The organism is Kitasatospora sp. NPDC058478 (assembly GCF_042720345.1).
Lineage (GTDB): Bacteria > Actinomycetota > Actinomycetes > Streptomycetales > Streptomycetaceae > Kitasatospora.
Genome location: NZ_JBHXML010000016.1, coordinates 1 through 57,671 on the forward strand (window position 1 = coordinate 1; position 57,671 = coordinate 57,671).

Consider the following 57,671-nt stretch of genomic DNA (forward strand, 5'->3'; position numbering starts at 1 on the left):
CGCACCTCGCCGCGTTGTCGTCAGTCGCCGATGCTCCGCATGGACTCCCTCCTCCGCCTTGCGATGCACGCACCCCAACGCCGCCACGCCCGCCCCCCGGGCGGACGACGGGAGTTTGAAGACACGCCCTAGGCCTTTTCCGGCGGATCACGTGACGGCCTCGTTCTTGGATGATTATTGCTTGTGGGGCGGGGCGATCTGGCAAGCGAGGAGTGGGCGGTTGGGGCCGCAGCTGCCGAAGTCCGGTTGCCGCGGAGGGCGCTGGATCGATCACCGGAAGGTGATCAACGGGATCCTTTTCCGAATACGCACAGGCGTCCCGTGGCGGGACCTGCCCTCGCGGTTCGGGAACTGGAAAACCGTCTACGAGCGCCACCGCCGTTGGTCAGCGGACGGCACGTGGGAAGCCCTCTACCAGGCCGTCCTGACCGACGCCGACGCTCAGGGGCGAATCGACTGGAGCATGGTCGGCGTGGACTCCACCTCGCGTCGTGCCCACCAGCACGCTGCCGGAGCACCGCGCAGGCCGCCACGGCTCCCCAAGCGAAGATCAACGCCCCGGCAGCACCGTCCCGACGAAGGACTCGGACGCTCCAGAGGCGGTTTGACCTGCAAGCTCCGCCTTGCCGGGGAGGGCGGCCTTCGCCCACTGGCCCTGCTGATCACACCGGGCCAGTGGGGCGACAGCCCGCAGCTGATCCCCGTGCTGGAGCGCATCCGGGTCAAGCGCACCGGCGGTGGCCATCCGCGCACACGGCCCGACCACCTCGGTGGCGACAAGGCCTACAGCTCCCGCCGTAACCGCCGCTACCTGCGCAGACGCCAGATCAAGCACACCATCCCCGAACCGAAGGACCAGCGGGCCAACCGCCGGCGCCGCGGCAGTAGAGGAGGCCGACCCACGGGCTTCGACAAGCAGATGTACAAGCGCCGCAACGAAGTCGAGCGCACGATCAACCGCCTCAAGAGCTTCCGGGCAGTGGCGACGCGCTATGACAAGCGGGCCTACGTCTTCCACGGAACCGTCACCGTAGCGGCGATCAGGCTGTGGCTGCGCCCCTGACCGCGTCTCAGTGCGCGGGCTCGGCCAGGAGCAGCGCGTTGAGGGTGGCGTAGTCGAATCCGCCCTCCAGTGTGGTCGTCGTGCCATTCTCCAGCAGTTCGCGGGCAGCCCGGCGGACCAGCCCGTACGCCGCCTCGGCGATGGAGGATCCAGCACTGATGCGGGCGGCTCCCGCCTCGGCGAGCTCAGAGACCGGGAGTGCGCCGGGGCCGGCCAGGACGTTCACCGGCAGGGGTTGAGAGCCCACGAGTGCCCTGACCGTCTCGGCGTCCGGCGTGCCGAGGACGAAGATACCGTCCGCGCCGGCTGCCGCGTAGGCGCGGGCGCGGGTGAGCGTCTCGTCCAGCCAGGCCGTGTGGTCACCTGGCGGCAGGCGGTGCGTGTCGATGCGGGCGTTGATGAACAGCGGGATGCCGGTCTCGTCCGCGGCCCTGCGGGCGGCTGCGATCCGCTCAGCCTGCTCGGCGACGGGGCGCAGGGTGTCCTCGAGGTTGATCCCCACGGCTCCGGCCGCGAGGACGCCTCGGACAGTCTCGGCCACGCCGTCAGGGCCGGTCGCATAGCCGCGTTCGATGTCGGCGGTGACCGGTACGTCAACAGCGGCCGTGATCCGGGCGATCGCGCCGAGCGCCTGGTCGCGGGTCATGTGATCGCCGTCGCCGCGGCCGAGTGACCAGGCGACCCCGGCACTGGTGGTCGCGATCGCAACAGCACCTGCGTCCGCCACCACACAAGCGGAAGCACCGTCCCACGCATTGGGCAGGACCAGCGGCGTGCCAGGTACATGCAGGGAACGGAACCTCTGTGCCACATCAAGAAGCGTTGCCATAAGCAACATTGCATCACGAGAGCCAGATGGACGATCAAGGCCCACACCCCGTCGACGCCATGATCCGTCGGACAGGGCCTAGTAGTACTTCGTTAGGTTGATTTGATCTTGTGGTCGTGGCGGTGCATGCTGCGGTCTGTGGATCTTGGTGAGGTGGAAAGGCTGCGCGGAGATCTCGGCGACTTCGTGGCCGAGGTCTTCGCGTCCCTGGCGCGTAAGGATCAGCGACGGCAGGGGGATTGCTATCTGCGCGGGCTGATGCTGGACGGGCGGCGCAAGTCGATCCAGCCGATGGCCGAGCGGCTGCCGGACGGGAACATGCAGGCGCTGCAGCAGTTCGTCAGCCAGTCGCCGTGGGACCACACGCCGGTGCTGCGGCAGATTGCGCGGAAGATGACCGCCGCGCTCGCGCCGGAGGCGTGGGTGATCGACGACACCTCGTTCCCGAAGGCCGGCGACCAGTCGGCGGCGACGTCAAGGCAGTACTGCGGCGCTCTGGGCAAACGCTCGCTCTGCCAGGTCGGGGTGAGCGTCCACGCCGTCACCGACCAGGCCTCCAGCCCGCTGTCCTGGCGGCTGTTCGTGCCACCGGAGTGGGGCGACCGTGGCGATGTCCGCCGCCGTCGCACCGGCCTGCCACCGGAGGTCGGGCACGTCGAGAAGTGGCGCCTGGCGATCGACACGCTCGACGAGCTGACCGCCTGGGGACTCGATCCCCAGGTCGTGGTCGCCGACGCCGGATACGGCCAGTCCGCCGCCTTCCGCCATGCCCTGCGCTCCCGGGACCTGGACTACATCGTGGCGGTGCGCGGCGACGAGACCGCGCACCGCCACGACGCTGAACCAGTGGCTCCCGTCTACGGCGGTGCGGGACGCAGGACGCTGCCCCGCTACCGCGCCGACTCCGTCGCCCTGCACGAGCACGCAACCGAGGACGGCCGCCGGGTGTTTCGGCAGGTCACCTGGCGCCAGGGCAGCCGCGGAGCGATGCGTTCAAGGTTCCGCGTCCTACAGGTACGGCCCGCAGGGAAGATCCCCCGCACGCTCGCCACGGCCGACGCGGGCGGAAGTGCCGCCTGGGACGGCGTCCTGCCGGCCGAGACGCTGCTGGCCGAATGGCCTACGGGCGCGAGCGCGCCCACCGAGTACTGGCTGACCAGCCTGCCGCCCGACACCGCGATCCGCCGCCTCGTGCGCCTGGCCAAGATCCGCTGGCGCATCGAGCACGACTACCGCGAGATGAAGCACGGCCTGGGCCTGGACCACTTCGAGGGCCGCACCTGGCGAGGCTGGCACCACCATGTCACCCTCGTCACCGCCGCCCACGCCTTCCTCACCCTCCGGCGCCTCGACCCAAAAGTCGAGACGCCGGCCTGACCTTCTACCGAGTCCTCGACGCCATCCAGGACCTCATACGGGCCTGGACCGGCGAATGCCCCACCTGCCACCGCGAGTTACCCAACATCCAGCGACCAGGACACACCAGACCACTACAGACCTAACGAAGTACTACTAGAGCTCTCTGTCCGACTCCGTTCACACGGCTCCGCCCGCCGCCCCGGCCCGAGAACGAGGGCCGGAACGACGGGCGGAGCGACGCGCGGGTGCGGTCAGGCCTGGGCGTTGCCCGGCTGGCGGCCCGGGGCGTCGGCGGCGGCGCGCTTGAGGACGGCGGTGTTCGCGATGACGGTGCCGGGCTTGACCCCGGAGACCTCGGTGACCTGGACGCTGCGCTCGCCCAGGAAGGTGTAGGAGCTGCGGTCGAAGATGATCTCGTCTCGGGAGCCGGTGGCGGTGTTGGTACGGGCGATCGCGATGCCGGTGCGCCCGGCGGCGTCGGTGGCGCTGTCGAGGAGGACGACACCGGGGATGCGGGCCGCAGCCTGGTAGAGCGCGGCGGCGAGCTCGCCGGGGAGGGCCTGCTCGCGGATCAGGTCGCCGATGGTGACGAACGCCTGCTGGTCCGGCCCGCTGCCGCTTCCCTTGGTCTCGGTGTAGATCTTCTGCAGCAGTTCCTGCGGGTCGGTGGGCAGGGTGCGCAGGTAGTCGTAGGAGGGTGCGTTCAGGTGGTTGCCGCTGTCCGCCGAGAGTGCCGCGCCGCCTTCCGGGGACTTGCCCTCTTCGGTGAGCCAGCCCGTGCGGCCGTCGGCCGAGTGCCAGATCTGCCGCTGGTGGGGCTTCTCGACCCACACCTTCGACGTGCCGCTGCTGAGGTCGACGGAGCCCGCGAGGTGGGAGACGGTGCTCTCGATGTAGACGTACTGCCCCGGGCGCAGGACGACGTCCGGCGCGGCCTTGGCGGCCAGCGAGATCCGCTCCACCGCGCCGGCCAGGCCTGCGGTGTCGCCCGCCGAGACCTGGATGACGGGCGCGGCGATGCGCTCACTGCCCGCGGGGGTTGCTCCCGGGCTGCCGAGCGTGGTGGCCGCCACGGTGGCGGCGAGGGCGAGGGCCGCCACCGTGGTGGGTACGGCGATCAGCAGCCGCCGACGCTTCCTGGCCTCGGGGCGGACCGGCACTGCGGCTTCGGTGGTACGGGTGATCTCGTTCATCAGGAACTCCTCGATCTGGCGCTGCCGGCCGAGCGGGACGGCAGGTGCTCCGGCCGCCGGCAGCAGGTGCCTCAGCTTCGTGTCATCGAGCGGCTGCCGCCGCTGCGGGATGCTGGTCATCTGCTTCACTCCTTGTTCGACCGGGCCGGAACCATCCGGCCACCCTGTACTTGTCCGGCTGCCCGCAGGGGTTCCCGGCGAGTTTTCGAGGCCTGCCGCAGTTCCTTGTCGGCCAGGGCACGCAGCCGGGTCCGGGCCCTGGAGAGCCTGGAGCGCACGGTGCCGACCGGGATGCCGAGGGCCTCGGCGGCCTCGGGGTAGCTGAGGTCCGCCCACACGCACAGCGAGAACACCTCGCGCTCCCCACGACGCAGTTTCTCCAACGCCGTCTTGGCGGCCAGCAGCTGATCGCGGTCGGCGATCCGACCGACCAGCTCGTCGGCGAAGTCCGGGGCGGGTTCGGCGAGCGGCATGCGGGCGAGGGCGGCCGCGTGCCGGCGGGCGGCTCTGGCCCGGTTGCGCAGCACGTTGACGGTGATGCCCATCAACCACGGGCGCGGAGTGACCCCTTCGTCGCGGAGCTTGTCCCGCAGGCGCCAGGCCTCCAGGAAGACCACCGCCATGACGTCCTCGGCACCGGCGCGATCCCCGCTCACCCGGACCGCGTGTGCCAGAACCGCGCGCGAGTGCTCCTGGAACAACTGCCGGAAGGCGTCCGGGTCCCCGGCTCTGATCCGTTCGTGCAGCGAATAGTCCACACCTCTGGTTGTCCTGCCACCACGAAGCAGTTCCAGTGAGCTGCGTCACAGGTGTGCCGGCGACCCGCGGGTGCCTTTCGCGCTGACGACGGGTCCTCCGCGCAGGTGCCGACTTGAGCGGCGGCACCTGCGCGGCGGCACCTGAGGCGCTCGGCCCGGTAGCGAGCGGCTGCCCACCGGGCCGTCCCCCGAACGCCACGAGGTGTTCCGGCGAACCCCCCGATGCCGAGAACTCTGCAGCGGCGGCGCATTGTCCGAAAGAGCCCTCTGGGCAGGACATTCAAGTCGGACAACGATGTGAGGGGGCGGGAGAGGCCTGCCAGGGGTGGTGAACGTGGACACGCGGCCGAACGGGACACGGCGCAAGGCCCGGCTGGGCAGACCGGAGCGGTTCGTGGATCCGCAGGCCGGTCCGGTGGAGCGGCTCGCCTGGGAGCTGCGCCAGTTGCGGGACCGGTCGGGCGCACCGAGCTACCGCGTGCTGGCGAAGGAGTCGCACTACTCCGCCAGCACGCTGGCGGAGGCGGCGAAGGGTGAGCGCCTGCCGTCGCTGGCCGTGGTGCTCGCCTACGCGCGGGTGTGCGGCGGGGAGCAGGCGGAGTGGGAGGCCCGCTGGCAGGCGGCGTCCCGGGCCGTCCAAGGGCCGTCCGCCACGGCGCAGGACGGCGGTACGGACCGTGCGGACGGGGGCGGCCCCGCTCTCAGCCCGTACCTGGGACTGGCCGCGTTCGGCACGGGGGACGCCGACATCTTCTTCGGCCGGTCGGAACTGGTGAGCCACCTGGTCCGGCACGTGGGTGAGCACCGGCTGACGGCAGTCGTCGGCGCCTCCGGCAGCGGCAAGTCCTCGCTGCTGCGGGCGGGGCTGCTTCCCCGGCTCGACGAGGCCTGGCACACCGCGCCGCTGGTTCCCGGCGACCGCCCGCTGCGGGCGCTGGCCCTGGCGGTCTGCGCGCTGACGGGCGGTGACGCGGAGGCGCTGTCCCGCGCGCTGGCCGACGAGCCCGCGGCCCTGGGGATCGCGCTGGACACCTGGCTGGTCACGCAGCCCGCCGACCGGCGCGTCGTCCTCGTCGTCGACCAGTTCGAGGAGCTCTTCACCACCTGCGCGGACGCCGGGGAGCGGGAGGCGGCCCTGGCCTGCCTGGCCTGGACGGCCGGCGAGCGCACAACTGGCGACGGGGCCGCCGGCGCAGCCGAGGCCCGGGTACGGGTCGTCATCAGCGTGCGCGCCGACTTCTACGACCGCTGCCTCGCCCACCCCGCCTTGGCCGCCGCCCTCCGCTCCGGCGCCCAGCTGCCGGTCGGCGCACCCACCCGGGCCGAGCTGCGGGACATCGTCGTCGAACCCGCGGCCCGAGCGGGCGTCGTGGTGGACCCCGACCTGCTGGAGGCCGTCCTCGCGGAGGCCACCGGCCAGCCCGGCGCCTTGCCGCTGGTGGCCCACGCGATGCGCGAGACCTGGACCAGGCGCCGCGGGGCCGTCCTGCGGCTGGCCGACTACCGGGCCACCGGCGGCATGCGGGGAGCCATCACCCAGACCGCCGAGGCCATGTACGCCGGTCTCCCGCCGGGCCACCAGGAGGCCATGCGGCTGCTGTTCCTCCGGCTCACCGCCCCGGGCGAGGGCACCGAGGACACCCGCCGCCGCCTGGCCCGGGAGGAACTCGACGGCCTCGCCGGCGCCGCGACCGTCGACGACCTCCTGCACCGGCTCGCCGCCGCCCGCCTGATCGTCCTGGCCGACGGCACCGTCGACGTCGCCCACGAAGCGGTCATCCGCGCCTGGCCGCGGCTGCGCCACTGGCTCGACGTCGATCGCGAGGCCCTGCGGACGCACCGCCGGCTCACCCAGGCCGCCCTGACCTGGCACGAACTCCGCCGCGACCCGGGCGCGTTGTACCGGGGAGCGCAGCTCGCCACCGCCCGGGGCTGGTCCCGTACCGGCGGCGCGGCGCTCAATCGGCTGGAGTCCGCCTTCCTGGACGCCAGCACCGCGGCGGACGACCAGCGTGGCCGCCGCCGGCGCCGGACGGTCATGGCGCTGGCCGTCCTGACCGTGCTCTCCCTGGTGCTGGCGGTGACCGCGTTCGTCCAGGGGGCGCAGTCCGACGCGCAGCGCCGCATCGCGGTCTCCCGCGAACGGGCCGCCCAGTCCAGGCAACTCCTCGAAACGCAGCCCGAGGCCGCGGCGCTGGTCGCGTTGGAGGGCTACCGGGCGGCCCACAGCACCGAGGCCCGCAGCAGCCTGCTGAGCGCCTACGCCGCCTACTCCTCCAACCAGTTCACCGGTCACACCGGCGCCGTGACGGCGGTGGCGTACGCGCCCGACGGCCGGACCCTGGCCACCGGCAGCGCCGACCACACCGTGAAACTGTGGGACACCACCACCCACCGCCTGCTCGCCACCCTGACCGGCCACACCGGCACCGTCAACACGGTCGCCTTCAGCCCCGACGGCCGCACCCTGGCCAGCGCCGGCACCGACAGCACCGTACGGCTGTGGGACGTCGCCTCCGGCCGCACGACGGGCATCCTCACCGGCCACACCGGCGTCGTCTCCTCGGCGGCGTTCTCGCCCGACGGCCGCACCCTGGCCACCGCCGGGTACGACCAGACCGCCCGGCTGTGGGACGTGGCGTCCCAGCGCGCCCTCACCACGCTCACAGGTCACGCCGGTTCCGTACGAGCGGTGGCGTACGCGCCCGACGGCCGCACCCTGGCCACCGGCGGCGCCGACCACACCGTGAAGCTGTGGGACACCACCACCCACCGCCTGCTCGCCACCCTGACCGGCCACACCGGCACCGTCGGCACGGTCGCCTTCAGCCCCGACGGCCGCACCCTGGCCAGCGCCGGCACCGACCGCACCGTACGGCTGTGGGACCTGGCATCGCACGACACCACGACCGTCCTCGACGGGCACACCCAGGAGGTGAGCCAGGCCGCGTTCACCGCCGACGGCCGCACCCTGACCACGATCGGCCAGGACAACACGGTCGCCCTGTGGGACGTGGCCGAGCGCCGGCTGACCGCCACCCTCCACGAGACCAACACGTCCGCCCCCGCGCTGGCGCTCTCCCCCGACGGCAACGAGCTGGCCACCACCGCCACCGATCACATCGTCCACACGTGGGACCTCAAGACCCGCCGGATCGCCGCCACCTTCAGCGCGACGAACGACCTGGAGGCCGTCGCGACCGTCGCCACCTACGCCCCCGACGGCCGGACACTCGCCATCGGCCACACCGACGGCTCCGTCACCTTGTGGACCACCACCCCGCCCCGCCCCCTCGTGACCTTCCCGGCGCACAGCCAGGACATCATGCACCTGGCGTTCTCCCCGGACGGCCTCCTGCTGGCCACCGCGAGCTCCGACCGCACGGCGCGGCTGTGGGACGCCGCGTCAGGCCGCCCGGTGGCCACGCTCGAAGGCCACACCGACCAGGTGTCGGGCGTCGCCTTCTCCCCCGACGGCCGCACCCTGGCCACCAGCAGCCTCGACACGACCGTCCGCCTGTGGGACGTGGCGACCCACCAGACGACAGCGGTCCTCCAGGGGCACACCAGCCTGGTCTCCAAGGCCGTCTTCGCCCCCGACGGCCGCACGCTGGCCACCGCCGGATACGACGGGACGGTGCGCCTGTGGGACGTGGCCACGCACCGCACCCTCGCCGTACTGTCCGAGAACACCAACGCCATCGCCTCCCTGGCCTACTCCCCCGACGGCCGCACCCTGGCCACCGGCAGCTCCGACGCCACCGTGCGCCTGTGGGACGTGGCGCAGCGCCGGGCGGTCGCCGCCCTCACCGGCCACATCAACACCGTCTTCTCCCTCACCTTCAGCTCCGACGGCCGCACGCTGGCCAGCACGGACGCCAGCGGCACGGTGTGCCTGTGGGACGTGGCATCACAGCAGGTCAAGGCACTGCTCGTCGGTCACACCAGAGCCGTGCACACGGCCGCCTTCAGCCCCGACCAGAGCACGCTCCTCACCGCCGCCGGCGACGGAGCACGGCTGTGGCCCACGGACGCGGACCGAACCGCCGACCGCATCTGCGACCTGAGCCGGACCAACCACTGGCCCGGATCCCTCTCCGGCACCACCACGGGCGAGGCCTGCCGGTGAGCGGACTCACGGCGGTATCACGACCTGACGGCCGCACGCTTGCGCCCCCGCTACCCGGACGGCTGGTGGAGCGAGCGGTAGTCGACCTTGCCGTTCCCGTTCCGGGGGAGGCCCGGCAGCCGCACCCAGCGCCGAGGGAGCATCGGATTCGGCAGGCTCGACCGCAGCGATGCGAACAGGTCGTCCTGAAGCGTCCCCGGCTCCGCCGCGTAGTAGGCGACGAGCCGTGCCTCGCCTCCGGCGCCCTCTGCGACCACCGCGCACTCCGTCACACCGGGTATTCCGGAGACAGCGGCCTCCACCTCGTCCAGCTCGACGCGGACGCCGGCGAGCTTGACCTGCCGGTCGGCGCGCCCGGTGCAGTGGACCAGCCCATCGGCGAAGTAGGCCGTGTCCCCCGTGCGGTAGAGCCTGCCGGTGGGTGAGCGGGGGTCGAACTCGTCGACGAAGAACGATGCACCGGTGAGCTCCGGGTCGTTGACGTAGCCCGCCCCCACAGCGCACCCGCCCACCCACAGCTCTCCTGCTTCGCCGGGCTCTGCCGCCCTCCATCCACCGTCTTCCCTGACCAGCAGATAGAGGGCTATGCCGGGTAGGGGGCCACCGGCCGGAAGCTGCGGCAGGGCCAGGTCCGCCGGCCTCACGTGGTGGAGCGCGACGTCGTCGGAGCACTCGCTCGCCCCGTAGGCGTTGAGGAGGTCGGTCTGCGGAAGCGCTCGTAGGACCGCCGCCGCCAGCCCGGGGTCGAGCCGCTCACCCGTCGAGACGAGGCATCGCAGGTCGGGCAGGGCCGGGCCGGAGCGGCGGGCCGCCTGCGCGTCTCGCACGATCCAGCCGACCACGGTGGGGACCAGCTCCATCACGGTGATCCCCCGGCTCTCGGCGTAGCCCACGAGGCGGCGGGCGAACCGGAGGTCCGCCTCGGGAACCACCACGACGGACCCGCCCACGAGCAGGACGGCGAGCATCTGCCAGACGGAGATGACGTGGACCGGCGGCGCGGTGAAGGCGACCCGGTCCGATGCTGTCAGCCGCAGCGCGCCGACCATCGACCGGAGGTGGTTCATCATCCCGAGCTGCTCCACCACCGCGCCCTTCGGCCGGCCGGTGGTTCCGGAGGTGTGGATGACATAGCGCGCCTCGTCGTCCGGCGGTTCGGTCGACAGCGCGAACGACGGCGCGAACAATGGCGCCTCGGCTGTGGACCCCGGTGGCGTCAGCACCGCGATGGAGGCCTCGGCCGCCGCCGCGCGGAGCGGGCTCCCGGCCGCCCCCGACAGGGCGTCGAGCAGGAACAGGCATCGGGGCCGGGCGTTCTCCAGCACCTCCGCCAGCCGGGCCTCGGGCCACCCGGGATCGATCGGCACGTACGTCGCGCCCAGGCTCTCGACGGCCAGGAACACGGCGACGGTGTCCGCGCCCCGGGGGCCGGCGACGGCGATCCGGTCGGCGGAGCCGCACCCTTCGCCGAGGAGGGCTGCACGGATCTGACGGACCCGGACGCACAGGTGGTGGTAGGTGATCTCCTCCGAATCCGCCACCACGGCGACGCGGCCCGCGTCCTCGGCCGCCAGCTCACTGACGCGGGCCCAGACGGTCCTCGTTTCCCCGCCCCGGCCCGCGCGCTCGGCCCCCCTCAGAGCACGGCGGACCGCCGACGGCGCCTCGTCGGCGAGCATCAGCAGCCGGTGCAGTCCGGCGCTTCGAGACCGGCATGCTGGGACGCCGGTGTCGACGGGGTGCTCCATGGATGTCCTCCTCCGTTCAACGCGGGTGCGGCGCGGGCCGGGAGCGACCGGCGACCGGCTGTCGCGTCATGTCCTTGGTCCAGGGCCAGGGCGCGTCCGGTGGATCCCTTCGGGTCCGCCACGATCCACCGGACCCGCCCTACCGGGGAAGGTCCGCACCCGGCTGGGCGAACTGCGCCCGGTACAGACGGGCGTACGCGCCACCGGCGGCGAGCAGCTCCGGGTGCCGTCCCTGTTCCACGATCGAGCCGTTCTGCAGGACGAGAATGGCGTCCGCGTCGCGCACCGTGGACAGTCTGTGGGCGATCACGAAGCAGGTTCGCCCCTCGCTCAGCCGCGCCATGGCCCGTCGGACCAGCAGCTCGGTCCGCGTGTCCACCGCGCTCGTGGCCTCGTCGAGCACCAGGATCGCCGGGTCGGCCAGGAACGCCCGGGCGATGGTGATCAACTGGCTTTCCCCCGCGCTGATCCCGGCGTTCTCGCCGTCGAGTACGGTGTCGTACCCGTCCGGCAGCGTGCGGATGAAGTGGTCCGCGTGGGCGGACCTGGCAGCCAGCTCTATCTGCTCCCGGGTGGCGCCCTCCCGGCCGTACCCGATGTTGTCCGCGATCGATCCCTCGAAGAGCCAGGTGTCCTGGAGCACCGCGCCGATGTGACGCCGCAGAGTGGCGCGCTGCAGCTCCCTGAGGTCGACTCCGTTGAGCGTGATCCGCCCTCCGGTGACGTCGTAGAAGCGCAGCAGCAGGTTGACCAGGGTCGTCTTGCCGGCGCCCGTGGGCCCGACCACGGCGATCGTCCTCCCGGGCTCGACCGTCAGCGAGAAGTCCTCGATCAGCGGGCTCTTCGGCTCGTACCTGAAGCCGACCGACTCGAAGCGGATCAGACCCCGACCCACGACATGCCCTCGTTCGACGGCGTCCGGCGTCTCCTCGACGGCGTCCAGCAGCTCGAAGACCCGGCCGGCCGAGACGACGCCCGACTGCACCACCCCGGCGAGACTGGTCACCTGGGTCAGTGGTCCGCTGAGCTGCCGCGCGTACTGGATGAACGCCTGGACGTCGCCGATCGACATCGTTCCGGAGATCACCCGCAGGCAGCCGACCACGGCGACCACGACATGGCCCAGGTTGTTGACGAAGGTCATCACCGGCTGGCTGCTTCCGCTGAACAGCTGTGCCTGGTAGGCGGATCTGAACACGGCCTCGTTGTGCTCCCGGAAGACTGCCGCCGACCGCTCGCCCTGGTCGAACGCCTTGACCAGGGTGTGGCTGGCGTACATCTCCTCGACGTGGGCGTTCAACCGGCCCATCGCGTTCCACTGCTCGGTGAGGCGGGGTTGTGCCCGTCGGCCGAGCAGCGCGGTGGCCGTCATCGCCGCGGGCACCACCGTGAGGGCGATCACCGCGAGCAGTGGGGACAGCCGGAGCATCACCACCACCAGGCCCAGGATCAGCAGCACCGAATTGGTCAGCTGGCTGAGGGTCTGCTGCAGGGTCTGGACGATGTTGTCGATGTCGTGCGTGATCCGGCTGAGGACCTCGCCGCGCCGGTGCGTGTCGAAGTAGGCGAGCGGAAGCCGGGCCAACTTCGCCTCGGCGTCCGAACGGAGCCGGTAGGCGGAACGCTGGATGGCCTTGGTCGCCTGTCGGCCCTGCAGTACCCAGCAGAGCCCGGAGAGGCCGTACACACCGAGTGCGAGCGAGAGGACCCCGGCCACGGGGGCGAGGCCGCCGCCGCCCTGCCCCGGGCCGGAGCCCGACGGCCGCGGCGCCGTTGCCATCGCCACGATCAGGTCGGTGGCGCGCCCCAACAGCAGGGGTCCGGCCACGTTCAGCGTGATGCTCGCGAGCCCGAGGACGAGCATCAGCACGAACGGCCTTTGAAGGCCCACCAGTTCCAGCAACCGACGCGCGGTGGCCAGGAATTCGCCCCGCGGCGGGCCCGTGGGCGTACCCGACGCGGTCCGGGCCCTCTTCGACCGTCCGGCGCTCACGTCGTCCGCTCCTCGTCCAGCTGGGATGCGACGATCTCGCGGTACACCGGATTCGAGGCCAGCAAGGCGTCGTGAGTCCCGGTACCGACCACCGCCCCGGCATCCAGGACGACGATGCGGTCCGCGTGCCGCACCGTTGCCACCCGCTGTGCCACCACGACGACCGCGGCGCCGGCCGCCTCCACGGCCAGGGCCGCGCGCAGCCGCGCCTCGGTGGTGGAGTCGAGCGCCGAGAACGCGTCGTCGAACAGATAGATCTGCGGACGGTGCACCAGCACCCTGGCGATCGCGAGCCGTTGTCGCTGCCCACCGGAGAAGTTGGTGCCGCCCTGCGCGACCGGTGTGTCGAGGCCCTCGTCCAGCGCCTCGACGAACTCCTTCGCCTGCGCGACCGCGAGTGCGTTCCAGAGCTCCTCGTCCGTGGCGTCGGGCCGTCCGAAGCGCAGATTCGAAGCGATCGAACCGGAGACCAGCGAGGCGTTCTGCGGTACGAGACCGACCGAACGACGCAGCACCGACTGGTCCAGGTCCCGTACGTCCTCGCCCCCCACGCGCACCTGACCGGCCGTCGCGTCGGCGAGTCGCGGCACGAGCCCGAGCAGTGTGCTCTTCCCGCTGCCGGTCGATCCCACGACGGCCGTCGTCTCGCCCGGCGCCGCGGTGAGGTCCACGTCGCGCAGAACGGCCTCCTGGGCGCCCGCGTAGCGGAAGGAGACGCCGCGCAGCTCAAGGTGCCCCGGCCGCGGCTGGGCGTGGAGGGGCTGCCCGGCCGGCCGGACACTGGACTCGGTGGTGAGGACCTCGGCAATGCGTGCGGCGCAGATCTCGGCCCGTGGTACCGCCATGAGCGTGAAGGTGGCAGTGATCACGGCGACCAGGATGAGCGTCAAGTACCCGAGGAAGGCGGTGAGCGCGCCGACCTGGAGGCCGCCGTCCCGGATCCGGTACGCCCCCAGCCAGAGCAGCACCACGCCGAACAGGTTCACCAGCGTCGCCGCCAGTGGAAACATCGAGGACGTCAACAGGCCGGCCCGCACCGAGTGGTGGGTGAGCTCCGCGTTGGCCCGGGTGAACCGCTGCCGCTCGAACTCGTCCCGCGCGAACGCGCGGATCACCCGGATACCGGTGACCTGCTCCCGCAGGACCCGGTTCACCACGTCCATCCCCCGCTGCATGCCGGCGAAGTGCGGCCGCAGTCGGCGCACGACCAGGGCCACGGGCAGACCGAGCAGCGGGACCACGGCGAACAGGGCCGAGGCCATCGGCACGTCCTGTCCGAGAGCGAGCACGACACCGCCGACGGCCGTGATCGGTGCGGCGACGAGGCCGGTCAGTGCCGCCGACACCAGGTTCTGGACCTGCTGGACGTCGTTGGTGGTACGGGTGATGAGCGACGCCGTACCGAAGTTGCCGACCTCACGGGAGGAGAAGCCCTGCACCCGCTGGAAGACCTCCGCCCTGATGTCGCGGCCGACCGCCATCGCGATCCGCGCGCCCAGCCCGACGGCGCCCAACGCGCAGCCGACCTGGAGGAGGGAGACGACGAGCATGAGGCCTCCCCGCCGCAGGACGAAGGCCGGGTCGGCACCGAGCGCGCCGTCGTCGATGATGTCGGCGCTCAGCCTCGGCAGGTAGAGCAGGGCGACCGTCTGCACGAGCTGCAGGGCCATCAGGGACACGAGTTCGCGTCGGTACGGTCGCAAGCCGTTCCGGACGAGGGCGGCCAACGAGCGGGCTCGGGCCCGTCCGCCGGGCACCGGCGGCGGCGTCTCGGCCGGCGGCGGTGGTGGTGGTCGCCTCGCAGCGCGCGTCGTCATCGGCATCCCCGCACCGTCCCGTCCCCGAGCCGCGTCACACCACGGCCCGTGGGCCCGGCACGGTGCTTCGCGCCTTCGGCGTGCGCGACCTCCTGGGGTTGAACAACCGATCCGCGAAGCCCTGTTCCCAGCGGTCGGGCCGGCCGTCCAGTACGCCGTACGTCTCCAGCAGATCCGGATCGGCCGGCCCGAACTCCGCGGTCAGCGCCGGCGGAACCCCGTCGGGGAACACCTGCCCGGTGTGGTGCAGCGCGTAGCGGATGCTGTCCGCACAGCCGTACCGCCGGACCCGCGACACCAGGGTTTCCAGCTGTTCGCCGGACAGCCGGTTCAGCAACTGGACGAGATCGAGGAACTTGAGGATCGTCAGGTCCTTGCCGATCTCGATGTACATCAGCGTCGTCGCCTCGACGTGCAGTTGGACGCAGACGTCGATGAACTGGTCCACGGCATCGAGCCTGCGGCTCGCCTCGCCGAAGAGCACGGCGTCGACCGCGCGGGCCAGGATCTCGGCGGGACCGACCACCGCCCCGGAACCGGGCTGGAACACGTTGAAGCACGGATCCAGCACGAACACCTCGACGTCGTCACGTTGGGCCGGCTTGAGGTAGGGAAGCGTCGAATTGGCCAGGCTGACCTTCCACACCATCTGCGTCCGCCGGTCGAAGGGCACCACCAGCTCGGCGTTGCCCGAGAAATGACCCTGCCGGTAGCCCAGCCCTTCGACGACCGAGGTGAACTCCGGCAGCGAGTCCCTGCTCAGCAGCACGTCGAGATCGCCCATCCGGCGCAGTCCCACATCGCCGTAGACGCCCTCGGTGAGCACCGGTCCCTTGCGGATCGCGTAGTCGAGACCGCCGGCGTTCAGGCCCCGGATCACCTTGACGTACTCGTCGGCGAGCGCGTGGTTGCGTCGCCGGTTCCCCTCGTAGGCGTACGCGTAGATCCAGCGGTAAGGAGCCAGGCTGCGCCCGTCCGCGGAGTGGACCAGGCGGTACGTCAGGAGATTGCGCCCGATGAGCGGCAGGACCCCGTGCCGGCACGCCTGGTCGACCAGCAGCCCCCAGTCGAGGTCCTGACCGTTGGCCGTCAGGAAGCGGAAGATCCGTTGCTGCTGCGCCGGCTCCAACCGCGGACGGGCGAGCGCCAGCAGCAGCCTCGCCTCCGGTGACAGGTCTTCCAGGCAGCCGTGCGTCAGGGAGTCGTCGATCGAGCTGTCGGTCACTGCTCTCCTCCGTGCGTGTCCGGGTTGGTTCGACCACCCGCGACGGCGCGGTCGGATGCCTCGCTGATCTCGTCCCGGTAGCGCTCGGCTCGGACGATGACCCTGTGCAGGACCTCGACCACGCGTACCGGATGCAGGCCGTAGCCGGTCTCGCCGGTCACCATGAGCGCGTCGGCCCCGTCGATGACCGCATTGGCGATGTCCGACACCTCGGCCCGGGTGGGCAGGGTGCTCCGGCGCATCGAGTGCAGGAGCTGGGTGGCGACCACGGAGAGCCTGCCCCGGCCGGCGCACTCCGCCACGATCCGCTTCTGCGCCATCGGGACGTCCTCGAACGGGATCTCGACGGCCAGATCTCCGCGCGCCACCATCAGACCGTCGAAGGCCGAGGCCAGTGACGGCAGCGAAGCCAGGGCGTCGGGGTGCTCGACCTTGCCGATGACCAGCTGGTCGGGCGCGATCGCGTGGACCGCCGCGTAGTCGTCGGCGGAGGCGGCGAAGGAGAGCGCCACCAGGTCGACGCCGAGTGCTCGGGCGAACTCCAGGTCGTCGGCGTCCCGTTCGCAGAGCCCGGCGGGGACGGTGGTCGCCCCCGGGATCGTGACGCCGCGGCCCGACGTCACCGGACCGCCCTGGACGACCGTACACCGCAGCTCGGACGCGGATGCCGCCGTCACGACCAGGACGATCGCACCGTCGTCGATCAGCACCTCGGCGCCAGGGCGGAGCCGCTCCGGCTGCCACGGATGCGTGGTCCAGGTGCGATGGGACGCCGCCTCGACCGGCTTGGCACACAGCGTGACGACCTCGCCCGGTTGCCACTGCGCCTGGCCGTCCGGGAGCGCCCCGAGCCGGTTCTTCCTCCCCTGGAGGTCGGCGAGCAGAAGGACCCGCCGGCCGATGTCGGCCGACACCTCGCGGATGTCGCGCACGGCGGTCGCATGCTGCTCGCGGGTGCCGTTGCCCATGCTCAGACGGACGACGTCCACACCGGCCCGCAGGACGTTCTCCAGGCAGGGCCGCGTCCCGCTGACCGGGCCGAGTGTCGCGATGATGGCGGTCCGCCGCCCGGGAAAGCTGCTCAGCACAGTCGGAGGTCCTTTACGCTGCATCGGTGGTACTCCCGGTGGAAGCCCTCCGGATCCGTCATCGCCACCGGCGTCACCCCGTGGAGGACTCCGGCGGTCGGCAGGTTGTTCACGAAGACGATCCGATCGGGCCCCAGCGCCCCGACGGTCGTTCCGCACTCGGCCAACGCCGACTCGCAGTGGTCGGCCCGCAGCACGGGCTTGCGGCCGTCGGTGAGTTCGTCGGACCACTCGAAGACCTCGTCGAAGCGCAGCGAACGCTGACGCAGGTACGGACGCATGTCGATGAGTTGCAGCTCACCACCGGTGAAGCCGGTGACCGGACCGTACAGGTGCGAGAAGAGCAGCGCATCGCAGTCGGTGTGGAAGCGCTTGAAGCTCCAGCTGGTGCCGTAGAGCTCGATCGGGATGGCACCGTCCGAGATGGTACCGACCTTGATCCGGAAGTCGCTCTCCTCGCCTCCGCGGGCGGTTCGGCGCCGGAACACCTCCCACACCGCTCGGAAGAGCGCTTGGTGATAGGTCCGCGCCTGTTCCAGCGTGAAGTGGCGCGGGACACCGCTCACCAGGGCGGCCCCCGGGCCGGCCGGGTCGCCGCTCCTGGACAGCAGGTCCACGATCGCGGACGCGAGCTCCGCGCCGACCGCCTCCGGGTGGACCGGAGCGGGGAGGTCCTCGCCCAGGACGATCTCCCATCCCGCGAACGGCGTCCGGCGCTCCAGCGGCGGCTGGTCGGGCGGTTGGTCGGGCGGTTGGTCGGGCGGTTGGTCCGCCAGCGAACTCAGCGCGGATCTGCGCAGGGCCATCATGTCGGTACCCGAGCCCATCGGTCAGTCCTCCAGACCATCGGTCAGATCATCGGTCGAGTCGGGCACGTCGGCGTCCACGGCGTCCATGGCGTCCATGGCGTCCATGGCGTCCAGCGATTCCCACAGCGCGGCACGGACCTCGTCCGACGGGCGCGTTCCATCGACCTCGCGCAGGAGCGATCGCTCGGCGAAATAGGCGCGCAGATCGCCGATGATGCGGTGGTAGTCGGCCAGACGCCGTTCGAAACTGGCGGCGGCGTCGTCTCGGCGACGCATCACGCCGCCGCCGCAACCAGGGCAGGCGGGGGCGTCCGGGTCGTCCGTCGTCGCTCCGCACTCCACGCAGAGACGGCGGTTCGCCACCCGGGTGCGTGCCGTGCCGTCCGGCACGGTCACGACGGCGAATCCGGTCACCCGCACGTCCCGGTCGGCAGCGGTGCGCAGCAGGTCGTCGCATTGCGGAAGATCGCGGGGGTAGCCCTCCACCGCCACGACCCGCACGGCGGCCGGCAGGTGGTCGAGGAAGTGGGCGAACTCCAGCCGCACGAGCTCGTCGGGGAGCAGTTCCTGACGCAGCAGGGTCTCGCGCATCCGCGTGCCGAGCGGGTGGCCGGCCGCCGCGAGCCGGAGCCCGTAGTCCCGCACGCCGAAGCGGGCCAGATCGGGGTGCCGGTCGTCGAGTGCCATCAGCGCCGTCGACTTTCCGGCGCCCGGCGGTCCGGTGACCAGGACGGCGTTCGGTGGAGTTCCGTTGCGCATGTCAGTCCCGCCCGGTTCCGGGGGGACGCTGCTCGGAGCGTGCCGAGAACAACGCCCAGGCGCGCTCGACCGTCTCGCGATCGGCCGTGACCCTTCCCTCGGCCAGGTGGATCTCCAATGCGCGCAAGGTCGCGTAGAGCCGCCGGTCGGGTTCGGCCAGAAGGAGCTCGGTCAGGTGGTAGAGCTGGTTGGTGTCGGCGGCCATCCGGAGCGAGTCCGGGAACTCGTCGGCCAGGAGCCTCGCCAGGTCCTGGGGACCGTTGTCGACCAGGTACACCGTCAGCGGATCGGCGTAGAGGTACTCGATGGCCTGTTCCCAGTCGTCCGTCTGACGGACGTTGGGGCATCGGTGCGGGTCGTTTCCTTCCAGGATGCGAACCCTTCCGTCGTCCTCGATGAGGCACGCCAGCCCCTCCAAGTGGCGGACCTGCGGGCCGTTGTAGGTGCGAGCCGGCACACTCTTGCCCTGCTCGGTCTCGAACCGCCGGCCGAACACCTCGGCCAGGGACTGCTCGGGAAGGCTGACCGGCAACCGGGACAGCTTCCGTTGGTTCATCCGGCCTTCGACGATCAGGTTCTTGAAATAGACGAGGACTGTCCGCCCGTCCGGCAGATGAATCCTCCGCTGGTAGTCGTCCATCTCGGTGAGCTCCCCGCCGAGCGCCGCCGCGAGCTTCTCGGTGGTCGAATCACCGTCGAGAAGAACGGATCTGACGTAGCAGCCGACGTCCCGTAGGCCGTCCTCACCGAGCAGGCGGATGACCCTGGCTGCCGGCTCGACGCCGATCCGCTGGGCGTGGAACCAGTCGAGACTGATGCGGATGGTGAAGTTCGCCCTGGCCAGGTGCGCGGGCCGGGTGCGCCATGCGTCCACCAGGCTGCGCACCCGCCGACCGGTCTCGTCCTCGTCCGCGGCGAAATGCGCGCTGGTGATGAGCTCGATCTCCTCGAGACCGGGTGAGTCGACCTCATGGACGAACCGCTCGCAGAACTCCGGCTCGACCATGGGCTCGCCACCACCGGACAGCACGGCCTTCCACAGTCCCATGCCGTTCATCAGCTTCAGGACCGGAGCCGGATCCCGGGCGACGCTGTACCTGCTTAACCGATTTAGGGACATCGGTGCGGCGTAGTTGCAGTGCCCGCAGCCGACCGGACACTCCGATGACGGCCAGACGTAGCAGGTCGTGCCGGTGGTCGGCCCGTGCTCCGTGTATCGGGTCAGCGAGGCGATGACCTGATCACGGCACTCGGTGAGTGCCGAATCATTCACGGCCGAAGCCGAATTCGCTTCCCGCTTGAACAGGGATTCAGGCATGATGGCGCCCTCCGCTCGCATCTGAATTGACCGGCAGGTCGGCGACGGCCGCCCAGACCGCACCTGCCGTTTTGAACGTTTCGGAAACGAGCCGCTCGTCCGGTACGGAGATGCCCATCCCTTCCTCCAGATCCATCACCAGATTCACCATGGCAAGGGAGTCCAGACCCAGGTCCGCCAGCAATTCGTCTGCCGAGACCGGCCCGTCGGCCATCGGCAGGTGCCGACGGAGAATTTCCTCGAATTCCGCCGGCCAAGTCATCGCGGACCGTCCTCGTCGTCAACGGTCGAGTCGATGACGGACATCAGGTCAGCGGGCAGGACGGTGACATCGCGATCGAGTAGCGCGAGCGCCCCGTTCATGGTGAGCAGGCGGTCGTTGTTGAAATTCAGGCGCGCCGACCGGAGATCGCGGAAGTTCCGCTCAAGAGGGATTCCGGCATCCCGGCTGTAGCCCTCGAACAGCCCGGCGATCTGGAGCAGGCGATCCGCGGCCCTGAACGTCAGTTCCGAGGAGACGACTTTGAGATTGTTGAGATGGATCTGGGTCGCCGTCCCGCTCAGTGACGACCCCTCTCGCCGACGTGCCAGGATCTCGTCCCGGACGGTGCCGAGATAGGCGGCGACGAGTTCGACATCGATCCTGGCCCGTGCGATCCGCGCGGCCACCAGGTCGGTCAGACGGCCCACGCCAGGTGCCCGGCCGGGATCATGCTCTCCACGGCGACGGTCCTGAAGTCGCCCGGACTCCCCACGACCTGCCAGGCAGGCACCGTACCCGCCAGCTTCATCCCCCGGCTCTCGGTACCCCGCATCCCCAAGGTGTTCCAGGCGCCCGAGGGGGCCACGGAAAGCTGGTGCCGGTCGGCGTAGCACAGGGTGACCCGGTGGTCGGCGGCGTCGGGCGACTCGCGCATGGTCACCAGGAATCCCTCGGCATGGGCGCCGCCGGTGACGATCGGCGCCTCACGCTCGAATCCCAGCTGCTCCCCCGCCCCGTTCAGGGCGGCTCGCCCGCTGAGCAGGTGTCCGCCCTTGCCCGGCTCGGTGGTCACCGACGCGAGGTACACCTCTCCCGACGCCAGCCGCGGAAGCAGCTCGTCCCGCAGCCGCGCCGAGCCGAAGCGCACGATGCAGTCGACCTGCTGGCAGTGCATCGCCCAGATCATCGCCGTCGAGGAGCAGCCCGACGCCAGCAGGCCCGCCACGGCCACGAGGTCGCCGAGATCTCCTCCCAGTCCGCCGTACTCCTCGGGTACGAGAAGTCCCATCAGGCCGTTCGCCCGCAAGAGCCCGACAGCCTCCTCCGGGAACCGGGCGGAGTCGTCCGTCCCGGCATCTTGAGCCCGGATATCCGGAAGTACAGCGCGGGCCTTCCGGCAGGCAGCCGCTGATGTTCTGCTTCCCATCTCATCCACCCCGTTCATTCACATCGCCGGACGCCGGTGCACTGGGTGCACCGGCGAGTCCGCGGACGGTATGGCATCGATCCAGGCCTGATATCGCACGGCCTCGGCTCGCCTTCCCGCCGACCGCGGAGAAGGCATGTCATCGATTCGAAACGACCGAATGCTCGACGCAGCCCCCCCTGGAGCTATCTGCGTCGGCCCGCCCATGCGGCTCCGGCGGATCCCTCGTGGATGCCGGAGCTCCTGCGTCATCGGTCTGTGCCCGCCCCATACAAGGACAGTGGTCGAGGATATGTCAACCACCTTTTCAACCAGGGCTACGAGCTTCACACACCTTCCCCGAAGTGCCGGTCCGAGGCCCGGATCCGCCTTCCTCCTCCGGAATCGCCCAGGCCGAAACCCGTGGCAAGCCGCCCCACCGTCCGCCGGCCCGGATCCCGGTCCACCGAAGATCAGCAGCTCAGACGGTGGTCGCCGGGATGCCGGCAGGCCCCTCGCCGAGGTGCCCGCAGCCGCCCGCACCCCCTGGACGCCGGACGCGCCGCGAAGACACCGCCAACCTCCCGTTGCGCGAATGAACTTGTGATGGCTGGCCTGCTAAAGCGTTTAAGTTCCCATTGGCATGGACCATTTTGGTATGGACCATTTATCTCGCTCTTCCGAACGCGTCCAGCAGGAGGTGCCCCCTGACCGACTGAACCGCCAGCTCAGGCATCCCGGCAACGGCCGTCCCCCACCGGCCGAAGCTGCTACCCGGCTGGCGGACGCCACCGCGACGGCCCGGGCCGGAGCATGACGGCCCCAGGGCCGAGCGGACGAACGGCGAGGGGTCCGTCGCCATGCCCGTGCGCCGTCCACCGCCCGACCCGGAACGGCGCACGGGCAGGCACGCCCCAGCAGCAGGTACCGAGTGGTTCTTCGTCCCGGATCCGGTGGTGACAACGACAGTGCCAGGAAAGAACGAACTCCCGACCGTCCTCCAAAGTGATCACAACACCTATCTGGCCGGCGCGTTACCGCTCTGCGCGATCCTCGCGGACGAGGCCATGAGGCCATGGTTCTACTCGCAGTACATCCAGCTCTATGCCATGGGTTCCGACTCCCAACAGAAGGCGCCACACCTGGACTTCCACAGCTCACTGACCTGTCGGGAAGTCCTGCACACCCGGACACTGGACCGCGCGGCCGCCGGGCGCATCGGCCGCATCGTTGCGTTCCTCCGAAGCTGTATCGACTCCGGCCGGCACGTCATCGTCTTCGTGGACGACTCCTTCCTGCGGGGGGAGCCGCGTCCCTTCGTCCATGAGCTTCTCGTCCACGGCTACGACGACCGGTCGGAGCAGCTCCGCGTCGTCGGCTTCGGCGGTGCGATCGGACGGCCCGGAAGCCAGCGGTTCCAGACCCTGGAGTTCGGCTACCGGGCTTTCGAGGAAGCCTTCGAACGAGCGCTGTCCCTGACGGCACCGAACTCCGACTTCGCCGCGATCCGCTACCCCGTCCAGCTCCTCCAGCGTGTGCGGACGCGCCCGGCGTTCGATCCCGGGCGGCTGTGGACCGAGCTGTCGAGCTACCTGGAGGCACCCGAGCTGGACATCTTCCGCGCCGGTACCGAGTACTGGTGGTGGTCCCCACCGAAGCCCGAGGCCCAACCGCCCGACTTCACCGTCTCGTCGGGGTTCGAGGTCCATGGCAGGTTCCTACGCCATCTGAAGGCCGTCGAGGCGGGAGACCACCTCATCGACTACCGGCAGTTCCACCTCCTCTGGGAACACAAGACGGCCGTCCTGCGCCGACTGGAACACCTCGCCCGGGAGTTCGACCTCCAGGGCGGCCTGGACGACGTGATCTCCGGTTGCCGCCGCCGCGCACAGGAGTTCCTCGACCTCAGGCTCAAGGTCCTGATGGCCCTCAACGGCAGGAGCACACCCCAGGCAATGGCCCAAGGGGTATCCCTCGTCACACGTACTCTCCACGAGGAGCCGGAAGCACTGTCCCGTGCCAGGGACGTCGTGGCCGGCCTGCGCTGAGCGGCTCACGTCACCGAGTCGCGAAGCGGGCGTGCCGGGGCGCCGGTCGCGGTCCGTCAGTTGGGCATCGGGCGCGGGCGGCTGGCGGGGGGATCCGAGGGGATGTCATCCACGCTGGGCAGGTTCTTCAGGAGCCAGTGGACGCTGTTGTCACCGCCGAGTTCGGGGAAGTCGACGACGGCGGTCTCGCAGAGCCAGAGCAGGTGCTCCTTCATGGTCCGGTGCCCCTTCGCCTTCTGCTCGGCGGCGAAGTCGTAGTACTCGAAGGTGGGAGCGGCACAGGTCCCGTCCCAGGCGGGGTCGTCGCTGCCCGGGGTCGTCATGAGGAGTTCCGCGATGGGGTAGAGCACACCACTCATCGAGGCGATGAAGGTGCGCTCCAGGTGGTAGCGGGTGTTCCGCTGGTTCGGGTTGAAGTTCGACTGGACGTCGTAGAGCTTGTCGAGCATGGCCAGGGTGTAGCAGTAGGCGGCGTTGAAGAGGACGGCCAGGCCTGCGGCCGGTCCGGAGAAGCCCTTCGCCCGGGGATCGCTGGGGACGTTGCGGACCTGCCCGGTGACCTCGATGCCCTGTTCGATCCTCTTGAACTTCGCGTAGTGCGAGAGCTCGTCGAGGCCGGGGCGCGGGTTGACCGGGTCGATCGGGACGGTGGCCTTCTTCGGGTCCACGCCCTCGCCCTGCTCGACCACCATCTTCAGAGCGGTCTCGGCGGTGTGGAGGTCGGTGATGACCACGGGTTCGCCGCCGCCGTCGTGGTTCCAGTACGCGCTCTCGTACTGCCAGGGGGCGTTCGCCTTCGCGTACTTCCACACGTCGTCCGGGTCGGCCTCGGTCAGGTGCTTGAGGCCGACTTCGATCGCCTTGTAGAACTGGCCGAGCGTGTTGTACGCGTCCGGTTGCGGCTTGGCGCCCTTCTCGGCGGGCAGTTCCAGCGGCAGGAACACCCGGTTCATCAGATCCTTGCTGCACGGCTCCAGGTGGAGGGTCAGCGGCGGAGTCCGATGGAGCATCAGGCTCGGGTACCTGGTGATGAAGTCCGGGTCGTAGAAGACGATCCGGTCCGCTCCGCCGAGCGCGATGATCAGGTTGCGCACCAGGCACAGGTGCAGCATCTCCTCGATCGCGATGCTGATGATCGTGCGCTGGGCGGAGATTCCCGGGTCCCACTGGCTGTGGCCCTTGGTCCCGATGGAGTAGGCCGCGTACAGGTACATCGGGACGGTTGACAGCTCGACCTGGGCCGCCTGGTACAGGTGGTCGAGCAAGGTGTCGATGTCCTCGATCGGTCGATCGGCCTTGATCGTGCCGATCGGGGTGACCGCGAAGGGGATGTCGGGAAGGCGGCGGGTGGCGGGCTTGGTGGCGTCGGTCGTCATACCTCGGCTCCGTTCGGTTCCGGGCGCTCGGGGCGCGGTGAGGGCGGTGCGGGCGGTGTGGGCAGTGCGGGCAGTCTGGGCGGTGCGGATGGCGGACCGGCCCGGTCGGGGCGGTCGGGGTGCTCGGTGTCGGGGTGCTCGGTGTTCGAGGAGGCGAGGAGCGTGCGCCGGACGTCCTCGGTCAGCTCCGTGACGTGGACGCCGTGGTCCCGGCGGCGCAGCGCCAGGAGTACGGGGCGTGCGGCCGGCGGCTGCGGGTCCTCGCCGCGGGCCACCGCGGCCGCGTAGCGGTGCACGGGGTGCCGACAGGCCAGCACGCGGCACGCGCGGGCCGGATCGGCGTCGTACACCTCGGCGAAAGCCCGTTCGTATCCTGCGAGTTCGACGATCAGCTGGACCCAGGGGTCGGCGTCGCGGCCCGGTGGGTCGAGGTCGGGCCTGGTGGTCGCGAGGTGTGACGCGAAGCCGTCGGCGAAGTGCTCCAGGGTCCAGCTGCGGGGCGGGCAGGTGCTCAGGTACTCGGTGGCGAGCGCGTCGAAGGCCTCCGGCCCCAGGAGTCGGCGCAACGCGGGGAAGCAGGAGCGCAGGCAGGCCAGCAGGCGCAGCCGGTAACCGCGGCGGTAGATGTCCAGCCGCTCGCCGGCGGTGAGCCGGCCGGACGGTGTGAGCACCTGGTCGGCGGCCGCGCCGCCCTCCTGGTCCGGGCCGGTGGCGTGGAGGACGGCGGCCTGCAGCCAGTGCTGGAGTTCGGCCAGGTGCGCCGGCGCCCCTTCGACCGTCGACATGTCAGACTCCCGTCGCGACGGGGACGTTGGTCGGATCGAGGGCCCGCCGGCGCGCCTTGTCGAGTTCCGCGACCAGCTCGGGGAAGGGCGGCAGGCGGTCGTCCCACTCCAGCAGGGTGGACACGGGCCCGGTCAGCGCGATCGCCGCGTCGTACAGCTCCCACACGGCCGGTGCGACCGGTCCGTCATGGGTGTCGATCAGATGTGTGCCCGCGTCGGTGTGACCGGCCAGATGGATCTGCACGACCCGGTCGTGCGGGAGTGCTCCGAGGTATGCGCGCGGATCGGTGTCGTGGTTGACGGCCGACACGTAGACGTTGTTGACGTCCAGCAGGAGCCCGCAGTCGGCCTCGACCGCCAGACGTGCGACGAACTCCTCCTCCGGCATGGTCGATGCGGTGAAGCCCACGTACGTGCTGGGGTTCTCCAGCACCAACGGGCGCTCCAGGAAGTCCTGCACGGTCCTGACCCGTCGCACCAGATGCGTCAGCGCGGCCTCGGTGAAGGGGACCGGCAGCAGGTCGTGGGTGTTGAGCCCGGCGACCCCGGTGAAGCACACGTGGTCCGACAGCCAGGCGGCGCCCACCGCGTCGGCCAGCTGCCGGAGCCTCCTCAGGTAGTCGAAGTCCAGGGGCTCCACACTGCCGATCGACAGCGACACCCCGTGCATGACCAGGGAGTGCCGCTCGGCGACCCGGTCCAGTACGTGACGCGGGTGGCCGTGGGAGTCGAGGTGGTTCTCGGAGATGATCTCCAGCCACTCGGCGCCCAGCTCATCGCCGAGGTGGTCCAGTACGTACCGGTGGTGCGGGCTGCGCAGGCCGACACCGAACCCCAGGTTCGGCAGGTCGAAGCGGGACACCCGGTCGGCCCGCTCGCCGTGGTGACGCTGCGTCACGCGTTCGCCTCGTCCGACGGCAGCGGGAGCACCTGCGGCTTGCTCCGGTCGAGCCTCTTCTTCCTCCGCTCGGCCTCGTTCACTTCGTACGGCGGGACCAGGTCGTCCGGGTAGCCCTCGCCCGGGGACGGACCGAACGGGAGGCCGGCGGCGTACATCCGGGCCTCGAACAGCTGGCGGGCGAGCTTCCAGACGCTCTTGCCCTTCAGCGGGCCGCCCGCGAACACCCGGCTGACGTTGATCGGGCTCGCGCAGCTGCCGTTCTGCCGACAGGCCTGGTCGCCCGGCTTGGCGAGTTCCGCGTCGGGGCCGGTGTAGCCGCACCCGCCCTGCCCGCGGCACTCGTTGGCGCCGTGGCACACGTGCAGGACGGTGGCACAGGCTCCCATGCCCGCCATCGGCGCCTTCTCGTCGATGTCGTGGTTCCGGCAGGCGTTCAGGCCCATGCACACGTGGAGCTCAAGGGCCTTCTGCAGGTCGGCCGCGGACACGCGCGGCCCGCCGGCCTCGTGCGCGGCGTGCCGCAGCGCGATCCCGTCGTCGCCGCCGAGGATCACGCGCTCGATCTCCGCCAGCTCCTCGGGTCCCAGATCCGGGAAGCCGTCACCTTCGGCCCTCCTGCCACCGTTCTCCCTGCCACTCACGAGTACCTCCTCGATCGCCTTGGGTCGGGCACCCACGGCGGTGCGATTCCGCCGCGATGTGACGCGATGTGATGTGGCGCGATGTCACGCGATGTGACTCGCGCCACAGTCGCCAAGGTCATCACAGTCGGAGGCGGGCTGGATAGCGCCATATGAGTAGTGTGCGAATTATTCCTTCGAAGCGAGCCCCGGGCGCTGCTCGGGGCAGGCGGTTCGGACGCGGCTCTGGTCCGGGGTGCTGCGCGGGCGGCTACGCGTCGAGCGGGATGGTGCCGAGGGCGACGGTGAAGCAGGCGCCGCCCTCGGGGCCGTGGCCGTGGACGGTGATGGTGGCGCCGAGCCGGTCGGTGAGGCGACGGGTGATGGCCAGGCCGAGGCCGGTGCCGCCGGGGCGGGTGCCCGCATAGCGGGAGTGCAGGGCGCCGGGTTCGAAGGCAACCCGGATGTCTTCGTCGGTCAGGCCGGGGCCGCCGTCGCGGACCTGTAGCTCGGTGTCGCCGCTGTCCGTTCGGCGCAGGGCCAGCACCACGGGGGCGCCGGGCGGCGAGATCCGCACGGCGTTGCCGATCAGGCCGTCGAGCAGCTGGCGGACCCGGAATCCGTCGGTGACCGTGATCACGGGTTCCCCGGCCGTTTCCACCCGCAGGTGGAGTTCGCTCTGTCGGACCCTCTGGTCCCAGGCTTGCGCGGTCTCACGGACGAGGGCGGTGAGGTCGGTGGGTTCGCGGGTGATGGGGAAGTCGTCGGCGTCCAGGCGTGCGAGTTCGAGCAGGTCGGAGACGAAGCGGTCCAGGCGTTTGGTCTCGGTCAGGAGGATCTGGCCGACCTGGGCCTGCTGCCCGGGTTCGACGACCCTGTCGGTGAGGGCCTCGGCGTAGCCCTGGAGTGCGGTGAGGGGGGTACGGATCTCGTGGGAGATCGAGGTCAGGAAGTCGCGCTGGCGCTGTTCGCTGCGTTCGAGGGCGGCGCCCAGTGCGTTCAGGGCCTGGGCGACGTCACGGGCCTCGGTGGGGCCGTCGGCCTCGCAGCGCAGGCCGCGTTCACCTGCGGCGAGTCGGTGGGCGACACCGGCCGCCGCGACCAGGGGGCGGGCGATGCGGCGGGCCAGCAGGGCTCCGGCGAGGGCGGCTCCGACCAGGCCCGCGACCAGGGGGAGCGTCAGGCTGCCGCGCATCCGGCTGGCCGCCGCATCGACCTCGGTGAACGGCTGGGTCAGCACGACAGCGCCGCCGTTGCTTGCCGGGTGTCCCTGGACGAGTACGCGCTGGTCGCCGAGCGAGGCCGTGGCGGAGAGCGTCCGTCCGGCGAGCAGCGCGTCCCGGTCGGCCGGGGCGACGGCCTTCGCCGCGGGGCCGTCCACGTGTCCGTCGGGAGCGACGACGGCGACCAGGACGCCGGTGGCCCCGGTCAGCCGCTGGGTCTGGTCGAGGAGCAGCACGGACAGGTTGGGAGCGAGGCTGAGCACGGTGGCCTGCCGGGACAGGCGCTCCCGGTACTGGGACTCGGCGTTGGAGAAGGCGGTCTGCCAGGCCGCGACCCCCGCCAGTAGCACGGCGGTGGCTGCCACCACGGTGGCGAGCAGGACCAGGCTGCCGGTGAGTGAGCCCGCGCGCAGGCGCCTCACCGGTCCGGCTCCTGGGCGCTGTAGCCGATCCCCCGCACGGTGCGGATCGGGCTGGCGTCGCCGAGCTTGGCGCGCAGCTGCGAGACGTAGACGTCGACGACCCGGCTGTCGCCGTAGTCGGCCTGCCCCCAGACCTGGGCGCGGAGCTGCTCGCGGCTGAAGACCTGACCGGGCCGGGCCAGCAGGTGGGCGAGCAGGTTGAACTCGGTGGTGGTCAGCTCCAGCGGTTCACCGTCGCAGAGCACCGTGCGGCGGCCGGGGTCCAGGCGCAGTCGGCTGGTGCCCAGGACGGCCGAGACCGGTGGGCCGGCGGTGCGGCGCAGCACAGCCTTGACGCGGGCGACCAGCTCGCGGGGCGAGAACGGTTTGGTGAGGTAGTCGTCGGCGCCGATCTCCAGGCCGAGGATCCGGTCGGCCTCCTCGTCCCGGGCGGTGACCAGGATGACGGGCGTCCAGTCGTCGGCGGCGCGCAGCCGGCGGCAGAAGTCCGTGCCGTCCAGCCCGGGCAGCCCGATGTCGAGAACGATCGCCACCGGCCGCAGCCGTGCCACGGCAGCCAACCCGGCGGTGCCGTCGGCCTCGGTGTGGACGCCGAAGCCCTCGCGGGTGAGGTACAGGCGCTGGAGGTCGGCGATGTGGCGCTCGTCCTCCACCACCAGTACAAGGCCCTTGCTCTGTGTCATCTGTCCGGTGTCACCGCAGTCTCCCTGCGCCGCGGCACCCATCTCGCGGCTGCTTGGCCAGTCGCGCGTGCCACGGCTTCGAACTGCACCGATGCTAACCCGCGGACCGTCACCGTCCGGCGGACCGACGGCGATCCTTACACGGCCCGAACACAGGCCGAACCTTCGCCTTGCACAACGGCGACAGGATGCTTCCGACCTCGCCGACCCGCGGGGTCAGGACAAGGGAGAGCAGTCGTGCTCACGGGCTCCAGATCCCTCGCGCTGCTCGGCGTCTGTGTTGCGGCCCTCCTGATCGTCGCGGTCGTCGTGCTGCTCACGCACACCGGTCGCGCCCCGTCCCCAGGACAACGGCCGACCACAGGACGCCGCCGGGACCGCACCGGGCCGCCCGCCCCCCTCCGACGCCCCGACGACGACAGCAGGACAATGATGACCACCCGTCCCGAGCCGGCCCGAACCGCCACCACGCGGCTGGGCCGCCTCCGCCGCCCGACCACCCGGCGAGGCCGGATCACCCGCGCCGTCGTCCTGCCCGTGGCCGTCGTGCTGGCCCTCGCCGGGGGCGGCGAGGCCGTCACCCGGCACGTCCTGGAGAGCCGGATCGCCGACCGCATGGGAAAGGCGCTCGCCACCCGCGTGACGGTCGACACCGGCGCCGGCCCGGCGCTGCTCACGGTCCTCGACCGGCACCTGGATCACGTCACGCTCGGCGCGGACAACGCCCACCTCGGCCCACTCACGGGCGCCTCGGTCCGCATCACGCTCGACGACCTCCACTTGGCCGAGCCCGCGACGGCGTCCGACGTCCGGGCCACCGTCACGATCCCCGCCGACTCCCTGGCGGAAACGATCCGCGACTCGGGCCAGGGCGTTCCCGTCAGCAGCACCCGGACCGACCCCGCCACCGGCACCCTCCTGCTCGCCCTGGGCCCGGGTGGCATGGGCCAGTTGACGCTGAAGCCCGCCCTGGCCGGCGACCGGGTCACCATCACCGCCACCAGCCTGCAGTTCCTCGGCCGAACGATCACCGGTCCCCAGCTCGACCAGATCAACACCAAGCTCACCGCGCGGAAACAACAAGCCGACTACCCCCTGTCCCTCAGGCCCGTCTCACTCACCGTCACACCGACCGGACTCGCCCTCACCCTGGCCTCCGGCCCCACCACGCTGAAGCAGCCATGAACCAGGAGCCGACCCCGGCGATGACCGACCCCACGACACCACCGTCCAGCCACCCCACGACACCACCGTCCAGCCGCCGTACCCGCCTGCGCCGACGCATCGTCATCGCCGTCACGGGCCTGCTCGTCCTCACTCTCACGGCGGCGTCCGGCGCGCTGTGGCTACTGACCGGCAAGTTGCTGCACCCCACCGACGACACCCCGCTGAACACCCGCGTCATCGCCGTGGGGACCGCGACGGTGACCCTTCCCGCCACCGACGAGAGCCGCTACGCCGGCACCTACGGCCTGGTCTGGCAGGACAGCGGATCCGCGCAGCGGCGCTCGGGAGAACTCGGCCGCATCCTCGCCTCGGACAGCAAGACCGTCACCCGCGAACTCCAGGCCACCACCCCACCCGCCGTCGGCGCCAAGGCGAAGATCATCGTCACCGTGTGGAACTCGGACCCGCGCCGAGCGGTGGGGCTGGACCACCAGGACGTCAGCTACCCCGGCGACCTGGGCCCGATGCCCGCCTGGTACCTCCCGGGCTCGCGCAGCACCTGGGTCATCCAGGTCCACGGGCTCGGCGCCGGCCGCAGCGCGGGCCTGCGGACGATGCCCGAACTGCACGACCTCGGCTACCCGATCCTCGACATCACCTACCGCAACGACCCCGGAGCACCCCGCGACTCCAACGGCAACCGACAACTCGGCAACACGGAATGGCGCGACCTCGACGCAGCCGTCCGCTACGCCCGCGCCCACGGAGCCTCCGGTGTGGTGCTCTACGGGTTCTCCATGGGCGGCGCAATCGTCGAGAACTACCTGCAGCGCGCCCAGGACACCAGCGCGGTCCGCTCAGTCGTCCTCGACTCACCCGCACTCGACTACCGGGCGGCCATCGACACGATCGCCACCGGCCTCGGATTCCCGTTCCCCATCGCCGACCTCACGGCCCCCTTCATCCAGATCCAAGCCGGAGTGGACCTCGACCAGGTCGACACCCTGGCGGCGAACCGGCGCAACGGCGGCCCCGGACAGCCCGTGCTGCTCTTCCACGGCACCGCCGACACACTCGTCCCGTACGCCAGCAGCGCCCGATTCGCCCGCGACTGGCCGGACAAGGTCCGACTCGTCACCGTCCCCGGGGCCGGCCACACCGGCTCCTGGAACGCCGACCCCGCCCAGTACGACAAGGAGCTCGCCGACTTCCTCGGTCAGCACTCCTGACCGCGTCCCGGGCACCGCGCCGCAACGCCGAACAGCCCCACTGACACACCAGCCGTCCCACCAAGGAGGCAACCGATGAGCCGAACCCGCCCCGCAGCCCTCGCGGCCGCGCTCCTCACCCTGACGACCACCGCACTCGCCGCCACCACCGGCACCGCCCACGCCGCCACCGTCAACTACGTGGCCCTCGGCGACTCCTACTCCGCGGGCGGCGGATCATCCAGCACGTACCTCAACAGCTGCAACCAGAGCACCAACGCGTACCCGTACCTCTACGCCCAGTCCACCTCACCGGCCACCTTCGACTTCCAGGCCTGCGGCGGCGCCACCACCACCGACGTCGTGAACAACCAACTCGCCCCGCTCACTTCCGGCACCACCTTGGTCAGCATGACCATCGGCGGCAACGACGTCGGCCTGCGCGACGTACTGGCCTCCTGCTTGCTCGGCAGCGACGCCGCCTGCCTCAGCGCCGTCTCCTCCGCAGAGAACACCGCCCGCACCCAACTCCCCGGCGAACTCGACACCGTCTACGGCGCCATCCGCTCCCGCGCCGCCAACGCCCACGTGGTGATCCTCGGCTACCCCCGCTTCTACGACTCCGGCGCCCCCCTCTGCCCGGGGATCAGCCCGGCCAGGCGTTCTGCCCTCAACGACGGCGCCGACGTCCTGAACAGCGTCATCCAGAGCGAGGCCGCCAAGTACCCGAACTTCGCCTACGCGGATGTGACCAGCCGGTTCGCCGGCCACCAACTCTGCGACCCCGCTCCCTGGCTGCACGCCCTGAACTGGCCGATCGGACAGTCCTTCCACCCGACCGCCGCCGGCCAGGCCGGCGCCTACCTCCCGGCTCTGGAAGCAAACGACTGACGCAGCCCCGCCGCCGCGGCCATCGGACGGCGGCGGGCGGCGGGCGCCTGCGCCGACGGCAGGTGTCAGGACGGGAGGGTCCAGCGCTGGTTGGGGCCGCCGTGGCAGTCCCAGATCTGCAGCCTGGTCCAGTCGGCGCCGCTGCCGTCGCGGGCGTCGAGGCAGCGGCCGGAGGCCGGGTTGAGGAGGGTGCCGTCCGGGCGTGGCTGCCAGCGCTGGGCGCCGGTGCCGTTGCAGTCGTAGAGCTGGGCGGGTGTCCCGGCGGCGGTCCAGCCGTTGGTGACGTCCAGGCACTTGCCGAGGGCCCGCAGGGAGCCGTCCTGCCCGACGGTCCAGTCCTGGGCGCCGGTGGAGTTGCAGCGGTAGAGCTGGACGGCGGTGCCGTTGGCCGTGTCGGCGCGGATGAGGTCCACGCACTGCCCGGCGATGCCGGTCACCCGGCCGCTCGGGCGGGGGGTGGCCCAGCTCTGCTCGGCGCCCCCCCGAGCAGGTCCGCAGCAGCAGCCGGCCGCCGGCGGCCGCGAGGCAGCGGCCGGATTCCGGGTGGAGGAGCGAGGAGTCCGGGCCCGGGCGCCACACCTGGTCGGCGCCTGCGGTGCAGTCCCGCAGCCGGACGGCGGCGCCGTCGTCCGGGCCCGCCGGGGTCAGGCAGCCGTCGAGGGCACGGACGGTGCCGTCCGAGCCGACCGCGGCGTCCTGGGCCGCCGTGCCCGCGCAGCCGGCCAGCCGTACCGCCTCGTTGCCGTCCGCGGCGGCGGCGGCCGCGTCCAGACAGGACCCGTCGGCGCCGGTGATCCGCCCGGACCAGGTGGAGACGGCCGGCGAGGCAGGGACGTCCACCGTGCCCTGCAGCTTCGGCGCGCGCGAGGAGGAGCCGACCATCAGGCCGTACCGCCCGCCGGGCACCTGCCAGCCGTGCACGCCGGGATCCCAGAGCGCGAAGGAGGAGCGGTCCAGCGGCAGTTCCACGTGCGTCGAACGGCCGGGCGCCAACGTGACCTTGTCGAAGGCCTTGAGCTGCTGCGGCGGCTCGCCGGCCGCGGACGGGAAGGAGACATACAGCTGCGGCACCTCGGTGCCGGTCCGGGCCCCCTGGTTGGCGAGGTCGAAGCCGACCCGCACCCGGCCGGCGGCGTCCGGGCCGGTCACGGTGAGGTTGCTGTAGCCGAAGGTGGTGTACGAGAGGCCGTGGCCGAAGGGGAACAGCGGGGCGGTGGCGGTCGCGTCGTACCAGCGGTACCCGACCGCGAGCTGCTCGGTGTAGTGGTAGGCGCCGTCCGTGCCGGGGTACTGGGAGGCGTCCCGGATCGGCGTGGCCGCCGCCGAGGTCGGGAAGGTGACGGGCAGCCGCCCCGCCGGGTCGACGTCGCCGAACAGCACGTCGGCGAGCGCGGCGCCGCTCTGCTCGCCCGGGTACCAGGCCTCGACCACCGCCGGCACCGCGTCCAGCCACGGCATGGTGACCGGCCCGCCGGTGTTGAGCACCACCACCGTCCGCGGGTTGGCCCGGGCGACGGCGCGGATCAGCGCGTCGTCCGCCGGGGCGAGGTCCAGCGAGCCGCGGTCCGCGCCCTCGGTCTCCTCGTCGCCGACCACCACCACCGCGACGTCCGCCCCGGCGGCCACCGAGGCGGCCGCGGCCGCGTCGTCGCCCGGGTGGTAGCGCACCGAGACGCCCGCACCGGCCCGGGCGGCGATGCCCTGGCGCGGCGTCACGACCTGGTCGGGGTAGGGGGCGACGTGCGAGGAGCCGTAGCCGCCGGTGTAGGCGTGGTCGGCCCACGGGCCGATCACCGCGACGGACGACAGGTGGGCGGCGTCCAGCGGCAGCACCGCCCCCTGGTTGCGCAGCAGCACCGTCCCGGCGGCAGCCGCCGCCCGGGCGTCGCGCGCGCCGGCGGCGGGGTCGGCGGCGGGCGGCTGGCCGCCGTCCAGCGCCCCGGTCCGGACCATCAGCCGGAGCACCCGCCGCACCTGGTCGTCCAGGACGGCCGGGGCGAGCCGCCCGTCGGCCACGGCGGCCGTCAGGTCGGCGAAGTACGACGTACCACCGAACTCCTGGTCCAGCCCGCCCGCCGCGGCGTTCACCGAGGAGTGGGTGGCCGGGTAGTCGGAGCCGACCACCCCGTCGAACCCCCAGCGGCCCTTCAGCACATCCCGCAGCAGCGGGAAGTTCTCGCACGCCCAGATGCTGTTGACCGGGTTGTAGCCGCACATCGCCGACCAGGCCCGGCCGTCCCGGACGGCCGCCCGGAAGGCGGGCAGCTCGATCTCGGCCAGCGTCCGCTCGTCCACCTCGGAGCTGTACGACTGCCGGTTGTTCTCCTGGTTGTTCGCCGCGAAGTGCTTCACCTGCGCCGCGACCCCCTGCGCCTGGATGCCGCGGACCTCCGCCGCCGCGACCCGCCCGGCGAGGAACGGGTCCTCGCCCAGCGTCTCGAAGTTCCGCCCGCCCTGCGGCACGCGCACGAGGTTCACCATCGGCGCGTACAGCACCTGGTAGCCGCGCGCCCGGGCCTCCCGGCCCAGCACCGCGCCGAAGGTGGTGGCGAGCCCCGGGTCGAAGGCGGCGGCCAGCGACACCGGTGCCGGCAGCGCCGTCGCCGGTTGCCCGTCCCGTACGCCGGCCGGGCCGTCGGACAGCAGCAGCGGCGGGATGCCCAGCCGCGGCACGCCCCGGACGTAGCCGACCGCGTACACCCCGTTCGGTGCGGCGACCCCCTGCAGCAGCGTCGCCTTCTCGTCGGTGGTCAGCTGGCCGAGGAGCGCTTCGACCCTCTGCTCCGGCGACGGCCCGCCTTGCGACGGCCCGCCTTGCGACCACCCGTCCTGAGACCGCCCGCCGTGCGGCTGCGGACCGCCCGGTCCGGCGACCGCTGGGCACATGCCGGAGCCGGAGGCGGCCGCCAGGAGGCAGCCGCTGAGCCCGAAACGGAGTATTCGCGTCCACGAGGAGATACGCCGCATGGCAGCACCTTTCGACGAAGGCGGGCCGAGCCGGGAGGGCCGGGAAATGTGACGGCCAGTCAAATTTACGGCGCATTAACACTTACCGGCAGGTAGCGCGCAAGGGCGCGTCGGAGGCACCGAGGGGCGCAGACAGTCACCGAGGGGCGCGGGCGGGGTCGTCCCGGCCGTCGTTGACGCTTCGCCTATCCGCTGTCAACGCGCCGACCCTAGCCTGTCCGCGCCCCGCGATGCGGGCGGTATGCGGAAATGAGTTGAGGTGCGATCAGTGAAGTTCCCCCCGCCAGGCCCTGCGCGCTCCCCTCCTGCGCCTGGCCGTGGCAGCGCCCGAAGCGGCGGATCGGTGCTGCCGGCCGGCTCGTCCGGGCGCAGGTGTCAGAGGGGTCAGGGGTCAGAAGGTGCAGGTTTCAGGGGGTGCCGGGCCGGGTGGGCGTCAGGTCCGCGACCAGGAGCGCCAGGAGGTCCGTCGGCGCCTCGATGAAGCGGTAGTGGCCTCCCTCCAGGAGTTCGAAGGTCGTTTCGCCGCAGGCCGACCAGCCGGTCATCAGTGACGGCTCGATGCCCGTGTCCTCCGTCCAGCCGATGGCGGTGATCGGGGACGGCAGCCGGACCGGCTCGGCCACGTGGTAGCGCTTGTTCATGTCGACGTCCTTCCGCAGGACGCCGAGGTAGAGCGCGAGCAGGCTCGGTTCCAGGGTGCCGCCCAGTTCCGCGACGAGCTGGCGCAGTTCGCCGGCCAGCTCGTCGTCGTCCATGCCGAGGAAGCGGCCGTAAGGGCCGTCCTGCGGCGCGACCTCGGCGGAGACGAACACCCGGGTCGGGGCGGGGCAGCCCCTCTCGACCAGCCGTACGGCGGTCTCGTACGCCGCCAACGCGGAGCCGCAGTGCCCGAACAGCGCGTAGGGACGGTCCAGGTAGGGGCGCAGCGCCTCGCAGAGGTCGTCGGCCAGCGCCTCGTAGGTGGTGTGGGCGGGCTCGCGCATCCGGTTCTCCCGGCCGGGCAGCTGCACGGGGCAGACCTCGACGCCGTTGACCGATGACGGCCACTGGCGGTACATGCTCGCTCCGCAGCCGGAGTAGGGCAGGCAGAACAGCCGTGCCGGTGCCACCGGCGACGGCTCGCGCAGGAACCACTTGTTGCGGGTACGGGCCGGCGGAGCGTTCACTGATGACCTTCCGGGAGGGGTGGGGGCTTCTTCTAGGGCTCGGCTGCGGGGTGCTGGTGCCGGCTGCTAGCGGGTCCGCGCGGTGATCGGCAGGTGGGTGAAGCCCGCGATGATGTTCGAGCGCATGCGGCGAGGTGCCCCGGCGAGTTCGAAGCCGGTGAACCGGCCGAGCAGTTCGGCGAACAGGATCCGCAGGGCCACCCGGGCGACGGTGTGTCCGATGCAGTAGTGCGCGCCGACGCCGAACGCGATGTGCTTGTTGGGTCGCCGCCGGATGTCGAAGGTGTCCGGGTCGGCGAACACGGTCTCGTCGCGGTTGGCCGACCCCAGCCACACGACGACCGCGTCCCCCGCGGGGATCGGCACGCCCCGGACCTCGACGTCGCGGGTGGCGTGGCGCATGAAGTGCTGGGTGGGCGAGGCCCATCGCAGTGCCTCCTCCACGCCGCTGCCGAGCAGCTCCGGGTGTGCCGCCCAGTCGTCAAGGACCGGCGTCCCGGCCAGTTCGACCATCGCCGCGACCGGTGGCTGGGCGGTGGTGACGGTCGCACCGAGCAGCAGGCTGTAGCAGTTGGACACGATCTCGCCCGGCGACAGCCGGCGTCCGTCCAGTTCCATCGTGAGCAGCACGCTGATCAGGTCGTCACCCGGTGCGCGGCGACGCGCGGTGACGACGTCCTGGAAGTAGGCGAACAGTTCGCGGTGGGCGGTCACGAGGGTGGCCTGCGGTCCGGCGGCGAGCTGGAACTCGGGGTCGTCCGCGGCGATGCAGGCGTGGGCGAGCCGGACCAGCCTCGGCCAGTCCTGTTCCGGCAGCGCCATCATGGTGCCGATCACCGCCATCGGCAGGGTGGCCATGGCGGCGGCGAAGTCGAACGGGCCGCCGTCGGCCAACGGCCGGAGCAGCTCGACGATGACCCGGCGGATGGCCTCCCGGTCGTTCTCCACCGTCTTGATCGACAGCGCCTGCTGCAGCGGGCCGCGCAGGTGCGCGTGCCGGGGCGGGTCGGTGACGGCCATCTGCCGGCCGCCGGCGGGGTCGCCCTGGCCGAGGAGGTTGAGCAGGGTGCCCTGTTCGGAGGTGAACGTGTCGTGGTCGCGGAGCACCCGGTTGGCCTCGGCGTAGCCGACGACCGACCAGTAGCCGATGTCGCCGACCGGCTGCCAGCTCACCGGGGCGTGGCGGCGCAGCCGTCGCCACACCTCGTGCGCCCCGCCCGAGTGGTAGAGGTCGGGGTCGATCAGGTCGACCGGCTGCGGGGCGAGGACCGGGCATCGCGGGGTCGGGGGAACCGCCGTCATCGGGGCTGCTCCTGCCGTGCGCCGTCGGCCGGGCCACCCGCCGTCAAGCCGTCCGGGTCCGCCGTCCGCATCCGGGCGGTGAGGGCCGTCGCCAGCTCGGCGACGGTCGGCGACAGGTACAGGATCTGCGCGGGGAGGTCCACGTCGAACTCGCGCTGGGTGGCGACCAGGAGGTCGGTGGCCAGCAGGGAGTGCCCGCCGAGGTCGAAGAAGTCGTCGTCGACGCCGACCGGTTCGATGCCGAGGATGTCGCCCCACAACTCGGTCAGCCGTATCTGCACCTCGGTGACGGGCGGGACGAACTCGTTGGCCACGTTGCGCGGTACCCGGGTGGCGGTGGGCAGGGCGCGGCGGTCGATCTTGCCGTTGCGGTTCACCGGCAGTTCGGGACGGACGAGGATCGCCCAGGGGATCAGGTAGCCCGGCAGCCTGTCCCGCAGTTCGTGGCGCAGCCGCCGACCGAGGTCGGCGTTGCCCGCCGGATCGGGCTGCGCGGGCACGACGTAGGCCAGGAGCCGGGTGCCGCCCGCCGGATCGGCCTGCGGCAGCACGACCGCGTGCCGCACCTCGGCGAGCCGTTCCAGCTCGACCTCGACGGCGCGCGGTTCGGCGCGGTAGCCCTGGACCTTGACCTGGTCGTCCGCGCGACCGACGAACTCCAGCGTGCCGTCGGGCAGCCATCGCACGAGGTCGCCGGTCCGGTACATCCGGGCCCCCGGCTCGGTCCCGAACGGGTCGGGCAGGAACCGTTCGGCCGTTGCGGCCGGGCGGCCCAGGTAGCCGCGGGCCAGGCCCGCCCCGGCCACGTAGAGTTCGCCGCACTCGCCGACGGACACCGGCCTGAGGTCGTCGTCGAGCACGGCGACCCTGGTGCCGCTGATCGGGCGGCCGATCGGCACGCTGCGCAGCTCCGGGAGGGTGCTGCTGGTCCAGCAGGTCGTGTACGTGGTGTTCTCGGTCGGCCCGTAGCCGTTGGTGAAGAGCAGCTCCGGGTAGCGGGCCAGCAGGTGCTGGACGTGGCCCGGCGAGGCCACGTCGCCCCCGGTGAGGACGTGCCGCACGTCGGCGAACGCCTCCAGGTGGGAGCTCACCATCTGGTGGAAGAGCCCGGTGGTCAGCAGCAGGACCGTCACACGCTCGGCGCGGACGACGCGCGCCACGTGCTCCAGCGTGAGGGCGACCGGGGGGAAGAGGACCAGTCGGCAGCCGTTGACGAGGGGGGCCCAGATCTCGAACGTGGACGCGTCGAACGCGACCGGCGCGAGGTGGAAGAAGACGTCCTCGGCGCGGACGTCCACCCAGTCCGCGCCCCGGACGAGCCGGTCGATCGCCCGGTGGGGCACGCCGACACCCTTGGGCTCGCCGGTGGAGCCCGAGGTGTAGCTGACGTAGGCGAGCCGGTCCGGGTCGCCGGGGCGGGCCGCAGCCGCCGGCCCGGTGGCCGGCTCCTGCGCCGGGCCGCCGTCCGTCACCGTGACCGTCACCGTGACGACGGTGTCGGGCAGCTGCTCCCCCAGGGCCTCTCCGACGATCACCATGCCCGCGCCGGCGTCCTTGAGCAGCAGCGCGTGGCGGCCGGCCGGGTCGTCCGGTTCGAGTCCGAGGTACGCCCCGCCCGCGATGAGGACGGCGAGCAGGGCCACGATCAGCTCAGGCGATCGCGGCACCAGCACGCCCACGACGTCCTCCTGCCCCAGTCCGGCCGCTCGCAGCCGCCCGGCGAGCCGGTTGGCGCGGTCGTTGAGCTGCCGGTAGGTCAGGGTCCGCCCGTCGCAGGTGACGGCGGGCGCGTGCGGGGCCCGCTCCGCCTGTTCGGCGACCAGCTCGTGGATGGCCCGTGCGTCGAACGGTGGCCGTCCGCTGCCGACGAACGCCGGGATGTCGGAGGTGAGGACCGTCTTGGTCAACTGCTTCCCGCTTTCCTGTACTGAAGTGTCCCCGTCGGGGTTGAACGCGCGACCGCGTGGGCCGTCGCCGTGGCCATCGCCGTCGCGGTAACCGTCGCGGTGGCCGACGCGCAGCACGTGGTGCGCGGTGTCACCGGGTGCGTCCACCGCCTCAGACCGCCGGCACGTGGAAGAAGGTGTCCCGCGCGGCGATGCGGCCCTGCGGCGTCATCCGGAAGAAGTCCGCGAACCGCAGCTCGACCTCACCGCCGTCGTGCAGCACGCCGCGGAACAGGCCGTGCACCGCCACCTCGTCGTCGGTCGTGACCACGGTGGCCAGGGTGTGCACGCCGGCGCGGATCACCCGCTGGTCGCGGTAGAAGCGTTCCAGTTCGGCGTGCCCGACCATGGGTTGGTAGCCGGGGCGGTGGTAGCGGGCGTCCGGGGTGAACAGGGCGACCAGCGCGGGCACGTCCCCGGCGTCGACGAGCTGGTAGTACCGGCGGACCTGGGACACCCCCAGCGCCGGGGCCGTCAGGGTTTCCGGTGCCATCGGGGTCTCCGGTGTCGCGGGTGTCGCGGGTGTTGCCGGTGGTGCCGGCGTTTCGTCGGGATGGGAGAGGGTGTGGACCATGCCGAGGTGCTTCCTGTGATCGCTTGACCGCTTGATCGCTGTCAGAGTCGGGTACGTGGTGAGAGGGCCGGTACGGCCGCGGCGTCCGGGGCGTCCTTGAGCGCCTCGACCAGGCGCGCCGGTGTGGGTGCCTGGAACAGGGCGCCGAGGGTGAGTTCACGGCCGAACCTCACCCGCACCCTGTTGACCAGCCGGGTCGCGAGCAGGGAGTTGCCGCCCAGCGCGAAGAAACCGTCGTCGACGCCCACCGCGGGCCGGCCGAGCACCTCGGCGAACAGCGCGCACATCGTCTGCTCCGCCGGGGTTCGCGGCCCGGGCCCGGACGGTGCCGGTGCGAGCTCCGGGACGGGCAGCGCGGCCCGGTCGATCTTGCCCCTGGGCGTCAGGGGGAAGGCGTCGAGCGTGACGATCGCCGAGGGCACCATGTAGTCCGGCAGCGCCGCGCCGGCGTGCTCCCGCACTGCCGCCGGGTCGAGCCCCGAGTCCCCGGCCGGGACGACGTAGCCGATCAGACGCCGGCCGGGCGAGGTGCCCGTACCGGCGACCACGGTCGCCTGGGCGACGTCGGGGTGCCCGGCCAGCACCGCCTCGATCTCGCCCAGCTCGATGCGGAAGCCGTGGAGCTTGACCTGCTCGTCCGCGCGGCCGAGGAACTCGAGTTCCCCCTCGGCGTTCCAGCGGACCACGTCGCCCGTGCGGTACATCCGCTCGCCCGGGTCGCCGAACGGGCACGGCAGGAACTGGCCGGCCGTGCGGCGGGGGTCGTTCAGGTATCCGCGCGCCACGCCCGCACCGGCGACGTACAGCACGCCGGCCACCCCGGGCGGCACCGGCGACAGCGCCTCGTCCAGGACGTACACCCGCCTGTTGTCCACCGGTCGGCCGAGCGGGACGACGTCGGGCACGGGCTCGCCGGGGCGCAGCACCCTGCGCGTGGTGAACGTGGTGGCCTCGGTCGGGCCGTACCCGGCGACCACCACGGAGTCCGGACACCGTGCCAGGACGCGCCGGACGGCATCGGCCGGCACGATGTCACCGCCGGTCCACACCTGGCCGACCCCGGCCAGCGTGCTGGGGGACTCCTCGGCGAACACCCGGAACAGCCCGGCCGTCAGCCACAGCGCACCGACCCGGTGATCGACGATGAGCCGGTGGAGGTCCGAGAGCGCCAGCTCGCCGGGCGGGGCCACGACGACCCGGCCCCCGTTGAGCAGCGGCACCCACCACTCGTAGGTCGAGGCGTCGAAGGCGTGCGGGGAGTGTGCGAGGACCCGCGGGCCGCCCTCTTCGCGCCAATAGCGTTGCGCGGTCAGGCTGATGACGTTGCGGTGGGTCAGGGCCACGCCCTTCGGCGTGCCCGTGGACCCCGAGGTGTACAGGACGCACGCCAGGTGGTCCGGGCGCAGCGGCACGACGGGGTCGGTGGCCGGCTCGTCGGCGAGGCCGGGGTCGGCGTCGACGACCACGACCGCTGTGCCGTGGGACGGTGCGTCGTCCCGGGTGGCCCGGTGGGTGAGCAGCACCGCCGCCCCGGTGTCGTCCAGGACGCGGCGCAGGCGGGCCGTCGGGGCCCGGGTGTCCAGCGGCACGTAGGCGCCGCCGGCCTTGCTGACCGCCAGGACCGACACCACCACGTCGACGGAGCGTTCCATGAGCACCGCCACCGTGCTGTCGCAGCGGACGCCCAGGGCGATGAGCCGATGGGCCAGCCGGTTGGCCCGGTCGTTCAACTCCGCGTAGGACAGGGTGGTTTCCCCGCACACCACGGCGGGCGCATCGGGCGTGCGCGCGGCCTCGGCCGCGAAGGCCAGCGGCACGGTCGGGTGCGGCAGCGGCTGCGTGGTGCGGTTGACGGCCACGACGGTCCGCTGCCGTTCCTCGGGGGTGAGGAGGTCGGGCCGGCCGATCGGCCGGTCCGGGTCGGCGGCCACCGCATCCAGGAACCGGAGGAAGCGCTGCTGGTGGGCGGCGAGTTCGGCCTCGGAGTAGAGCGCGGGGTTCGCGTCGACGTCGAGCCGGGGCTCGGCGCCGTCGGAGCGGTCGTAGACGGAGAACGAGAGGTCCTCGACCGGCCCGTTGGACAGGTTGTGCACGGTGGCCCGGACGCCCGCGAAGTCCAGGTGGTAGTAGAAGGACATGATGTTGACGAGGGGCCCGAACAGGACCCGCTCCGACCTGGCCGGATCCAGCTCCCTGCGCAGGTCCTCGCTGCGGTGGCGCTGATGGCCGCGCAGGGCGGCGACCTCCTCGGCCACCTGTCGCGCGAGTGCGGACAGGCCCTGTTCCGGGTGCACGCGCAGCCGCAGCGGCACCACGTTCGCCACCATGCCGGGGACGGCCGGCCCGGAGGAGCCGGTGCGCCCGGTCACCGGCATGCTGAGCACGATGTCCCGTTCGCCGCTGAGGCGGTGGAGGTACGCGGCGACCGTTGCGGTGAAGGCGCTGGGCCAGCTCGCCCCGGCGGGTCGTGCGGCCCGCCGCAGCGCGGCCACGGTGGGCGCGTCGAGGGCGCTGGTACGGCGCAGGAAGCCGTCCGAGGCGGCCGCCGAGCGGCTGGCGAGGCTGACGGGATCAGGCCGGCCGGCCAACCGGGCCGCCCAGAACTTCCGGTCCTGTTCGGGCTGTTCCGACGCGTGGTAGGCGGCGTCGTGCGCCAGCAGGAGGCTCAGCGGCCCGAAAGCCGGTCCTGCCCCGCCCCTGCCCTCGACCAGTCCGGTGTAGGTCTTGGCGACGCGGCGCGCGATGAGCGACATGCTGAAGCCGTCGACCACGATGTGGTGGACGCGCTGGTACCAGAGGAAGCGGTCCGGCGCGACGGCGAACAGGGCCTGGCGGAACAGCCGGTCCCTGGTGAGCCCGAGCGGTGTGGACAGGTCGGCGCGCATCCAGCGCTCGGCCGCCCGCAGCGGATCCGGTGCCGAGGTGAGGTCGACGTGGTCCATCGACCAGTCGGGCGACGGGGTGACGACCTGCCGGGGGCCCTCGGCACCGTCGGTGAGGCGAACGCGCAGGGACTCGGTCTCGTCCACCACGCGCCGCACGGCCGTCTCGAACAGCTCCGGGTCGATCGGCCCGGGGATGTCCACGTACTCGCCGGTGTTGTAGGCGGGACTGCCGGGACGCAGGTGGTGGGCGAACCAGATGCCGGACTGCGCCGACGACAACGGCAGCTCGTGTCCGTCGCTCATCCGAGCTCCTCCAGGACGGCCGACAGGGCGTCGGCGAAGGGTGCGACGTGCGGCGGCGACAGCATGTCGTGGTGGTTGCCGGGCACCTCGACCACGCTCAACGCCCCCAGGGTGCGGTCGCGCCACCGGGCGGGGACCACGACCGGGGCGGCGAGCACGGGGTGCTCCTCGGCGCTCGTGAACAGGTGGATCGGTGTCCGCAGCCGTGCGGTTGAGCGGTAGCGTCGGGCGGCGTCGCCGTTGGTGGTGAAGACCCTTACCATGCGCCGCAGTTGGTCGGTGCGCACGCGCAGGGGGAGGCGCTCGCCGGCGTGCGCGTCGTGGAGCAGCAGGGACAGGGCGTCCTGCTCGTCGAGGTCTCCGATGGCTCCGACGGCTCCGGTGGGCAGCCCGGCGGCGAGCGCGAACCGGGCCGTCCCGTGCGCGTCATGGCCGTCGGGCCCGTCGGTGGGCCCGTCGGTGGCTCCGCTGGTGGACGCGTCGGTGAGCGCGGGCGCTCCGACGTCGATGATCCCGAGGAATCCCGGGGGGTTCCCCTCCTCCTCCAGCAGACGGGCCATCTCGAAGGCGACCAGCCCGCCGAAGGACCAGCCGGCCAGCAGGTACGGGCCGTCGGGCAGGACGGACCGCAGCTCCCGCAGGTAGCGCTGCGCCTGCTCCTCGACGGTGGCCAGTGGCGGCTCGTCGGTGTTGTAGCCGACGGCCTCCAGGCCGTAGACGGGCCGGCCGCCGACGAGCGGTTCGGCCAGGTGCTCGGCGAGGTGCTCGGCGAGGTGCTCGGCGAGATGGAGGAAGGAGCACACGTCGCCGCTCTGCGGGTGCACCAGGATCAGCGGCGCCCTGCGGTGGTCTCCTTCGGCCAGCGGGACCACGAGCCGGCGCAGGGCCTGCGAGGCGTTGGGCAGTTCCGCGCACAGACCCTCGACGGTGGGATGGCGGAACACCGTGTTCAGCGGCACGGTGACCCCCCACTCCCGCCGGATCGCCTCCACGAGCTCGACCGCCCTGAGCGAATGCCCGCCCAGCGCGAAGAAGTCGTCCCGGACGCCGACCCGCGGGGTGCCCAGCACGCGCTCCCAGATCCTGGTCATCAGGAGTTCCAGCAGGTCCCGCGGCGGTAGCGCACCCGCGTCGTGGCCGTGGCGGGCGGGCTCGGGCAGGGCCCCGCGGTCCACCTTGCCGTTCGTGGTCAACGGGATCCGGTCGAGTGCGGTCAGCGTCGTGGGCACCATGAACTCGGGCAGGGTCTCGCGCAGGGAGCGCCGCAGGACCGCCAGGTCACCGGGCCCGTCCTGCCACACCAGGTAGCCGGCCAGTTCGGCGTCCGTCCCGGTGCCCCGCACCGTCACCGTGGCCCTGGCGACACCGGGCTGCGCGCACAGCGCGGCCTCGATCTCGCCCAGCTCGATGCGGTACCCCCGGATCTTCACCTGCTCGTCGGTGCGGCCGAGGAAGACGAGGCTGCCGTCCGGCAGGTACCGCGCCAGGTCGCCGGTCCGGTACAGCCGGCCGCCGTCGGCACCGAACAGATCGGGCACGAAGCGCTCGGCGGTCAGCCCCGGCCGGTTGGCGTACCCGCGGGTGACACCGACCCCGCCGATGTGGATCTCACCCGGTACGCCGACGGGCACCGGGGCGCCCGCCGGGTCCAGCAGGTAGATCCGGAGGTTGCCCAGCGGCCGGCCGATCGGCACGGACCCTCCCGGCCGGGCCAGATCCCGGTCGGCGTCCACGCGCCGGGTGACACAGCCGACGGACGCCTCGGTGGGACCGTAGCCGTTCCACAGCGTGGAGACCCGGTCGAGGAGCCGCCGGGCCAGGGCGGGCTGGAGCGGTTCGCCCACGCAGATCGCCTGGAACCGGCCGCCCTGCCAGCCGCCGTCCAGCAGCAGGAGCCAGGTGGCCGGTGTGGCCATGAGCGTGGTGACGCCGAACTCGCGCATCATCTCCGTCAGGCGCGGGCCGTCCACCGCGACCTCCGACGGGGCGATCACCACGCTCGCGCCCCAGGCCAGGGGCATGAGCACCTGGGGGACGATGACGTCGAAGGAGATCGAGGCCACCGAGGCGACGACGTCGTCCCCGCCGAGGTCCAGCTGTCGGCCGCGGACCACCAGGTAGTTGACCACGCCCTCGTGCGGGACCAGCACGGCCTTGGGGCGGCCGGTCGAACCGGAGGTGTAGATCGAGTACGCCAGGTTGGCGGGCGTCGCGAGCGGCGGCAGCCGGTCCTCGGGCAGGGCCGCGATGAGCCCGGCCTCGTCGTCCGTCCACACCGTCGCGGCGCCGTGCTGCGGCAGCCGGTCGGCCAGGGAGCGCTGGGTGAGCAGCAGCGGCACTTCGGCGTCGGCGAGCATGAACGACATGCGCTGTGCCGGGAGGTCCGGGTCCAGCGGCAGGTAGGCGGCGCCCGACTTGAGGACGGCCAGCAGGGCCACGACCAGGTCCGCCGAGCGCGGCAGGCAGACGCCGACCAGGCGTTCCGGCCGCGCTCCCCGGGCTCGCAGGTGCCGCGCCAACTGGTTGGCCCGGCGGTCGAGTTCCCGGTAGGTCAGTCGCTGGGCGCCGCAGCGGACCGCCACCGCGTCGGGGGTCCGCCGGGCCTGCTCCTCGACCAGCTCGTGAACGCAGAGGTCCGTGGGGAAGGGTTCGTCGGTGGCGTTGGCGGCCACCAGCAGCGCTTCGCGCTCGGCCTCGGTGAGCAGGTCCAGGCGTGAGACGGGACGGTCGGGTTCGCCGGCCGCGGCGTCCAGCAGCCGCAGGTAGTGGCCGACCAGGCGTTCCACACTCGCGCGGTCGAACAGGTCGGTGTCGAAGGCCACGGTCCCGGTCGTCCCGGCTGTCCCGGTCGCGCCGGTCGTGCTCGTCGTGGTCGTCGCGCCGGTCGTGCCCGTCGTGGTCGTCGGCCGGTCGGCTATCACCAGGCTGAGGTCGACCTTGGCCGTGCCGTTGTCGACCTCGATCTGTTCGACCTCCGTCCCCACCAGCCGGAGGGCGGCGGCCGGGTCGGACAGGCCGGCGAACATCACCTGGAACAGCGGGTTGCGGTCGAGACCGCGGGCCGGCCGCAGCTCCTGCACCAGCCGTTCGAACGGCAGGTCCTGGTGCGCGTAGGCGTCCACGGCGGTCCGGCGGACCCGGTCGAGCAGCTCGGCGAAGCTCGGGTCGTCCGCGAGGTCGGTGCGGACGACCACGGTGTTGATGAACGAGCCCACCAGCGGGTCGAGTTCCGGACGCGTCCGGCCCGCGACGGGTGTGCCGACCGCCACGTCGGACTGCCCGCTGTAGCGGGCGAGCAGGGCCTGGAACGCGGCGAGCAGCGTCATGAACATCGTCGCGCCGTGCCGCCGGCCCAGCAGCCGCAACCGGCCGGCCAGTTCCTCGGGCACCGTGAAGGTGATCCGCTCGCCCCGGCCCGCGCGGACCGGTCCGCGCGGGCGGTCAGTGGGCAGGTCCAGCGGCGAGAGCCCGGACAACTGAGCGCTCCAGTAGTCCAGTTGGCTCCGCAGGCGTTCGCCGGAGAGCCGGGCCCGCTGCCAGTGGGCGAAGTCCGCGTACTGGATCCGCAAGGGGGGCAGCTCGTGCTCGCGGCCTTCCAGCCGGCTCCGGTACATCGCCGACAGGTCGTCCCACAGCAGCGGCATCGACCAGCCGTCGACGGCGATGTGGTGGACGACCACCACCAGGACGTGTTCGTCCTCGTCGACCCGCAGCAGTGATGCGCGCAGCAGCGGGGCGGTGGCCAGGTCGAACGGGCGCAGGATCTCGGACTGGACGAGATCGCGGGCCAGCCGCGTCCGGCGTTCCGCGGGCTCGGCCCGGAGGTCCGTGACGGGCAGGTCGAACGGCCGGGCCGGCTCGACCGAGGGGCTGGGGCGCCCGTCCCGCTCGGGGAAGGCGGTGCGCAGGACTTCGTGGCGCCGCACCAGCTCGGTGAGGCTGTGGCCGAGGGCGGCCACGTCCAGCGGGCCGTGCAGCCGGAAGACCTCGTGGACGTTGTACATCGCGGGGCCGGTGGACAGCCGCTCGATCAGCCACATGCGTTCCTGGGTGAACGACGTCACCTGCGCACCCGCCGGGCGGGGCGGGATCGCGGCCTCCGGCTCGCCCTCGGCGGCCCTGCTCCGGGCCGCGCGGACGCGCTGGTCGAGCAGGGCCCGTGTGGTGGCCGGCGTGGTGGCCGGTGTGGGGCCGGCCGACGGGGCGGCTCCGGGCGTGGAACCGGTCGGCTGGCCGGGCTCGGGGCGACTGTGCTGTGCCTTCACGGGTGACGGGCCTTTCCGGCGGGAAGCGGTTCCGCTTCGGCGGCGGCGCCGAGGTCCGCCAGCAACGCCGCGTCGATGCCGTCGGCGAGTTCGGCGACGGTCGGGTGGTAGAAGAGCAGGGCGACGGGCAGTTCGAGGTCGAGTGCCCGGCCGAGTCGGGACATGACCTTCGAGGCGAGGAGCGAATGGCCGCCCAGCTCGAAGAAGTCGCTGTCCACGCCGTCCGGGGTGACACCGAGCACCTCGGCCCAGGTCTCCAGCACGAGGAGCTCGGTCTCGGTGGCGGGGCCGGACTCGGGTTCGGTCTCGGTCTCGGTCCCGGGGGTGGCGGCGGGAGCGGGGCGGCTCACCCGGAGGCCGGGAGGGGTCTCCCACGCCGATATCGGCCGTTCGGGGCTGTCGACGAGCTGGTCGAGCAGGGCCCTGTAACCCTCGGAGAGTTGCCGCACCGTGTCACGGTCGAAGAGGTCGGCGGCGTAGCGGATGACGCCGGTGAAGCGATCGCCGCCGTCCGTCATGGAGACCTCGATGTCGAACTTCGCCACGTCGTTCGGCATCTGATGGTCACTCACCTCAAGCCCCAGGAGGCCGGACGGGAGCGCGGGCGGATCCTCCAGCTGGAACATGACCGTGAACAGCGGGTGTTGGCCGAGATCGCGTTCGGGCCGCAGCTCCTGGACCAGCCGTTCGAAGGGGACGTCCTGGTGGGCGTAGGCCTCCACCGCACCCCGCCGCACCCGGGCGAGCACGTCGGTGAAGCCGGGGTCGCCGGACAGGTCGGTGCGCAGGACGAGCGTGTTGACGAAGAAGCCGACCAGCGGCTCCACCTCGATCCGGGTCCGCCCGGAGATCGGCGTCCCGACCGTCACGTCGGCCTGTCCCGTGCAGCGCGCGAGCAGGACCTGGAAGGCGGCCAGCAGCGTCATGAACGGCGTCACCTCGTGGGTGCGCCCCAGTGCGCGTATTCGCTCGGCGAGTTCCGCCGGGATCTCGATCTCGACCTGGTCGCCCCGGCCTGACCACACCGCGGGGCGGGTTCGGTCCGTCGGGAGCAGCGACGGGCTCAGGTCCGCCAAGTGCTCGCGCCAGTAGGCGAGTTGGTCCAGCATCGCCGTTCCGGCCTGGTGGCTCCGTTGCCAGTCGGCGAAATCGGCGTACTGGACGGGCAGGTCCGCCAGGGCGATCGGCCGGCCGTCGACGGCGGCTCCGTATCCGGCGGAGAACTCCTGCCACAGCACCGACAACGACCAGCCGTCACAGGCGATGTGGTGCATCACCAGGAGCAGCAGGTGGTCGTCGGGGGCGATGCGGATCAGTCGGGCCCGCAGCATCGGAGCGGTCCCGAGGTCGAACGGGGTCGCCAGGTCGGCGGCCGCCAGCTCCCGGGCCCGCTGCCAGGCCTGCTCCGCCGGGGTGTGCGTCAGATCGGTGATCGTCGGCACGAAGGTCTCGACCGGCTCCGCGACGTGGCGCGGGCCGTCCTCGGTGTCGACGATCCTGCCGCGCAACACCTCGTGGCGCCGCACGACTTCGGTCAGCGCCCGGGTGAGCGCCCCCTCGTCCAGCCGGCCGCGCAGGCGTACCGCGGTCGGGACGTTGTGGTCCGGCCGGCCCGGCCGCAGCCGGTCGAGGAACCACAGCCGTTGCTGGGCGAAGGACAACGGGGTCGGAGCGTGCGCGCGCCGATCGGGACCAGGCATGACGGATGCACCTTTCACGGCGATCGGGAACGCTTCAGCGCCCCGGAAATCCCCTCGCCGATTCGCGACTTGGCGAACAGTACGGCGGATACTAGGTCGCTCCCGTCTCACTCCGCAAGATCGAGAACAGGGTTGCAGGCATCAAGACAATATTTACGCCAGTCCGCCGGAATCCTTATGTAGATCGAACACGCTCGACGGTTAGCATCGGCGCGGCCGGCCCGGCACCCTCTCTGACGTGCGGTCATGATGCGGATCGCGCACCCCACTTCCATGGACGGGCACCACGTGATAATTCTTCTGTCTCCAAGGGGCGACCGGGTGGGCCCCTTTCCTGTCGGGCCTTCATTGTTCCGAATAAGATCGGTGAACCCGTTGCATGAACTCATCCGTTGTATATGAACCCACCCCGTTGCATGAACTCGGAGAAGTCGTGATGCAGCAGCAGAGCCTGGTGGGTTCATTCGTCTCGCACGCCACCGGCCACCCCGGTGATCCGGCGCTGATATGGCGCGGAGAAGAGACGACCTACCGTGAACTCCACCAGCGGGCGGAGCGGGAGCGCGTCCGGATCGCCCGGCTCGCCCCGGGCGGGGACGAGCCGGTCGGCATCCCGGCCGCCAAGTCGCCCTCGACGATCGCCCTGGTGCTCGCCTGCCTGCTGGAAGGGCGGCGCTTCCTGCTGCTGCCCGCGCCCACACTGGAGGGGAGGACGTCCCACGCGCTGGTCGAGCAGGCCGGAATCCGGCACGTCCTGTCGCCGGAGAGCGACCAGGCGCCCGGACCCGGGTCGGGCGCCCCGGACCGGCCGGCGAAACCGGCAGCACCGCGCCGTACGGAGCCCGGCGACGTCTCCTTCATGTTCACCACCTCCGGTTCCACCGGACGGCCGAAGATCGTGCCGCTGAGCACGGGGGCGGTGGACCGCTTCACCGCCTGGGCCGGCGAGCAGTTCGGCATCCGCCGGGGAACGACGGTCCTCAACTACGCGCCGCTCACCTTCGACCTGTGCCTGCTGGACATCTGGACCACGCTCAAGTACGGCGGCCGCGTCGTCCTGGTCGATCCGGCCCGGGCCACCCAGCCGGGCTACCTGCTGGACCTCGTGTCCCGCCACGCGGTCCAACTCGTCCAGGCGGTACCGATGTTCTACCGTCTACTGGTCGACGCGGCCGCCGGGAGCGGCCGGCGCCTCGACACGGTCGAGCACGTCGTCTTCACCGGCGACAGCATGCCCGCCCGCTGCCTGGCCGAACTCCCGCAGCTGTTCACCGGCGCGCGGCTCCACAACGTCTACGGCTGCACCGAGACCAACGACAGCTTCCTGCACGAGGTCGACGGCACCGAGCCGGCGGACGGCCCGGTGCCGATCGGGCGCCCGCTGCCCGGAGTCCACGCGGTGATCGTCGGTGCCGACGGCGGGATCCTGACCGGGCCGGGAACCGGCGAGCTCCACGTCGCGACGCCCTTCCAGACCGACGGCTACCTGGACCGGGAGCAGGACGCGGACAGGTTCGCGACCCACCACCACGACGGGCAGGCCCGGCGCTACTTCCGCAGCGGCGACCTCGTACGGCGCGACCGGGACGGCCGCATCACCCTGGAAGGCCGCAACGACCACCAGGTCAAGGTCCGCGGCGTGCGGGTCAACACCCACGAGGTCGAGCAGGTGCTGCTCGACCATCCCGACGTCGTCGAGGCGGCCGTGGTGGCCGTGCCCGACCCGGTGGCCGGCCGCCTGCTGCGGGGCGTGGTCCGCCGCGCCCCGGACAGCCGGCTGAACTCGCTGGCGCTGCGCCGGCACTGCGCACAACGGCTTCCGCTCACCGCCGTCCCCTCGACCCTGCTGATCGTGGACGACCCGCTGCCCAGGACGTCCACCGGAAAGATCGACCGCACGCCCCTCCAGCTCGCCTCCTCCCCGTCCCAGCCAAACGAAGGAACGGCCACGTGAAACACGCCGCGGTAGTCACGCAGTTCATCATCGAGGAGTTCCTACCGGACGTCGGCGCGAACGAACTGGACGCCGACTACGACCTCGTGGACGGCGGGGTCATCGACAGCCTCGGCCTGCTCAAGACGATCGCCTGGCTCGAGGACTGCTTCGACCTGCGCGTCGAGGAGATCGACCTCGACCTCGACCCGGACAGCTTCCGCTCCGTCGGCTCGATCAGCAGGTTCATCGAACAGGCCCAGCAGCACCGGACGGACGCCCCCTAGTCATGCACGAGGTGCTGCGAGCGCTGATCGGCCGGGACCGCGCCGTCGTCGATCAGGAGATGTGGGGGTCCTTCTGGGACCAGCTGCGCGACGGCGCCCTCCGCTCCGGCGAGACGGTGGCGCTGCTGTCCTCGCTGTCCACCCGGATGCCCGATCGGGACACGCTGGTCGCCATGCTCCGCTCGCTGGACGAGCGACGGCCGGCCGTCGCCGCGCGGCTGGACCGCACGGCCAACATCGTCGGCACCGGAGGCGGGCCGGCCACGTTCAACATCTCCACCGCGGCGGCGTTCGTCGCCGCCGCCCTGGGCGTGCGCATCGTCAAGACGGGATCCCGCGCCTACACGAGCACCTGCGGCTCCCACGACCTGCTCGACCGCCTCGGCATCCGAACGACCACCTCGTACGAGCAGACCGACGACCTGCTGGAACGCTTCGGCATCGCCTTCCCCGGGAACTTCGTCTACCCGCGGGAGGTGGCGCTGCTGGCCCGGAGCATCGTGCCGATGGACCTGCGGATGATCGGCGGATTCATCAACTCCGTCGGCCCCTTCCTGGCCGCGGTGCCGGTCTCCGCCCAGCTCGTCGGCGTCTCGGACCATTCGCTGCTGCCGACTCTGGGCCGGGTCGCCGCCACCGTCGCCGACCGGAGGATCTGGCTGTGCTCCAACGAGCTGGGAGTCGACGAGCTCGTCAGCTCCGTCGACAACGTCGTCCTCACCAATGACGGCACCGACGCGATCCGGCTGCGGGCCGAGGCTGCCGCAAGCAGCACCGACCCGATCGCCGAACTACGGCCGACCGGAGCGGGAGAGGACGTGGTCGACCACTTCCTCGCCGTGCTCTCCGGAGCCGGGACAGCTCTCGCAACACGGACCGTCTGCCTGAACGCCGCCGCCCTGGCCGTCGCGAGCGGGCTGATCGACGGGTGGCCGGAGGCGATCAGGGCGGCCGACGACGCCCTCCGCAGCGGCGCCGCCCGCGACCTCGTCGACCGCCTGCGCGCGCACCCGGCGCGCCGCGCAATACCTACGGCGCGTGCGCGGTGAGCGGGTTCTTCGCGCGCCGGCCACCGGACCAGCCCGGCCTGGCGATGTTCCTCAACGCCGGAGACCCCCCGCTGCCCGTCCTGGCCGACGTCATGCGGATGCTCGACGACTGCCGCGTGGACTGCCTGGAACTGGCGGTGCCCTTCCCCGACTCGGTCACCGACGGGCCGGTCATCCGCCGATCGGCGCAGCGGGCCCTGGCCGACGGCGTCGGACTCGACGAGGTGCTCGGACTCCTCAGCGGGATCCTGCCCCGGCTGCGCCACCTGCGGGTGGCACTGCTGGCCGACTGGAGCCACACGGTCAGAGGCCCGACCGTGCCCGGCTTCGTCCGGCGGGTCGCCGACTCGGGCGTCGACGGGCTGCTGGTCCACGGCCTGCCACCGCGGCTACGGGCCGGCTACCTCGAAGCGGTGCAGGAGGCGGGGCTGCCCATGGTCGCCACCTGCTACGCCGCGTCGACGGCCGAGGTCAAGGCCGCGGCCGCCGAGAGCGCCACCGCGTACCTGTACCTGGTGGCCCACTACGGCCGCAGCGGCGGCACGCTCACGGCCGACCGCCACGAGCTGGCCGCCGCGCTGGCCGCACTGCGCAGGACGACCGCCGTACCGATCGCCGTCGGATTCGGCGTCCGCTCCAGGGCGGACATCGACCTGCTGCACGGCCTCGGCGCCGACGCCGCGGTCGTGGGCAGCGCCGGGGTCGCCCGGATCGAGCACGCCCTCGCCGAAGGGGCCGACGTGGTCGAGGAGCTCCACACCTTCGTACAGACCGTTTCGCCGTATTCAGCAAGCCGCTGATTCGGCAAGCCGTTCATTCAGCAAACCCCTGATTCAGCAAGCCACTCATTCAACAAGCCGCCAGGAGGCACACCCGATGATCGTCCGACGCCTTGACGAGGTGACCACCGTGGACTGGGGCAACGGGCTCAGCCGCAGGTTCCTTCTCGAATCCGACGGCCTGGGCTACACGATGACGGACACCACCGTCCGCGCCGGCACCAGGTCGAGGCTGGAGTACCGCCGCCACCTGGAGGCCTGCTACTGCATCGAGGGAACGGGCCAGGTGGTGAACGCCGACGGCACGTCCCACTCGATCGAACCGGGCACGCTGTACGCGCTCGACCTGCACGACGCCCACTTCCTGATCGCGGACCAGGACGCGGACCTCCGCCTGGTGTGCGTGTTCTCGCCCGCGTTGCGCGGCGACGAACGCCACAACCTGGACTCAGCCGATTTCTCCGAGTACTAACAGGACTGACAGATGATCAGGTGGAACGCCGACCAGATCGCTCTGGGCGAGGGGATCGCCCAGTGGTGCGAGGAGCTCAGCTCGGGCCATCTCGAAGGGGACGCGGAAGGCGCCTTCCCGTGGGACAAGTGGAAGCTGATCCAGAGGTCCGGAATCCTCGGCCTGCCGTTCGACGAGCAGTGGGGCGGGCTGGGCCAGGACCTGCTCACCACCATGCACGTGCTCGAACAACTCGGCACCGGGTGCCGTGACGGCGGACTGAACTTCTCGGTCGCCACCCACCTGGTCAGCGTCGGAGTCCCGCTGCAGCGGTTCGGCTCGCCGGAGCTCAAGGCGCGCCACCTGCCGGGGATCTGCTCGGGAGAGACGATCGGGGCGCACGCGATCAGCGAGACCGAGAGCGGCTCCGACGCGCTGGCGATGAGGACCACGGCCACCCGCGAGGGCGACGGCTTCGTGCTGCGGGGCGGCAAGGCCTTCATCACCAACGGCCCCGTGGCCGACGTGTTCGTGGTCTACGCGCGCACCCACCCGAAGGCCGGCCCGCTCAGCATCACCGCCTTCGTCGTGGAGCGGGACACCCCGGGGCTCGTCGTCGGGCCGCCCGTCGCCACCATGGGGCTGCGGACGGCACCACTGAGCGAACTGCACTTCGACGACTGCCGGATCCCCGCATCCGCCGTGATCGGCCGGGTCGGATCCGGGTTCCTGGTCCTGGACCACGTGATGAAGTGGGAGATCCTCTGCTCCTTCGTCATCAACACCGGGCAGATGCGGTACCGGCTCGACCGCTGCGTCGAATACGCCAAGGAGCGCGTCCAGTTCGGCAATCCGATCGGCTCGTACCAGTCGGTCTCCCACAAGCTCGTGGACATGAGCATCGGCCTGGACACCGCGCGGAAGTGGCTCTACGACACGGCCGTCCGGCTGACGGAGGGCGAGAACGTCACGCGGGACATCGCCGTCAGCAAGGTCCTCACCAGCGAGAGCAACCTCTCCTCCGCACTGGCCGCCGTGCAGATCTTCGGCGGCAGCGGGTACCTGGCCGAGTACGGGCTGGAGAAGGACGTGCGCGACGCGGTCGCCGGCCCGATCTACTCGGGCACGTCGGAGATCCAACGCAACCGCATCGCCGCCATGTTGGGGTTGTGACACCTGATGCTGGTCAAGATCTGCGGAGCCACCTCGGCCGAGGACGTGGCATCGCTCGACAGTGCCGGAGCCGACTTCGTCGGTCTGTGGCACGGCGTCCCAGGAGGCCGTGCAGATCTGACGCTCAGTCAACTGACGTCCCTCGCTGACGCCGTGCACCGAACGGAGCGAATGCATCCGGTCCTCGTGACCTTCCTCAAAGACGCCGGGACGCTGCGCGCGGCGACGGCCGCGGCCCGGGTCCGGTGGGTCCAACTGCACGGCTACCAGCCGCCGGGCCTGGTCCGCGCCCTGAAGGGCACCACGGACCTCACCGTGGTCAAGGTGCTGCACCTCGGTGCGGACACCCGCGCGGAGCGGTCCCTGATCGCGGCGTACGAGCGGGCCGGAACGGACCTCTTCCTGCTGGACGCGGTGGCCGGGGACGGCCGGATCGGCAGTACCGGGCAACCGGCGGACTGCGGGGCCGTCATCGAGTTCGCGGACCGCCTCTCGCGGCCCTTCCTGCTGGCCGGCGGCATCTCGGCCGACAACCGGGAGGACTACCGGGCCGTGCTGGACCACCCCCTGTTCCTGGGCATCGACGTGGACACGGCGGCCAGGGACGTCGACGGGCGGCTGAGCACCGATCTGGTCACGGCCGTACGGCGCGGCTGGCACGATCCGAAAGCGAGGGTCTAGATGACGGCCGCGTTCATCGAGGCGCTGCTGGACGCCCGCCGACCGGTGATCATGGAGCTCAAGCGGCAGGACGCCGCCGGACACGACCTGTTCGGTGGCAGGTCGGCCGCCCGTCTGGTCGCCGACTACCAGGACGTCGGCGCACCCTGCCTGTCCGTGGTGACCGGCCGGTGGTTCGGCGGCACCCCGGACCTGCTGCACGAGGTCGTGGCAGCGACGGACCTGCCCGTGCTCCAGAAGGACTTCATCACCCGCCGGAGCCAACTGCACCAGGCCCGCGAGAGCGGCGCGTCCGCGGTCCTGCTCACCGCCGCGCTGCTGCCGCGCGCCACCCTGGGCCACCTGGTCGAGCTCGGCCTGAGCCTGGGGCTGACGCCGTTCGTCGAGGTCACCACCGAGGAGGAGATCGGCCGCGTGCCGCGCGCCGAGGAGTGCGTGGTCGCGGTGAACAACAAGGACATCGCCACCCGCGAACGCGGCGCGGGCGACCTCGGGCGCAGCTCGTCACTCCTGCCCGCGGTGCTGCGCAGCGGCACCCGGTGCCCGGTGAGTGCCGGGGCGATCCGCAGCCCCGACGAGGCCGCCCGCCTGCTCAGTGAGGGCTTCGCCGGCGTGCTCATCGGAACGGGCCTCCTGCGCGCCGCCAGCCTGCCGGCATGGCTGGACGACCTCGACGCCCACCTCGACGCCCGTCCTGGCACCCGCCTCGACCCCCGTCTCGACGCCGGCCGCGAACCGGCTCCACCCGTCCGCCGCCCGGCGGACCCCCCGACCACCGACATCTGGAGGTAACAGCATGGCCAGCGAAGCATCCGAGCAGTGGAAGGTCGTCGTCAACGACGAGGAGCAGTACTCGATCTGGTCCGCCGACCGCGAGTCGCCGGCGGGCTGGCGCGAGGTCGGTGTGCGGGGTGCGAAGGACGAGTGCCTCGCGCACATCGAACACGTGTGGACCGACATGCGCCCCCGCAGCCTGCGCCTGCGGTCCGTCCCGGAGGACGGTGCGCAGTGAACCGGACGCTCGCACCGCACGGTGCGCGCCCGGTGGCCGAGCCCCTGCTCACCACCACCCTGAACCTCCCGGAGTGCCAGGCCCGGGGCTGGGTCGTCGTCGACTCCATGGTCGACGGCCTGGCCCTGGGCGGCACCAGGATGACCCCGACGGTGACCGAGCAGGAGCTGGCCGGGCTCGCCAGGGCGATGACCCACAAGCTGGCACTGGTCGGCCTGCCCATCGGTGGCGCCAAGGCCGGCATCGCACCCGATCCGGGCGCCACCGTCGAACGGCGGGCGGTGATGCGGGGGTTCGGCCGCGCCGCGGCCCCGCTGCTGAACGGCGGGGTGTACCTGGGGTGCGACCAGGGCACCACCTACGCCGACCGGCAGGTCGCCTTCGAGGCCGCCGGGTAC

Annotated in this window: 45 protein-coding genes and 1 pseudogene (1 of these 46 running past the window's edge); 17 read left to right on the forward strand and 29 right to left on the reverse strand. The window is 71.8% G+C overall.

Going from position 1 to position 57,671, the window contains the following annotated elements; all coding sequences use genetic code 11:
* Positions 1-183 precede the first annotated feature (183 nt).
* A protein-coding gene (locus ACFWPT_RS11230) for an IS5 family transposase (RefSeq protein WP_380481236.1) occupies positions 184-1,063 on the forward strand; the annotation gives its coding sequence in 2 pieces (ribosomal slippage) (positions 184-218 and positions 217-1,063; 882 coding nt in all).
* 7 nt (positions 1,064-1,070) lie between these two features.
* Here the strand turns inward: ACFWPT_RS11230 and ACFWPT_RS11235 are convergent.
* Complete coding sequence (locus tag ACFWPT_RS11235; RefSeq protein ID WP_380481414.1) at positions 1,071-1,901, reverse strand: isocitrate lyase/phosphoenolpyruvate mutase family protein; 831 nt, start codon at positions 1,899-1,901, stop codon at positions 1,071-1,073.
* A gap of 129 nt (positions 1,902-2,030) precedes the next feature.
* Between ACFWPT_RS11235 and ACFWPT_RS11240 the strand changes: the two genes are divergently transcribed.
* On the forward strand, positions 2,031-3,269 hold the full coding sequence (locus ACFWPT_RS11240; protein WP_380481239.1) for an IS701 family transposase: 1,239 nt from the start codon (positions 2,031-2,033) through the stop codon (positions 3,267-3,269).
* A gap of 233 nt (positions 3,270-3,502) precedes the next feature.
* Here ACFWPT_RS11240 and ACFWPT_RS11245 read toward each other — a convergent pair whose 3' ends face one another.
* Positions 3,503-4,564 (reverse strand): CU044_5270 family protein, encoded by a 1,062-nt coding sequence (locus tag ACFWPT_RS11245; RefSeq protein ID WP_380481242.1) that lies wholly within the window; start codon positions 4,562-4,564, stop codon positions 3,503-3,505.
* A 5-nt stretch (positions 4,565-4,569) separates the two neighbouring features.
* The gene (locus ACFWPT_RS11250; protein ID WP_380368481.1) at positions 4,570-5,202 is read right to left on the reverse strand and encodes an RNA polymerase sigma factor; all 633 of its coding nucleotides are present in this window, start codon (positions 5,200-5,202) and stop codon (positions 4,570-4,572) included.
* Positions 5,203-5,536: 334 nt separating this feature from the next.
* Between ACFWPT_RS11250 and ACFWPT_RS11255 the strand changes: the two genes are divergently transcribed.
* Positions 5,537-9,331: a cytochrome D1 domain-containing protein gene (locus ACFWPT_RS11255; protein WP_380481244.1), complete on the forward strand. Its 3,795-nt coding sequence runs from the start codon at positions 5,537-5,539 to the stop codon at positions 9,329-9,331.
* Between the two features lie 50 nt (positions 9,332-9,381).
* Here the strand turns inward: ACFWPT_RS11255 and ACFWPT_RS11260 are convergent, their stop codons facing one another.
* From ACFWPT_RS11260 to ACFWPT_RS11310, 11 genes are all read right to left on the reverse strand, one after another.
* Positions 9,382-11,079 carry an amino acid adenylation domain-containing protein gene (locus ACFWPT_RS11260; RefSeq protein ID WP_380481247.1) on the reverse strand — a complete coding sequence of 566 codons (1,698 nt, stop codon included), beginning with the start codon at positions 11,077-11,079 and terminating at the stop codon, positions 9,382-9,384.
* A gap of 139 nt (positions 11,080-11,218) precedes the next feature.
* Entirely contained in the window at positions 11,219-13,072 is a 1,854-nt protein-coding gene (locus ACFWPT_RS11265; RefSeq protein WP_380481250.1) for an ABC transporter ATP-binding protein, read from the reverse strand.
* Positions 13,069-14,742: an ABC transporter ATP-binding protein gene (locus ACFWPT_RS11270; RefSeq protein WP_380368488.1), complete on the reverse strand. Its 1,674-nt coding sequence runs from the start codon at positions 14,740-14,742 to the stop codon at positions 13,069-13,071. Before ACFWPT_RS11270 ends, ACFWPT_RS11265 begins: the two co-directional genes overlap by 4 nt.
* 181 nt (positions 14,743-14,923) lie before the next feature.
* Positions 14,924-16,114: a nucleotidyltransferase family protein gene (locus tag ACFWPT_RS11275; RefSeq protein WP_380481254.1), complete on the reverse strand. Its 1,191-nt coding sequence runs from the start codon at positions 16,112-16,114 to the stop codon at positions 14,924-14,926.
* Positions 16,111-17,202, reverse strand: a complete 1,092-nt coding sequence (pyk, locus tag ACFWPT_RS11280) for a pyruvate kinase (RefSeq protein WP_380423550.1) — start codon at positions 17,200-17,202, stop codon at positions 16,111-16,113. The genes ACFWPT_RS11275 and pyk overlap by 4 nt, the downstream gene beginning before the upstream one ends.
* Positions 17,196-18,029 carry a hypothetical protein gene (locus tag ACFWPT_RS11285; protein WP_380481256.1) on the reverse strand — a complete coding sequence of 278 codons (834 nt, stop codon included), beginning with the start codon at positions 18,027-18,029 and terminating at the stop codon, positions 17,196-17,198. The genes pyk and ACFWPT_RS11285 overlap by 7 nt, the downstream gene beginning before the upstream one ends.
* A 3-nt stretch (positions 18,030-18,032) precedes the next feature.
* Positions 18,033-18,770 carry an adenylate kinase family protein gene (locus ACFWPT_RS11290; protein ID WP_380481259.1) on the reverse strand — a complete coding sequence of 246 codons (738 nt, stop codon included), beginning with the start codon at positions 18,768-18,770 and terminating at the stop codon, positions 18,033-18,035.
* 1 nt (position 18,771) lies between these two features.
* The gene (locus ACFWPT_RS11295; protein ID WP_380481261.1) at positions 18,772-20,088 is read right to left on the reverse strand and encodes a hypothetical protein; all 1,317 of its coding nucleotides are present in this window, start codon (positions 20,086-20,088) and stop codon (positions 18,772-18,774) included.
* Positions 20,081-20,350 carry an acyl carrier protein gene (locus tag ACFWPT_RS11300; protein WP_380368502.1) on the reverse strand — a complete coding sequence of 90 codons (270 nt, stop codon included), beginning with the start codon at positions 20,348-20,350 and terminating at the stop codon, positions 20,081-20,083. The genes ACFWPT_RS11295 and ACFWPT_RS11300 overlap by 8 nt, the downstream gene beginning before the upstream one ends.
* Positions 20,347-20,778, reverse strand: coding sequence for a hypothetical protein (locus ACFWPT_RS11305; protein WP_380481264.1), 432 nt, complete (start codon positions 20,776-20,778; stop codon positions 20,347-20,349). The genes ACFWPT_RS11300 and ACFWPT_RS11305 overlap by 4 nt, the downstream gene beginning before the upstream one ends.
* Positions 20,766-21,515, reverse strand: coding sequence for an acyl-CoA dehydrogenase family protein (locus ACFWPT_RS11310; RefSeq protein ID WP_380481267.1), 750 nt, complete (start codon positions 21,513-21,515; stop codon positions 20,766-20,768). Before ACFWPT_RS11310 ends, ACFWPT_RS11305 begins: the two co-directional genes overlap by 13 nt.
* A gap of 929 nt (positions 21,516-22,444) precedes the next feature.
* On the opposite strand from ACFWPT_RS11310, the gene ACFWPT_RS11315 reads away from it, so the two are divergent.
* Positions 22,445-23,524: a hypothetical protein gene (locus ACFWPT_RS11315; RefSeq protein ID WP_380481270.1), complete on the forward strand. Its 1,080-nt coding sequence runs from the start codon at positions 22,445-22,447 to the stop codon at positions 23,522-23,524.
* A gap of 56 nt (positions 23,525-23,580) precedes the next feature.
* Here ACFWPT_RS11315 and ACFWPT_RS11320 read toward each other — a convergent pair whose 3' ends face one another.
* From ACFWPT_RS11320 to ACFWPT_RS11345, 6 genes are all read right to left on the reverse strand, one after another.
* Positions 23,581-24,900 carry a ferritin-like protein gene (locus ACFWPT_RS11320; protein ID WP_380481272.1) on the reverse strand — a complete coding sequence of 440 codons (1,320 nt, stop codon included), beginning with the start codon at positions 24,898-24,900 and terminating at the stop codon, positions 23,581-23,583.
* Positions 24,897-25,685, reverse strand: a complete 789-nt coding sequence (locus tag ACFWPT_RS11325; protein WP_380481275.1) for a putative DNA-binding domain-containing protein — start codon at positions 25,683-25,685, stop codon at positions 24,897-24,899. Before ACFWPT_RS11325 ends, ACFWPT_RS11320 begins: the two co-directional genes overlap by 4 nt.
* Before the next feature lies 1 nt (position 25,686).
* Complete coding sequence (locus ACFWPT_RS11330) at positions 25,687-26,583, reverse strand: DUF692 domain-containing protein (RefSeq protein WP_380481278.1); 897 nt, start codon at positions 26,581-26,583, stop codon at positions 25,687-25,689.
* A complete protein-coding gene (locus ACFWPT_RS11335) occupies positions 26,580-27,227 on the reverse strand; it encodes a hypothetical protein (RefSeq protein WP_380368519.1) in 648 nt (215 codons plus the stop codon). Before ACFWPT_RS11335 ends, ACFWPT_RS11330 begins: the two co-directional genes overlap by 4 nt.
* A 250-nt stretch (positions 27,228-27,477) precedes the next feature.
* The gene (locus tag ACFWPT_RS11340) at positions 27,478-28,851 is read right to left on the reverse strand and encodes a histidine kinase dimerization/phospho-acceptor domain-containing protein (protein WP_380368522.1); all 1,374 of its coding nucleotides are present in this window, start codon (positions 28,849-28,851) and stop codon (positions 27,478-27,480) included.
* Positions 28,848-29,534 carry a response regulator transcription factor gene (locus tag ACFWPT_RS11345; protein WP_380368524.1) on the reverse strand — a complete coding sequence of 229 codons (687 nt, stop codon included), beginning with the start codon at positions 29,532-29,534 and terminating at the stop codon, positions 28,848-28,850. The genes ACFWPT_RS11340 and ACFWPT_RS11345 overlap by 4 nt, the downstream gene beginning before the upstream one ends.
* 432 nt (positions 29,535-29,966) lie before the next feature.
* On the opposite strand from ACFWPT_RS11345, the gene ACFWPT_RS11350 reads away from it, so the two are divergent.
* The 3 genes from ACFWPT_RS11350 to ACFWPT_RS11360 all read left to right on the forward strand — a co-directional run bounded on the left by ACFWPT_RS11350 (position 29,967) and on the right by ACFWPT_RS11360 (position 32,800).
* Positions 29,967-30,719, forward strand: coding sequence for a DUF2993 domain-containing protein (locus ACFWPT_RS11350; RefSeq protein ID WP_380481281.1), 753 nt, complete (start codon positions 29,967-29,969; stop codon positions 30,717-30,719).
* Between the two features lie 20 nt (positions 30,720-30,739).
* The gene (locus ACFWPT_RS11355; RefSeq protein ID WP_380481283.1) at positions 30,740-31,930 is read left to right on the forward strand and encodes an alpha/beta hydrolase; all 1,191 of its coding nucleotides are present in this window, start codon (positions 30,740-30,742) and stop codon (positions 31,928-31,930) included.
* 75 nt (positions 31,931-32,005) lie between these two features.
* The gene (locus ACFWPT_RS11360) at positions 32,006-32,800 is read left to right on the forward strand and encodes an SGNH/GDSL hydrolase family protein (RefSeq protein ID WP_380368533.1); all 795 of its coding nucleotides are present in this window, start codon (positions 32,006-32,008) and stop codon (positions 32,798-32,800) included.
* Between the two features lie 65 nt (positions 32,801-32,865).
* On the opposite strand, the gene ACFWPT_RS11365 is transcribed toward ACFWPT_RS11360, so the two are convergent.
* The 9 genes and pseudogenes from ACFWPT_RS11365 to ACFWPT_RS11405 all read right to left on the reverse strand — a co-directional run bounded on the left by ACFWPT_RS11365 (position 32,866) and on the right by ACFWPT_RS11405 (position 49,908).
* Positions 32,866-33,237: a ricin-type beta-trefoil lectin domain protein gene (locus ACFWPT_RS11365; protein ID WP_380481286.1), complete on the reverse strand. Its 372-nt coding sequence runs from the start codon at positions 33,235-33,237 to the stop codon at positions 32,866-32,868.
* 103 nt (positions 33,238-33,340) lie between these two features.
* A pseudogene (locus tag ACFWPT_RS11370) lies at positions 33,341-35,767 on the reverse strand (glycoside hydrolase family 3 C-terminal domain-containing protein); the annotation flags it as partial.
* A 407-nt stretch (positions 35,768-36,174) separates the two neighbouring features.
* The gene (locus ACFWPT_RS11375) at positions 36,175-36,933 is read right to left on the reverse strand and encodes a thioesterase II family protein (RefSeq protein ID WP_380481289.1); all 759 of its coding nucleotides are present in this window, start codon (positions 36,931-36,933) and stop codon (positions 36,175-36,177) included.
* A 66-nt stretch (positions 36,934-36,999) separates the two neighbouring features.
* On the reverse strand, positions 37,000-38,235 hold the full coding sequence (locus ACFWPT_RS11380) for a cytochrome P450 (protein ID WP_380481291.1): 1,236 nt from the start codon (positions 38,233-38,235) through the stop codon (positions 37,000-37,002).
* Positions 38,232-40,142, reverse strand: coding sequence for an amino acid adenylation domain-containing protein (locus ACFWPT_RS11385; RefSeq protein ID WP_380481294.1), 1,911 nt, complete (start codon positions 40,140-40,142; stop codon positions 38,232-38,234). Before ACFWPT_RS11385 ends, ACFWPT_RS11380 begins: the two co-directional genes overlap by 4 nt.
* 151 nt (positions 40,143-40,293) lie before the next feature.
* Complete coding sequence (locus ACFWPT_RS11390; RefSeq protein ID WP_063352271.1) at positions 40,294-40,674, reverse strand: nuclear transport factor 2 family protein; 381 nt, start codon at positions 40,672-40,674, stop codon at positions 40,294-40,296.
* Between the two features lie 122 nt (positions 40,675-40,796).
* Positions 40,797-43,943: an amino acid adenylation domain-containing protein gene (locus tag ACFWPT_RS11395; RefSeq protein WP_380481297.1), complete on the reverse strand. Its 3,147-nt coding sequence runs from the start codon at positions 43,941-43,943 to the stop codon at positions 40,797-40,799.
* Positions 43,940-48,208, reverse strand: a complete 4,269-nt coding sequence (locus tag ACFWPT_RS11400; protein WP_380481300.1) for an amino acid adenylation domain-containing protein — start codon at positions 48,206-48,208, stop codon at positions 43,940-43,942. The genes ACFWPT_RS11395 and ACFWPT_RS11400 overlap by 4 nt, the downstream gene beginning before the upstream one ends.
* A complete protein-coding gene (locus tag ACFWPT_RS11405; RefSeq protein WP_380481303.1) occupies positions 48,205-49,908 on the reverse strand; it encodes a condensation domain-containing protein in 1,704 nt (567 codons plus the stop codon). Before ACFWPT_RS11405 ends, ACFWPT_RS11400 begins: the two co-directional genes overlap by 4 nt.
* Positions 49,909-50,344: 436 nt before the next feature.
* Between ACFWPT_RS11405 and ACFWPT_RS11410 the strand changes: the two genes are divergently transcribed.
* From ACFWPT_RS11410 to ACFWPT_RS11455, 10 genes are all read left to right on the forward strand, one after another.
* Positions 50,345-51,862: an AMP-binding protein gene (locus ACFWPT_RS11410; RefSeq protein WP_380481305.1), complete on the forward strand. Its 1,518-nt coding sequence runs from the start codon at positions 50,345-50,347 to the stop codon at positions 51,860-51,862.
* Positions 51,859-52,128 carry an acyl carrier protein gene (locus ACFWPT_RS11415; RefSeq protein ID WP_331744340.1) on the forward strand — a complete coding sequence of 90 codons (270 nt, stop codon included), beginning with the start codon at positions 51,859-51,861 and terminating at the stop codon, positions 52,126-52,128. The genes ACFWPT_RS11410 and ACFWPT_RS11415 overlap by 4 nt, the downstream gene beginning before the upstream one ends.
* Positions 52,129-52,130: 2 nt before the next feature.
* Positions 52,131-53,177 (forward strand): anthranilate phosphoribosyltransferase, encoded by a 1,047-nt coding sequence (locus tag ACFWPT_RS11420; protein WP_380368557.1) that lies wholly within the window; start codon positions 52,131-52,133, stop codon positions 53,175-53,177.
* On the forward strand, positions 53,174-53,977 hold the full coding sequence (gene trpA, locus ACFWPT_RS11425) for a tryptophan synthase subunit alpha (protein ID WP_380481308.1): 804 nt from the start codon (positions 53,174-53,176) through the stop codon (positions 53,975-53,977). The genes ACFWPT_RS11420 and trpA overlap by 4 nt, the downstream gene beginning before the upstream one ends.
* A gap of 76 nt (positions 53,978-54,053) precedes the next feature.
* Positions 54,054-54,428: an ectoine synthase gene (locus tag ACFWPT_RS11430; RefSeq protein ID WP_063352279.1), complete on the forward strand. Its 375-nt coding sequence runs from the start codon at positions 54,054-54,056 to the stop codon at positions 54,426-54,428.
* 12 nt (positions 54,429-54,440) lie between these two features.
* Complete coding sequence (locus tag ACFWPT_RS11435) at positions 54,441-55,580, forward strand: acyl-CoA dehydrogenase family protein (protein WP_380340068.1); 1,140 nt, start codon at positions 54,441-54,443, stop codon at positions 55,578-55,580.
* Between the two features lie 6 nt (positions 55,581-55,586).
* Positions 55,587-56,261 (forward strand): N-(5'-phosphoribosyl)anthranilate isomerase, encoded by a 675-nt coding sequence (locus tag ACFWPT_RS11440; protein ID WP_380481310.1) that lies wholly within the window; start codon positions 55,587-55,589, stop codon positions 56,259-56,261.
* Positions 56,262-57,053 (forward strand): indole-3-glycerol-phosphate synthase, encoded by a 792-nt coding sequence (locus ACFWPT_RS11445; RefSeq protein ID WP_380481313.1) that lies wholly within the window; start codon positions 56,262-56,264, stop codon positions 57,051-57,053.
* 4 nt (positions 57,054-57,057) lie between these two features.
* Positions 57,058-57,273 (forward strand): MbtH family protein, encoded by a 216-nt coding sequence (locus ACFWPT_RS11450; protein ID WP_380481316.1) that lies wholly within the window; start codon positions 57,058-57,060, stop codon positions 57,271-57,273.
* 32 nt (positions 57,274-57,305) lie between these two features.
* On the forward strand, positions 57,306-57,671 hold the beginning of the coding sequence (locus ACFWPT_RS11455) for a Glu/Leu/Phe/Val dehydrogenase dimerization domain-containing protein (protein WP_380481318.1). 777 nt of this gene lie beyond the right edge of the window; the window shows 366 of its 1,143 coding nt (coding positions 1-366); it begins with the start codon at positions 57,306-57,308; its stop codon lies off the right edge, out of view.

What these genes read in the sequence shown, in the direction of transcription:
- ACFWPT_RS11310 (WP_380481267.1), bottom strand. Translation starts at nt 21,515, where the DNA reads ATGAACGGGGTGGATGAGATGGGAAGCAGAACATCAGCGGCTGCCTGC.
- ACFWPT_RS11380 (WP_380481291.1), bottom strand. Translation starts at nt 38,235, where the DNA reads ATGACGGCGGTTCCCCCGACCCCGCGATGCCCGGTCCTCGCCCCGCAG.
- ACFWPT_RS11300 (WP_380368502.1), bottom strand. Translation starts at nt 20,350, where the DNA reads ATGACTTGGCCGGCGGAATTCGAGGAAATTCTCCGTCGGCACCTGCCG.
- ACFWPT_RS11325 (WP_380481275.1), bottom strand. Translation starts at nt 25,685, where the DNA reads ATGTCGACGGTCGAAGGGGCGCCGGCGCACCTGGCCGAACTCCAGCAC.
- ACFWPT_RS11345 (WP_380368524.1), bottom strand. Translation starts at nt 29,534, where the DNA reads ATGACACAGAGCAAGGGCCTTGTACTGGTGGTGGAGGACGAGCGCCAC.
- ACFWPT_RS11435 (WP_380340068.1), top strand. Translation starts at nt 54,441, where the DNA reads ATGATCAGGTGGAACGCCGACCAGATCGCTCTGGGCGAGGGGATCGCC.
- ACFWPT_RS11440 (WP_380481310.1), top strand. Translation starts at nt 55,587, where the DNA reads ATGCTGGTCAAGATCTGCGGAGCCACCTCGGCCGAGGACGTGGCATCG.
- ACFWPT_RS11290 (WP_380481259.1), bottom strand. Translation starts at nt 18,770, where the DNA reads ATGCGCAACGGAACTCCACCGAACGCCGTCCTGGTCACCGGACCGCCG.
- ACFWPT_RS11350 (WP_380481281.1), top strand. Translation starts at nt 29,967, where the DNA reads ATGACCACCCGTCCCGAGCCGGCCCGAACCGCCACCACGCGGCTGGGC.
- ACFWPT_RS11450 (WP_380481316.1), top strand. Translation starts at nt 57,058, where the DNA reads ATGGCCAGCGAAGCATCCGAGCAGTGGAAGGTCGTCGTCAACGACGAG.
- ACFWPT_RS11285 (WP_380481256.1), bottom strand. Translation starts at nt 18,029, where the DNA reads ATGGGCTCGGGTACCGACATGATGGCCCTGCGCAGATCCGCGCTGAGT.
- ACFWPT_RS11390 (WP_063352271.1), bottom strand. Translation starts at nt 40,674, where the DNA reads ATGGCACCGGAAACCCTGACGGCCCCGGCGCTGGGGGTGTCCCAGGTC.
- ACFWPT_RS11445 (WP_380481313.1), top strand. Translation starts at nt 56,262, where the DNA reads ATGACGGCCGCGTTCATCGAGGCGCTGCTGGACGCCCGCCGACCGGTG.
- ACFWPT_RS11360 (WP_380368533.1), top strand. Translation starts at nt 32,006, where the DNA reads ATGAGCCGAACCCGCCCCGCAGCCCTCGCGGCCGCGCTCCTCACCCTG.
- ACFWPT_RS11295 (WP_380481261.1), bottom strand. Translation starts at nt 20,088, where the DNA reads ATGCCTGAATCCCTGTTCAAGCGGGAAGCGAATTCGGCTTCGGCCGTG.
- ACFWPT_RS11395 (WP_380481297.1), bottom strand. Translation starts at nt 43,943, where the DNA reads ATGAGCGACGGACACGAGCTGCCGTTGTCGTCGGCGCAGTCCGGCATC.
- ACFWPT_RS11420 (WP_380368557.1), top strand. Translation starts at nt 52,131, where the DNA reads ATGCACGAGGTGCTGCGAGCGCTGATCGGCCGGGACCGCGCCGTCGTC.
- ACFWPT_RS11430 (WP_063352279.1), top strand. Translation starts at nt 54,054, where the DNA reads ATGATCGTCCGACGCCTTGACGAGGTGACCACCGTGGACTGGGGCAAC.
- ACFWPT_RS11270 (WP_380368488.1), bottom strand. Translation starts at nt 14,742, where the DNA reads ATGGCCCTGCAGCTCGTGCAGACGGTCGCCCTGCTCTACCTGCCGAGG.
- ACFWPT_RS11355 (WP_380481283.1), top strand. Translation starts at nt 30,740, where the DNA reads ATGACCGACCCCACGACACCACCGTCCAGCCACCCCACGACACCACCG.
- ACFWPT_RS11320 (WP_380481272.1), bottom strand. Translation starts at nt 24,900, where the DNA reads ATGACGACCGACGCCACCAAGCCCGCCACCCGCCGCCTTCCCGACATC.
- ACFWPT_RS11245 (WP_380481242.1), bottom strand. Translation starts at nt 4,564, where the DNA reads ATGACCAGCATCCCGCAGCGGCGGCAGCCGCTCGATGACACGAAGCTG.
- ACFWPT_RS11260 (WP_380481247.1), bottom strand. Translation starts at nt 11,079, where the DNA reads ATGGAGCACCCCGTCGACACCGGCGTCCCAGCATGCCGGTCTCGAAGC.
- ACFWPT_RS11410 (WP_380481305.1), top strand. Translation starts at nt 50,345, where the DNA reads ATGCAGCAGCAGAGCCTGGTGGGTTCATTCGTCTCGCACGCCACCGGC.
- ACFWPT_RS11405 (WP_380481303.1), bottom strand. Translation starts at nt 49,908, where the DNA reads ATGCCTGGTCCCGATCGGCGCGCGCACGCTCCGACCCCGTTGTCCTTC.
- ACFWPT_RS11235 (WP_380481414.1), bottom strand. Translation starts at nt 1,901, where the DNA reads ATGTTGCTTATGGCAACGCTTCTTGATGTGGCACAGAGGTTCCGTTCC.